Origin of the sequence: Paraburkholderia sp. Tr-20389 (assembly GCF_017104565.1) — a bacterium.
Classification (GTDB): Bacteria; Pseudomonadota; Gammaproteobacteria; order Burkholderiales; family Burkholderiaceae; genus Paraburkholderia.
The window spans coordinates 1-57,287 of sequence record NZ_JAAGPD010000057.1; the positions used below are offsets into that span (position 1 = coordinate 1).

General features: G+C 63.8%; 54 protein-coding genes (1 of these 54 running past the window's edge). 22 read left to right on the top strand and 32 right to left on the bottom strand.

The window, feature by feature from the left end; genetic code table 11:
• Positions 1–55: 55 nt before the first annotated feature.
• Genes cbbX through G3N95_RS35255 form a run of 3 tightly spaced genes read right to left on the bottom strand, consistent with a single transcriptional unit; the run spans position 56 to position 3,042 of the window.
• Positions 56–1,045 carry a CbbX protein gene (gene cbbX / locus G3N95_RS35245; RefSeq protein ID WP_205974706.1) on the bottom strand — a complete coding sequence of 330 codons (990 nt, stop codon included), beginning with the start codon at positions 1,043–1,045 and terminating at the stop codon, positions 56–58.
• A gap of 55 nt (positions 1,046–1,100) precedes the next feature.
• Complete coding sequence (locus G3N95_RS35250; RefSeq protein ID WP_205974707.1) at positions 1,101–1,502, bottom strand: ribulose bisphosphate carboxylase small subunit; 402 nt, start codon at positions 1,500–1,502, stop codon at positions 1,101–1,103.
• 46 nt (positions 1,503–1,548) lie between these two features.
• Entirely contained in the window at positions 1,549–3,042 is a 1,494-nt protein-coding gene (locus tag G3N95_RS35255) for a form I ribulose bisphosphate carboxylase large subunit (RefSeq protein WP_205974708.1), read from the bottom strand.
• A gap of 405 nt (positions 3,043–3,447) precedes the next feature.
• On the opposite strand from G3N95_RS35255, the gene pqqA reads away from it, so the two are divergent.
• The 3 genes from pqqA (at position 3,448) to G3N95_RS35270 (ending at position 5,704) form a co-directional block, all read left to right on the top strand.
• Positions 3,448–3,522, top strand: a complete 75-nt coding sequence (gene pqqA / locus G3N95_RS35260) for a pyrroloquinoline quinone precursor peptide PqqA (RefSeq protein ID WP_007576927.1) — start codon at positions 3,448–3,450, stop codon at positions 3,520–3,522.
• Positions 3,523–4,375: 853 nt separating this feature from the next.
• Positions 4,376–4,981 (top strand): DUF447 domain-containing protein, encoded by a 606-nt coding sequence (locus tag G3N95_RS35265; protein WP_205974766.1) that lies wholly within the window; start codon positions 4,376–4,378, stop codon positions 4,979–4,981.
• Positions 4,982–5,005: 24 nt separating this feature from the next.
• Entirely contained in the window at positions 5,006–5,704 is a 699-nt protein-coding gene (locus G3N95_RS35270) for a (5-formylfuran-3-yl)methyl phosphate synthase (RefSeq protein ID WP_205974709.1), read from the top strand.
• A gap of 33 nt (positions 5,705–5,737) precedes the next feature.
• Here G3N95_RS35270 and G3N95_RS35275 read toward each other — a convergent pair whose 3' ends face one another.
• The 3 genes from G3N95_RS35275 to G3N95_RS35285 form a co-directional block, all read right to left on the bottom strand.
• On the bottom strand, positions 5,738–6,328 hold the full coding sequence (locus G3N95_RS35275; RefSeq protein WP_205974710.1) for an aspartate kinase: 591 nt from the start codon (positions 6,326–6,328) through the stop codon (positions 5,738–5,740).
• A gap of 179 nt (positions 6,329–6,507) precedes the next feature.
• A complete protein-coding gene (locus G3N95_RS35280) occupies positions 6,508–7,590 on the bottom strand; it encodes a hydantoinase/oxoprolinase family protein (protein WP_241019137.1) in 1,083 nt (360 codons plus the stop codon).
• Positions 7,587–8,660, bottom strand: a complete 1,074-nt coding sequence (locus G3N95_RS35285) for an ATP-grasp domain-containing protein (protein WP_205974712.1) — start codon at positions 8,658–8,660, stop codon at positions 7,587–7,589. The genes G3N95_RS35280 and G3N95_RS35285 overlap by 4 nt, the downstream gene beginning before the upstream one ends.
• Positions 8,661–8,676: 16 nt before the next feature.
• On the opposite strand from G3N95_RS35285, the gene G3N95_RS35290 reads away from it, so the two are divergent.
• The 11 genes from G3N95_RS35290 (at position 8,677) to G3N95_RS35340 (ending at position 19,240) form a co-directional block, all read left to right on the top strand.
• Positions 8,677–9,456: a HisA/HisF-related TIM barrel protein gene (locus G3N95_RS35290; RefSeq protein WP_205974713.1), complete on the top strand. Its 780-nt coding sequence runs from the start codon at positions 8,677–8,679 to the stop codon at positions 9,454–9,456.
• A gap of 291 nt (positions 9,457–9,747) precedes the next feature.
• Positions 9,748–11,157, top strand: a complete 1,410-nt coding sequence (locus tag G3N95_RS35295; protein WP_205974714.1) for a formylmethanofuran dehydrogenase — start codon at positions 9,748–9,750, stop codon at positions 11,155–11,157.
• Entirely contained in the window at positions 11,154–12,854 is a 1,701-nt protein-coding gene (locus G3N95_RS35300; RefSeq protein ID WP_205974715.1) for a formylmethanofuran dehydrogenase subunit A, read from the top strand. Before G3N95_RS35295 ends, G3N95_RS35300 begins: the two co-directional genes overlap by 4 nt.
• Positions 12,855–12,865: 11 nt before the next feature.
• Positions 12,866–13,825 (top strand): formylmethanofuran--tetrahydromethanopterin N-formyltransferase, encoded by a 960-nt coding sequence (fhcD, locus tag G3N95_RS35305; protein ID WP_205974716.1) that lies wholly within the window; start codon positions 12,866–12,868, stop codon positions 13,823–13,825.
• Complete coding sequence (locus G3N95_RS35310) at positions 13,822–14,685, top strand: formylmethanofuran dehydrogenase subunit C (RefSeq protein WP_205974717.1); 864 nt, start codon at positions 13,822–13,824, stop codon at positions 14,683–14,685. The genes fhcD and G3N95_RS35310 overlap by 4 nt, the downstream gene beginning before the upstream one ends.
• Positions 14,686–14,725: 40 nt before the next feature.
• A complete protein-coding gene (locus tag G3N95_RS35315; protein WP_205974718.1) occupies positions 14,726–15,292 on the top strand; it encodes a cytochrome b in 567 nt (188 codons plus the stop codon).
• A 70-nt stretch (positions 15,293–15,362) separates the two neighbouring features.
• Positions 15,363–16,283: a pyrroloquinoline quinone biosynthesis protein PqqB gene (gene pqqB / locus G3N95_RS35320; protein WP_205974719.1), complete on the top strand. Its 921-nt coding sequence runs from the start codon at positions 15,363–15,365 to the stop codon at positions 16,281–16,283.
• Positions 16,284–16,313: 30 nt separating this feature from the next.
• Positions 16,314–17,021 carry a pyrroloquinoline-quinone synthase PqqC gene (gene pqqC, locus G3N95_RS35325; protein WP_205974720.1) on the top strand — a complete coding sequence of 236 codons (708 nt, stop codon included), beginning with the start codon at positions 16,314–16,316 and terminating at the stop codon, positions 17,019–17,021.
• Positions 17,018–17,308, top strand: a complete 291-nt coding sequence (gene pqqD / locus G3N95_RS35330; RefSeq protein WP_205974721.1) for a pyrroloquinoline quinone biosynthesis peptide chaperone PqqD — start codon at positions 17,018–17,020, stop codon at positions 17,306–17,308. The genes pqqC and pqqD overlap by 4 nt, the downstream gene beginning before the upstream one ends.
• Positions 17,309–17,312: 4 nt before the next feature.
• Positions 17,313–18,530, top strand: coding sequence for a pyrroloquinoline quinone biosynthesis protein PqqE (pqqE, locus tag G3N95_RS35335; RefSeq protein WP_205974722.1), 1,218 nt, complete (start codon positions 17,313–17,315; stop codon positions 18,528–18,530).
• Positions 18,527–19,240 carry a response regulator transcription factor gene (locus tag G3N95_RS35340; RefSeq protein WP_205974723.1) on the top strand — a complete coding sequence of 238 codons (714 nt, stop codon included), beginning with the start codon at positions 18,527–18,529 and terminating at the stop codon, positions 19,238–19,240. Before pqqE ends, G3N95_RS35340 begins: the two co-directional genes overlap by 4 nt.
• On the opposite strand, the gene G3N95_RS35345 is transcribed toward G3N95_RS35340, so the two are convergent.
• Positions 19,183–20,289: an ATP-binding protein gene (locus G3N95_RS35345; protein WP_205974724.1), complete on the bottom strand. Its 1,107-nt coding sequence runs from the start codon at positions 20,287–20,289 to the stop codon at positions 19,183–19,185. The genes G3N95_RS35340 and G3N95_RS35345 overlap by 58 nt on opposite strands.
• A gap of 229 nt (positions 20,290–20,518) precedes the next feature.
• Between G3N95_RS35345 and G3N95_RS35350 the strand changes: the two genes are divergently transcribed.
• Positions 20,519–22,840 carry a TonB-dependent receptor gene (locus G3N95_RS35350; RefSeq protein ID WP_205974725.1) on the top strand — a complete coding sequence of 774 codons (2,322 nt, stop codon included), beginning with the start codon at positions 20,519–20,521 and terminating at the stop codon, positions 22,838–22,840.
• Positions 22,841–22,894: 54 nt separating this feature from the next.
• On the opposite strand, the gene G3N95_RS35355 is transcribed toward G3N95_RS35350, so the two are convergent.
• The 8 genes from G3N95_RS35355 to G3N95_RS35390 form a co-directional block, all read right to left on the bottom strand.
• Complete coding sequence (locus G3N95_RS35355) at positions 22,895–24,046, bottom strand: cytochrome D1 domain-containing protein (protein WP_205974726.1); 1,152 nt, start codon at positions 24,044–24,046, stop codon at positions 22,895–22,897.
• A gap of 167 nt (positions 24,047–24,213) precedes the next feature.
• Complete coding sequence (locus G3N95_RS35360; RefSeq protein WP_241019138.1) at positions 24,214–24,780, bottom strand: DUF3280 domain-containing protein; 567 nt, start codon at positions 24,778–24,780, stop codon at positions 24,214–24,216.
• Between the two features lie 135 nt (positions 24,781–24,915).
• Positions 24,916–25,101, bottom strand: a complete 186-nt coding sequence (locus G3N95_RS35365; RefSeq protein ID WP_205974727.1) for a hypothetical protein — start codon at positions 25,099–25,101, stop codon at positions 24,916–24,918.
• A 131-nt stretch (positions 25,102–25,232) separates the two neighbouring features.
• A complete protein-coding gene (locus G3N95_RS35370; RefSeq protein WP_205974728.1) occupies positions 25,233–26,687 on the bottom strand; it encodes a heavy metal sensor histidine kinase in 1,455 nt (484 codons plus the stop codon).
• Entirely contained in the window at positions 26,684–27,370 is a 687-nt protein-coding gene (locus G3N95_RS35375; protein ID WP_012405706.1) for a heavy metal response regulator transcription factor, read from the bottom strand. Before G3N95_RS35375 ends, G3N95_RS35370 begins: the two co-directional genes overlap by 4 nt.
• A 77-nt stretch (positions 27,371–27,447) precedes the next feature.
• Positions 27,448–28,938 carry an efflux transporter outer membrane subunit gene (locus G3N95_RS35380; RefSeq protein WP_205974729.1) on the bottom strand — a complete coding sequence of 497 codons (1,491 nt, stop codon included), beginning with the start codon at positions 28,936–28,938 and terminating at the stop codon, positions 27,448–27,450.
• The gene (locus G3N95_RS35385; RefSeq protein ID WP_205974730.1) at positions 28,935–30,173 is read right to left on the bottom strand and encodes an efflux RND transporter periplasmic adaptor subunit; all 1,239 of its coding nucleotides are present in this window, start codon (positions 30,171–30,173) and stop codon (positions 28,935–28,937) included. The genes G3N95_RS35380 and G3N95_RS35385 overlap by 4 nt, the downstream gene beginning before the upstream one ends.
• 1 nt (position 30,174) lies before the next feature.
• Positions 30,175–33,405: an efflux RND transporter permease subunit gene (locus G3N95_RS35390; protein ID WP_205974731.1), complete on the bottom strand. Its 3,231-nt coding sequence runs from the start codon at positions 33,403–33,405 to the stop codon at positions 30,175–30,177.
• Between the two features lie 291 nt (positions 33,406–33,696).
• Here G3N95_RS35390 and G3N95_RS35395 point away from each other — a divergent pair, with 291 nt between their 5' ends.
• Entirely contained in the window at positions 33,697–34,305 is a 609-nt protein-coding gene (locus tag G3N95_RS35395; protein WP_205974732.1) for a CDP-alcohol phosphatidyltransferase family protein, read from the top strand.
• Between the two features lie 12 nt (positions 34,306–34,317).
• Here G3N95_RS35395 and G3N95_RS35400 read toward each other — a convergent pair whose 3' ends face one another.
• The 16 genes from G3N95_RS35400 to G3N95_RS35475 all read right to left on the bottom strand — a co-directional run bounded on the left by G3N95_RS35400 (position 34,318) and on the right by G3N95_RS35475 (position 49,217).
• Entirely contained in the window at positions 34,318–34,602 is a 285-nt protein-coding gene (locus tag G3N95_RS35400; protein WP_205974733.1) for a hypothetical protein, read from the bottom strand.
• A gap of 159 nt (positions 34,603–34,761) precedes the next feature.
• Positions 34,762–35,793: a histone deacetylase family protein gene (locus G3N95_RS35405; protein WP_205974734.1), complete on the bottom strand. Its 1,032-nt coding sequence runs from the start codon at positions 35,791–35,793 to the stop codon at positions 34,762–34,764.
• Between the two features lie 139 nt (positions 35,794–35,932).
• Positions 35,933–36,628 (bottom strand): GntR family transcriptional regulator, encoded by a 696-nt coding sequence (locus G3N95_RS35410; RefSeq protein WP_205974735.1) that lies wholly within the window; start codon positions 36,626–36,628, stop codon positions 35,933–35,935.
• Between the two features lie 8 nt (positions 36,629–36,636).
• A complete protein-coding gene (locus G3N95_RS35415; protein WP_205974736.1) occupies positions 36,637–37,734 on the bottom strand; it encodes an ABC transporter ATP-binding protein in 1,098 nt (365 codons plus the stop codon).
• A 14-nt stretch (positions 37,735–37,748) separates the two neighbouring features.
• On the bottom strand, positions 37,749–38,543 hold the full coding sequence (locus tag G3N95_RS35420) for an ABC transporter permease (protein ID WP_205974737.1): 795 nt from the start codon (positions 38,541–38,543) through the stop codon (positions 37,749–37,751).
• Between the two features lie 89 nt (positions 38,544–38,632).
• Positions 38,633–39,517: an ABC transporter permease gene (locus G3N95_RS35425; protein WP_205974738.1), complete on the bottom strand. Its 885-nt coding sequence runs from the start codon at positions 39,515–39,517 to the stop codon at positions 38,633–38,635.
• Between the two features lie 51 nt (positions 39,518–39,568).
• The gene (locus G3N95_RS35430; RefSeq protein ID WP_205974739.1) at positions 39,569–40,600 is read right to left on the bottom strand and encodes an ABC transporter substrate-binding protein; all 1,032 of its coding nucleotides are present in this window, start codon (positions 40,598–40,600) and stop codon (positions 39,569–39,571) included.
• A gap of 75 nt (positions 40,601–40,675) precedes the next feature.
• Complete coding sequence (locus tag G3N95_RS35435; RefSeq protein ID WP_205974740.1) at positions 40,676–40,990, bottom strand: NIPSNAP family protein; 315 nt, start codon at positions 40,988–40,990, stop codon at positions 40,676–40,678.
• Positions 40,991–41,018: 28 nt separating this feature from the next.
• Entirely contained in the window at positions 41,019–42,491 is a 1,473-nt protein-coding gene (locus tag G3N95_RS35440; protein WP_205974741.1) for an aldehyde dehydrogenase, read from the bottom strand.
• A gap of 36 nt (positions 42,492–42,527) precedes the next feature.
• Positions 42,528–43,571 carry an LLM class flavin-dependent oxidoreductase gene (locus tag G3N95_RS35445; RefSeq protein ID WP_205974742.1) on the bottom strand — a complete coding sequence of 348 codons (1,044 nt, stop codon included), beginning with the start codon at positions 43,569–43,571 and terminating at the stop codon, positions 42,528–42,530.
• 16 nt (positions 43,572–43,587) lie between these two features.
• Complete coding sequence (locus G3N95_RS35450; protein WP_205974743.1) at positions 43,588–44,556, bottom strand: flavin reductase family protein; 969 nt, start codon at positions 44,554–44,556, stop codon at positions 43,588–43,590.
• On the bottom strand, positions 44,549–45,442 hold the full coding sequence (locus G3N95_RS35455; protein WP_205974744.1) for an alpha/beta fold hydrolase: 894 nt from the start codon (positions 45,440–45,442) through the stop codon (positions 44,549–44,551). The genes G3N95_RS35450 and G3N95_RS35455 overlap by 8 nt, the downstream gene beginning before the upstream one ends.
• Positions 45,432–46,019, bottom strand: coding sequence for an amino acid synthesis family protein (locus tag G3N95_RS35460; RefSeq protein WP_205974745.1), 588 nt, complete (start codon positions 46,017–46,019; stop codon positions 45,432–45,434). Before G3N95_RS35460 ends, G3N95_RS35455 begins: the two co-directional genes overlap by 11 nt.
• 234 nt (positions 46,020–46,253) lie before the next feature.
• Positions 46,254–46,940 (bottom strand): GntR family transcriptional regulator, encoded by a 687-nt coding sequence (locus G3N95_RS35465; RefSeq protein WP_205974746.1) that lies wholly within the window; start codon positions 46,938–46,940, stop codon positions 46,254–46,256.
• A gap of 119 nt (positions 46,941–47,059) precedes the next feature.
• Positions 47,060–48,223, bottom strand: a complete 1,164-nt coding sequence (locus G3N95_RS35470; protein ID WP_205974747.1) for a GGDEF domain-containing protein — start codon at positions 48,221–48,223, stop codon at positions 47,060–47,062.
• Between the two features lie 175 nt (positions 48,224–48,398).
• Positions 48,399–49,217 (bottom strand): flagellin domain-containing protein, encoded by an 819-nt coding sequence (locus G3N95_RS35475; protein WP_205974748.1) that lies wholly within the window; start codon positions 49,215–49,217, stop codon positions 48,399–48,401.
• Between the two features lie 657 nt (positions 49,218–49,874).
• Between G3N95_RS35475 and G3N95_RS35480 the strand changes: the two genes are divergently transcribed.
• Complete coding sequence (locus G3N95_RS35480) at positions 49,875–50,636, top strand: FadR/GntR family transcriptional regulator (RefSeq protein WP_205974749.1); 762 nt, start codon at positions 49,875–49,877, stop codon at positions 50,634–50,636.
• Positions 50,637–50,692: 56 nt separating this feature from the next.
• On the opposite strand, the gene G3N95_RS35485 is transcribed toward G3N95_RS35480, so the two are convergent.
• Positions 50,693–52,276 (bottom strand): aldehyde dehydrogenase (NADP(+)), encoded by a 1,584-nt coding sequence (locus G3N95_RS35485; RefSeq protein ID WP_205974750.1) that lies wholly within the window; start codon positions 52,274–52,276, stop codon positions 50,693–50,695.
• A gap of 230 nt (positions 52,277–52,506) precedes the next feature.
• Between G3N95_RS35485 and garL the strand changes: the two genes are divergently transcribed.
• The 5 genes from garL to kdgD all read left to right on the top strand — a co-directional run.
• The gene (gene garL / locus G3N95_RS35490; RefSeq protein WP_205974751.1) at positions 52,507–53,292 is read left to right on the top strand and encodes a 2-dehydro-3-deoxyglucarate aldolase; all 786 of its coding nucleotides are present in this window, start codon (positions 52,507–52,509) and stop codon (positions 53,290–53,292) included.
• A gap of 42 nt (positions 53,293–53,334) precedes the next feature.
• Complete coding sequence (locus G3N95_RS35495; protein WP_205974752.1) at positions 53,335–54,228, top strand: 2-hydroxy-3-oxopropionate reductase; 894 nt, start codon at positions 53,335–53,337, stop codon at positions 54,226–54,228.
• Between the two features lie 37 nt (positions 54,229–54,265).
• Complete coding sequence (locus G3N95_RS35500; protein WP_205974753.1) at positions 54,266–55,345, top strand: beta-propeller fold lactonase family protein; 1,080 nt, start codon at positions 54,266–54,268, stop codon at positions 55,343–55,345.
• Between the two features lie 92 nt (positions 55,346–55,437).
• Entirely contained in the window at positions 55,438–56,787 is a 1,350-nt protein-coding gene (gene gudD, locus G3N95_RS35505; RefSeq protein WP_205974754.1) for a glucarate dehydratase, read from the top strand.
• Between the two features lie 85 nt (positions 56,788–56,872).
• On the top strand, positions 56,873–57,287 hold the beginning of the coding sequence (kdgD, locus tag G3N95_RS35510; RefSeq protein ID WP_205974755.1) for a 5-dehydro-4-deoxyglucarate dehydratase. 503 nt of this gene lie beyond the right edge of the window; only the first 415 of its 918 coding nucleotides appear in the window; it begins with the start codon at positions 56,873–56,875; its stop codon lies beyond the right edge, outside the window.

Below are 57,287 nucleotides of genomic sequence, written 5' to 3' on the forward strand. Positions count from 1 at the left end.
CGTCGCCCGCGAGGAACCTCGTCAGCGTGATGTTTGCGTGACGCATGATGCTCTCCTACGAAGTGGGGAATTCTGTCGCGGCGCCCGCTTGCGTGGCGGCGCCGCCTGATTCGGAGAACACGCTGCTTGCGCGGATGTCGGCGGCGCTCAGCAGCGTCAGCGCGGCGGGATCGGCGCTCGCGCCGCCGCCCAGCGCATCCGCGAACAGGCGATTGGCCTGGCGCAGGCGCGCGCGGTCGAGCGCGTTGCGCACCGAGCGCGCGTTCGCGAAGTTCGGCTGACGCAGCCGCCGCGCGAGGTAGTCCTCGAAAGCGCGGCGCGCGTCGGCGTCGAACCGGTAGTGCATCGTTTCGAGCATGCGTTCGGCGATGAACAGCAACTCATCGGCGGCATAGTCGGGAAATGACAGATGGTGCGCAATCCGCGAGCGGAAGCCCGGATTGCTGCGGAAGAACGTGTCCATTTTCGACGCGTAGCCGGCGAGAATCACGACCAGATCGTCGCGCTGGTTCTCCATCGTCTGCAGCAGGATTTCGATCGATTCCTGACCGTAATCGCGCTCGTTTTCCGGGCGATACAGGTAATACGCTTCGTCGATGAACAGCACGCCGCCCATCGCACGCTTGAGCACTTCGCGCGTTTTCGGCGCGGTGTGGCCGATGTACTGCCCGACGAGATCGTCGCGCGTCACCGAAACAAGATGATTGCGGCGGATATAACCGAGCCGGAACAGCACGTCCGCCATGCGCATGGCGACCGTCGTCTTGCCCGTGCCGGGGTTGCCGCTGAAGCACATGTGCAGCGTCGGCGCACCGCTCTCGATACCGAGCGCTTCACGCGCGCGTCCGACGAGCAACTGAGCGGCGATTTCACGGATGCGCGTCTTCACGGGCACGAGACCGACGAGATCATGGTCGAGTTCGTCGAGCACGCCAGCAATGCCGGACTCGCGAAACAGCGCGAGCAGATCGACCTGCTGCGGCGCGTCGGGCGCGGGCTGTCGCGCGTGCGTGTGCTGCAACGGCTCCGTGATCACGGCATTCATGACGATGTCTCCCTGTTCGTGTTCTGTTGTGCCCGGCTATGCTGGTTCTCGACGGCTAGCGCGGCGCGGCGTGCACCGTCGTCAGCGAATAGCGCTGCACGCGCGAGCGGTCGTCCTGACGGCCCAGCACGAGCTTCGGTTCCACCTCGGGCCGGTTCACGATGAACGAGAGCCGCATCGTTTCGAAGCCGCGCACCGAATCGAATGCGTTCACCTTCACGTAGTGCTGCGGATACGCTTCCCGGCAGCGCGTCACTTCCATCATCACGCCCGCTGCGTCGCGCAGATCGAACATCGGCAGTCCCCACATTTCCCAGTACGTGTTGCGCGGATGCGGGTCGTCGGTGAATTCGACCGAGCATGCCCAGCCCTGGTCGAGCGCGTACTGGATCTGCAGGCGGATTTCGTCGTCGGTCAACTCGGGCAGAAAGGAAAACGTTCCCTGGGTGATGCGCATGGCTGGCTCCAGAATCTTCGTGAATGACGGTCGAATGGTCGATTGTTCAGGCCACGCTCGGCGTGACGGCGAAATCGGGCGAATCGGTCGGCGTGTAGTTGAAGGTGACGTCGCCCCATGTATCGAGTGCCTGCTTGAGGGGCGTGCAATGACGCGCCGCCGCTTCGAGCAGATCGGGGCCTTCGTTCGCGATGTCGCGGCCTTCGTTGCGCGCCTTGACCATCGTTTCGAGCGCGACGCGGTTCGCCGTCGCGCCCGCCTGAATCCCCGACGGATGTCCGATCGTGCCGCCGCCGAACTGCAGGATCGCGTCGTCGCCGAACAGGTCGAGTAGCTGATGCATCTGTCCCGCGTGAATGCCGCCCGACGCGACGGGCATCACCTTGCGCAAGCCTGCCCAATGCTGGTCGAAGAAGATGCCGCGCGTGAGATCGACGGGGTTGTGCGATTCGCGCAGCACGTTGTAATAGCCCTGCACCGAGAGTGGATCGCCGTCGAGCTTGCCGACGGCCGTGCCCGCATGCGCATGATCGACGCCTGCCATCCGCAGCCACTTCGCGATCACGCGAAACGAGATGCCGTGATTGCGCTGCCGCGTGTACGTGCCGTGACCCGCGCGATGCAGGTGCAGGATCATGTCGTTCTTGCGTGCCCAGCGTCCCATCGACGTGATCGCCGTCCAGCCGATGACCAGATCGATCATCACGATGCACGAGCCGAGCTCCTTCGCGAATTCGGCGCGCTCGTACATGTCCTCCATCGTGCCTGCGGTCACGTTCAGGTAATGGCCCTTCACTTCACCCGTTTCGGCCTGCGCGCGATGCACGGCTTCCATCGCGAACAGATAGCGGTCGCGCCAGTGCATGAAGGGCTGCGAATTGATGTTTTCGTCGTCCTTCAGGAAATCGAGGCCGCCTCTGAGGCCTTCGTACACGACGCGTCCATAGTTCTTTCCCGACAGCCCGAGCTTCGGCTTCACGGTCGCGCCGAGCAGCGGACGGCCATATTTGTCGAGCCGTTCGCGTTCGACGATGATGCCGGTCGGCGGCCCCTGAAACGTCTTCAGATACGCGACGGGAATGCGCATGTCTTCGAGCCGCAGCGCCTTGAGCGGTTTGAAGCCGAACACATTGCCGATGATGGACGCCGTGAGGTTCGCCACCGAGCCTTCCTCGAAGAGATCGAGTTCATACGCGATGAACGCGAAGTACTGCGGCTCGCTTTCGGCGGAATTCGGTACGGGGTCGACGCGAAATGCTTTCGCGCGATACATGTCGCAAGCGGTGAGGCGATCGGTCCAGACCACCGTCCAGGTTGCCGTCGACGATTCGCCTGCGACGGCGGCCGCTGCCTCTTCCGGTTCGACGCCTGGCTGCGGCGTGATGCGGAACAGAGCGATGACGTCGGTGTCTTTCGGCGTGTAGTCCGGCTGCCAGTAGCCCATCTCGCGATACTTCATGACACCTGCTGCGTAGCGCGAGCGCTTTTCCGGCTTGGCGCTATCGGCCGGCTTCACGGCTTCCTTGCTGAAATCGTTCATCACGCTGCCTCGACATGGATCGCGGCGCCGTCAAGCGCGCACGCTGTTGGGTGGAAGGCGGCGTGGATGGAAAGCGCCGGCCATGGAGCTCAATGTAGGCGGCGCATTGGGTGAAGTGAATTCACGATTTTTTTCAGCAGGCTTAAACGATCCGTTAAGACGCGTGCACATGATGCAAATTGCGTCCACAATGACCGATCGGCTCGTGGGACAGTTTGCTGCGGTTCCGCGACAGTAAGACGCGTAAGGTGGAACGGGACGCAGAAGGGACGCGTCTTTCGCGTATTGCTGGTGACTGGTACGACAGTTGCATCGGCAACATGGGCCGAGCGCGATGGGATCTGGTTTTTGCTTTTTTCTCGTCGCAAAGGGACCGCTATTTCTCACTCTCGAAGGAGGACGAATATGCAGTGGACTACCCCTGGTTACACCGATATGCGTTTCGGGTTTGAAATCACGATGTATATCGCCACGAGGTGATAGTCGCCGCTCCGCGGCGAGGGTTTTCAGTTTTTTCCCTTCCGCGGAGCGGCTTTTCTGGTGTTTTGCGGCGCCGCAATATTCGGTGCGGTGTGGTTTTTTTCGCTGCTGGCATCCGCGATTTCATGTCGGTATTCATGCGTTGCCCCTGTGCGGGGCGGCACCTACTTTTCTTTGCAGCGGCAAAGAAAAGTAGGCAAAAGAAAGCCGCTAACACCGCTAACCCTACTCCTTGCCTGCGGGCCCCCAACCGTTCTTACGCTCCACGCGGCATCGAACTAGTCTTGCTCGTTGCCAACGCTCCTGGATTTGCATCACCCGCTTCACACTCCCACGTCATGGACTGCGTTAACAGCACTCCACCGCCGCCCAGGTGGCAAACTGTGTGTAGGCGATCGCGACGTCAATGCACCACTTCGGACTGGAAAGCGATGCGCTTCGGACTGAAAAGCGGGATCGGTGTCGTAGGAGCGCCGACGCATGCGATGCGATCGCCTACACACAGTTTGCCACCTGGGCGGCGGTGACGATTCGCTGCCGTTGGCTGCGCTACGGGTGACTGAGGCGGGTGATGTGCCTATTCAATGCGCTGGCAACGGGCGGATAATAGTGCGTTGCCGTGCGGAGTGCGGGACCCGTTGGGGGCCCGCAGGCAGGGAGAAGGATTGGCGGTGTTAGCGGCTTTCTTTTGCCTACTTTTCTTTGCCGCTGCAAAGAAAAGTAGGTGCCGCCCCGCACAGGGGCAACGCCAGCAAACCAGAAGCAAAACGCGGATGCCAGCGTAAAAAATGCCAACACAAAAAAGGGCACACCGCAGCAGTGCCCCCAACCCCGTGTAACGGAAACCCCAACGATGATTCACGAAACAATCATCACCACATCAAGCCCCGGCGGTACGCCACATATAGCCCCGATGGGCGTGCGCTTCGAACAGGGCCTGGCGATCCTGGCCCCCTTCAAGCCGTCCAGAACGCTGGACAACATCCTGGCAACGCGAGCCGCGATCATCAACTTCACGACCGACGTGCGCATATTCGCCGGCTGCGTAACGGGAGCCCAACGCGACTGGCCAACTTGCGCGGCAACCAAAGTAAGCAGCGTGCGGCTCGCACAAACCCTCGCGCACAGCGAGCTACATCTCGACCACATCACCGACGATCCGCAACGCCCCGTTCTGCACATGCGCTGCGTGCACACGGAAACACACGCGCCGTTCGGCGGCTTCAACCGCGCGCAGGCCGCCGTCGTCGAAGGCGCGATCCTCGTGAGCCGGCTCTTCATGCTGCCCGCCGAGAAAATCGATCACGAAATGGCCTATCTGCAAATCGCCATCGATAAAACAGCAGGCCCCTACGAACGCGTCGCGTGGGACTGGATCACGCAAGCCGTCGACCATTTTCGCGCGACAGGCGAAGCGGCCGACAAGGCGCCCGGCACCGACGCCACGCACACGTCCTGAGCCCTTGCCTCCACGGAGCATTCGATGACCGCATTGCTCGCAAGCGTCCGTTCCGCCGAAGAAGCGCTCGACGCCGCCGGCGCCGGCGCCGACCTGATCGATCTGAAGGAACCGCGCAAAGGTGCGCTGGGCGGCGTGTCGCTCGACAACATCTGGCGCATCGCGCGCACGCTGCGCTCGCGGCATCCCGTCAAACCCATCAGCGCGACGATCGGCGATCTGCCGCCCGACGCCATCGACACCATCGCGGCACGCGCAACGGAAGTCGGCGAGACAGGCGTGGATTTCGTGAAAGTCGGCGTCGTGCCGGGCCCGCATGCGCGCGCGTGCCTCACGCGCATCGCCGGCTTGCAGGCCGCCGTGCTGCCCGTTCTGCTGTGCGACGACGGCGTCGACGCGGCGCTCGTCCAGCATGCCGTGTCGCTCAGATTCGTCGGCATCGTGTTCGACACGGCAGGCAAGACGGGACGCACGCTGTTCGACTGCATCGACGGCCAGACGCTCGCGCGCTACATCGCGACGATCCGCGCGTCGGGTGCGATGGCGTGCATCGCGGGCTCGCTCGGCTGGACGCAACTCGACGGCATCCGTGCGCTCGCCCCCGACGTCGCCGGCTTTCGCACCGCGCTATGCGAACACGGCCGCACCTCGCGGCTCGATCCGCGCCGCGTTACGCAATGGGCGGACGCGCTCCATCACGCGGCGCCGGGCGCGGCCGCATGAAGACCTAAAGCCCTTTATGCAGTCCAGCCGCGCTCACACGGCCGATGCATTCAACAAACGCTCCCGCACCAGCGCGACATCCGTCTTGCTGAACAGCTCCACTTCGTAATTGGCCTCCTTCACGTAGTGGACGAAACTCTCGTCCACGATCCCGCTCGACGCGAGCGTCACGAGCGGCACGTTCGCGCCGACAGGGCACGACTTCACGACCATCAACCGCTCGGCATTCAGCGACGTCGACAGCCACGCGGCCAGACTGTCGGACGTCGTGTCCCAGTTGGTCATCGAGTCGGGCGTGACGCGCATCAGGCACACGGGCATCCACACGGCGACCTTGCCCTTGCGCAACGCGCGCCGGATCAGGTCTTCGTTGGTCGCGAGCACGAGGTCGGGCAGCACGGCCTGCATCATTAGCGCGTACTGCGTCATCGCGAGCAGACACATGTTGTGGGCCGCGAGATCGTCGAATTGCCATTCCCGTTGATACGCCCGCACGCTGTCCGCAAAATCGCCGCCGCCCGGCACGATCACCACGCGCCCGCCGCCGACTTCCCACAGCTGCGTGAGCCAGTCCCGCAGCGACGGGTCGTGACTCAGGCTGCCCCCGATCTTCACCACCCACATGTCGATTACCTCGCTTTCGTTCGACGACGCGGCCGTGCCGCGCCAGCCATTGCCCCGGCTTCTGCGGCTTCGTCACGCATCGTGTGCGACGCCTGACGCCATCGCGAGTCTGCACGGTCGATAGCGCGCGCGTCGATGGTCCTGCGTCGCGTGCATTCGCGGCCTCGCTGCACGCCCGCTCAAGCCGCCCGCTGTTGTTGTTGCCCCCGCCCCATCATCAACCATGCGACGGCCACGCTGGGCGCGCACGTCGCGATCCATTCGGCGGCATCGCGCGGCGCGTCCGCCGCCGTCTGCACGAACGTGCCGAAGTCGACGTAGTCGCGCGCGTGCGCCTCAGCCAGCGCCGCCGCCAGAAACCGTCCGCAGCCCGCGCCCACGACGGGCGCGCCCGCCAGCGACGGATGCGCTGCCCATACCTGCTCGACGCTCGCAGCGATCGCGCGCAATTGCGCGTTGCGCCATGCGTGAGCGAACGCACGCCATTCGTCTTCCGTCGCGTCAGCGGCATCGCGGCCGATCGTCCTCGCGAGCCTCGCGCAGCTTGCCGCGACCGTCTTCGGGCCGTTGTCGGCGCTCGGGTGCTGGTCGTGCGGCGCCCACAGCTCGCCCGTCACGCGATAAATATCGGCGCTCGTCGCGAACCATTCGTTCATCACGCTCGCCGTTTCGTCGCGAAACACGATCCGATGCGCGATGCCGCACAACGGCGTGCGTACGACGCCGTGATACGCGAGTTCGCCCGTCACGAGCCGCGACGCATCGCTGTCGCCACGCGCCGCGACGCGCGCGTCGACGATGGGCACGATATCCGTCGTTGTGCTGCCGATATCGATCAGCACGCAATCGCGCATGCGCGCGGCGACTAGCTGCGCCGTCGCGAGCCAGTTCGCCGACGCCACCGCGCGCCATTGCGCGACGCTCTGCGCGGCATCGAGCCAGCCGGACGCGCCCGCGAAAAACGCGGTATCCGCGCCGAGCCGTCCGGCGAGCACATCGACGAGCGCCTGCACGCCGTGCTCGCGATCCGCGAACAGATCGACCATTTCGCCCGTCATCGTGATCGCGTGACGCGAACGCACATCGCAGGCATCGGGCCAGCGCGTGCACGCGGCGTCGATTGCGCGATGCAGATGGTCGAGTCCCTGCCACAACGGACACGCCCATTGCGCGATATCGTCGACGACGCCCGCTGCATCCACCCGCGACACCTTCACATGCGCGCCGCCGACGTCCCAGCCGAACACCGCGGGCGCGCTCATGATGCCGTTCCGCATGCAGACAATCTCGCGTGCGCGGAGCCGCCGTCGGAAGCAGCTTCATGCGCTCGCGGCGAAACCTGCAGACCGTGCGCCGCGAGCACATCCACAGCCAGATTGCGGCCGAGCCTCGCGGACAGGCCTGCATAGGCGACCGTCGCACGCGGATTCACTTCGATCACGACGGGACCGCGCTCAGGATTCCACACGACATCGATGCCGACAAAACCGCGCAAGCCCGGCAACGACGCCGCGACCTGCCGCGCCAGCGCATCGAGGGTACGGCCTTGCGCGCTATCGCGAGCGATGCGGTCGATATCCACGCCCTCGAAGCCGACGACCCGGCCCGCATGGCCCGTCGCGGGGGCGGCCACCTCGATCCTCTGCCGGTTGATGCTGACGAGCGTCGCGCCCGCGTCATTGCAGATCAGCGACAGGCTCAGCGGCTCGCCTTCCACCCACGCCTGCAGCACGGTTTCGCGCTGCGCCGAGCAACGCGCAGCGTATTCGGCGCGGGCGGCGCCGGCATCGTCGAAGACGAAGGTATCGAGACCGCCCGCGCCGTCGTCCGGCTTGACGACCCAGCGCCCCTGCGTATGCGTGCCGTTGCCCGGCTCGATCTGCGCGGGTTCGAGCGCGGGTGTCACGTCGATGCCGCGCGCGGCGAGCCGCGCCGCCGTCGCGCGCTTGCTCGATGCGAGCGCGATCGCCTCTTTCGTGCAGCCGATCCAGCGCGCCGGGCCCACGGCATCGGCGAGATCGAGCATCAGGCCGTCGCACTCGGGCGCGACGATCCACGCAAAATCGTGTTCGCGCGAAGCCCGCGACACGAATTCCAGCATCGACTCCCCCGGCTTCGCGCGGCCATGCGGCACGTCTTGCGCGACCTGCTCGAAGCGCGAACTCGCGAAACTCACCTGCACGCCGTCGAGCTGCCGCAGATCGCCGACGATCGCGTCGCGCATCACACGCCCTTCCACCACGAGTGCGCTCAGATCGGCGAGACTGCTGCTGCCGGCCAGTTGCGCGTCGATGCCACCGCCGGTGAGATACTCATAAACCCAGAGCTTCATCAAGGAACGTCTCCGCATGCAGGTGATCCCGGTTCTCGATCTGCTCGACGGTCACGCGGTGCGCGCCATACGCGGCGACCGCGCGAACTATCGGCCCATCCAGTCTTCGTTGTGCGCGACGAGCGAACCGCTCGACGTCGCCCGCGCGCTCATTGCCGCAACGGCAGCCTCCGCGCTGTACGTCGCCGACCTGGGCGCGATCATGTCGTGCGACGCCGACCCGTCGACGCTTGCCGCGCTGGCTGCGTCGTCAGATCGCGCGCGACCGTTCGAAATCTGGCTCGACGCAGGCTTCGCCGATTTCCCGTCGATGCTCGCGCATCTCGAACGCATCGCCTCCGCCGACAACGCCGCGCCGAAGCAAGCCGCGTCGAACGCGCGCATCGTGCCCGTGTTCGGCTCCGAGTCGCTTCATTCGCTCGACGCGTTGCGCGAAGCCGAAGCAGCCGGCTACACGCCCATCCTGTCGCTCGACCATCGCCACGGTCAGCTGATCGCCGCACCCGACCTCGCCGATGCGCTGCGCTCGCCCGCATCGTGGCCGTCGCGGGTGATCGTGATGACGCTCGATCAGGTCGGCGCCGATGCCGGCCCCGATCTCGACACGTTCGGCCACGTCCACGCCCAGGCGGGCCAGCGCATGACGATCGGCGCAGGCGGCATCCGTCATCGCGGCGATCTCGATGCCGCGGCACGCAGCGGCGCACATGCGTGGCTCGTCGCATCGGCGCTTCACGACGGCAGACTCGGACCCGCACAAGCAAAGCACGCGACACGCTCCGACACTACGGCGTGATCCGCGAAACAATATCCATGCCACGCGGTCCGCGTTGCAGCAACGGCGCGGCTCCCATGCTCACTGGGCAGCGCACTGTCCTCAAGTGACACACTGTTGCAGCGCGGAGCACATACTGTGCTGCGCGCTGCCTGTCGCACGGTTCGCCGTGATCAGGCGTTCGATGTGTCCACGTTCGGCACAACGTGGCATCGGTCGGAGTCTTCTCCTCGAAATACATGAAGCGGCGACCACGCCAGCTTCCCGCAAGCAGCGGGCAATATCGGCACGGACCTTGCTGGACGGGTTCTCATGCATGAGCCCACGCCCCCCATAACGAATGCCAACGCGACTTCGGCCGCCAGCGGACCGTTGCCATCCGTTTCGGCGACCCACGACTGGACGTGCCCCTTCTGCCCGCTGTTGTGCGACGACATCGACGCCCATCTTTCGGACGATCAGTCGCTCGCCGCACCGGCGACCCAATGCGCGCGCCTCGCCGCTGCGCTCGCGCGTTACGACGGCAGCGACAACGTCTGCGCGCCTTCCATCGACGGCTCCCCCGTCTCGCTCGAAGACGCACTCGAAGAAGCCTCCGCCATACTCATGCAGGCACGGCGGCCCTTGTTCGGCGGATGCGGAACGGACATCGCGGGTGCCCGCGCACTCTACGAGCTTGCCGCCGGCTGCGGCGCGACGCTCGATTCGATGCACGGCGACGCGCTGAGCGCCGCGACGCTCGCGCTGCAAGATCGCGGCGCGTTCTTCACGACCTTGTCCGAAGTACGCTCGCGCGCCGATCTGCTCGTCGTGTTCGGCTGCGAGCCGGCCGCGCGCCATCCACGCTTCTACGAGCGCATCGCGAGCGGCACCTCGACGCAGCGCGAGATCCGCTTCGTCTGTTGCGCACTGGATCCCGCTGCCGACACCTGCGCGGAATCGATGCTCGCCGATGCTTCGCCGCACGACGTGCTCGCGTTCTGGTCGGCGATCGCGGAGGGCCGCAAGCCGGAATCGCTCGAAAACGGTTCGGGTATCGCGACGGCGCTCGCGTCGCTGATGGAACGTATCGTCGCGGCGCGCTACACCGCGTTCGTGATCGAGCCCGCTGCACTTCCGCAACCGCACGCGGCGCTGCTGATCGAAGCACTGCACCGGATCGTCAAGGCCATCAACCGCACGAATCGCGCGGGCGTGTTGACGCTCGGCGGCGCGGACGGCGCGTTGAGCGTCAATCAGACGGTGACGTGGCTGTCGGGGTTTCCGCTGCGCACGCGCGTGTCGACGCCCGACCGGCCGCCCGGCACGCCGCCGCTCGACCACGATCCGTATCGCTATCGCACTGAGCGCCTGCTCGCCGCGCGCGAAGCCGATGCGCTGCTGTGGATCGCGAGCTTCGATCCGCATCCGCTGCCCGCCGCACTCGCCGCCGATACGCCCGCGATCGTGCTCGGCACGCCGGCGCTTGCATCGGCGCTTGCATCGGCGATTACGTCGCCCAATACGCAGCCACGCAACGCGAAGACCGTGTTCATTCCCGTTGCGACGCCGGGCATCGACAGCGACGGCCATCTGTTTCGCGTCGATGCATCGGTGGTCGTGCCGCTGCATGCGGCGCGGCACGTTGCGCTGCCGAGCGTTGCATCGATCGCCGCGCAACTCGTCGATCATCTTGCCGCCGGCCGCGCCGCGCGCGCCGCGTTGACGCGGAGGCCGGCATGAGCATCGCGCGGCTTCACGGCGGACGCATCTACGATCCCGCTAACGGCGTCGACGGCATCCAGCGCGACCTGTATATCCGCGACGGCCGCATCGTCGACGCACCCGCCGACGGCGCCGTCGATCACGACTACGACGCGCAAGGCATGGTCGTGATGGCGGGCGGCATCGATCTGCACTCGCACATCGGCGGCGGCAAGACCAACCTGTCGCGTCTGCTGCTGCCCGAAGACCATCGCGACGACCGGCCACGCGACGCTGCATACGAAGCCGTGCAGGACGAACGAGGCCGCTATCTGCGCATGCCGTCGTGCGGCGTCTGCACGCCGGGCACGCTCGCCACCGGCTACCGTTACGCGGAAATGGGCTACACGGCGGCATTCGAACCGGCGATGATCGCGTCGAACGCGCGCCACGCGCATCTGGAAATGGGCGACACGCCGATCATCGACCACGGCGCCTACGTGATGCTCGGCAACGACGAACTGCTGTTGCAGATGCTCGCCGCAAAGGACGACTTCGAACGCGTGCGCGATTATGTGGGCTGGACGATGCACGCAAGCCGCGCGCTCGGCGTGAAGGTGGTGAACCCCGGCGGCATCTCGGCGTTCAAGTTCAACCAGCGTTCGCTCGATGTCGACGAAGCGCACGCGCACTACGGCATCACGCCGCGCGATGTGTTGCGCACGCTGACGCGCGCATTGACGGAACTGCGCGTGCCGCATCCGTTGCACGTGCATGCGAGCAATCTCGGCGTACCGGGCAATATCGAATCGACGATCGCAACGATGGATGCCGCCGACGGCCTGCCCATCCATCTCACGCACATCCAGTTTCATAGCTACGGCACGGAAGGTCCGCGCAAGTTTTCGTCGGGTGCGCGTGCGATCGCCGATGCCGTGAATGCTCGCGCCAATGTTTCGATCGACGTGGGACAGATCATCTTCGGTCAGACGGTGACGGCTTCCGGCGACACGATGATGCAGTTCAAAAACGCGCCGCTGGCGAGGCCGCACAAGTGGATCGTCGGCGATATCGAATGCGATGCGGGCTGCGGCGTCGTGCCGTTCCGCTATCGCGAGCAGAGCTACGTGAATGCGCTGCAATGGATCATCGGGCTCGAAATCTTCCTGCTGGTGAACGACCCGTGGCGCGTATCGATGACCACCGATCATCCGAACGGCGGCCCCTTCACGAGCTATCCGCATCTGATCCGCCTCTTGATGGACAAACCGTTTCGCGACGAACAGCTCGACCGCCTGCATCCGGAAGCGAAGGTCGCGAGCGCGCTGCCCGACCTCACGCGCGAGTTCTCGCTATACGACATTGCGGTCATCACGCGCGCGGGCCCGGCGCGGCTGCTCGGCCTGAACGATCGCGGGCATCTGGCGGCAGGCGCGGCCGCCGACATCGCCGTGTATCGCGACGACGCCGACCGCGAGCGGATGTTCACGTCGCCCGCCTACGTGTTCAAGGACGGCCAACTGGTCGCACGCGACGGCAACCTCGTGTCGACGCCGACGGGCGGCATCCACTTCGTCTCGCCCGACTACGACAAGGACATCGAAAAGACGCTGCGCCAGTACAGCGAAACGAGTCTGGCCAGCAACTTCGCGCACGCTGCGATCAGCGACGACGAAATCTGCGCGTGCTGCCGCGGCGGACGGCTGTTGCCCGTCGCGTGCCTCGCGAGGACCTGAGGCAGACGCGCATGCAGATCCACGACACCCTGATCGACGACACGTTCGCGGAAGCCTTCCCGATGAAGGCGACGCGCCTCGTCATCACCGCGCACACGCCGCGCTGGGCGCGTGCCGCGGCGGATTCGCTGACGGGCTTCGCGACCTCGGTGATCGATTGCGGCTGCGAGGCAGGCATCGAGCACGAGATCGCCGCCGACGCGACACCCGACGGCCGCCCCGGCATTTCGGTGCTGATGTTCGCGGTGTCGTCGAAGGAACTGGCGAAGCAGATCGTGCGGCGCGTCGGGCAATGCGTGCTGACGTGCCCGACCACGGCCGTCTACAACGGCATCGATCCCGCGACGACGCGCTCGCCGCTGTCCGATGTGGCGCCGCTTGGCGGCTCGCTGCGCTTTTTCGGCGATGGCTGGCAGATTTCGAAAGTACTGGGCGGCGTGCGCTACTGGCGCGTGCCCGTGATGGACGGCGAGTTCGTCTGCGAAGAATCGGTGCAGACGGTGAAGGCCGTCGGCGGCGGCAACCTGCTGCTGCTCGCGCGCGATCTGGACAGCGCGCTCGCAGGCGCCGAAGCCGCCGTCGCCGCGATGCACCGGCTCGCCAATGTGATCACGCCGTTTCCGGGCGGCGTGGTGCGCTCGGGATCGAAAATCGGCTCGAAATACAAGGGCGCCGTCGCGTCGACCAACGACGCGTTTTGCCCGACGCTCACGGGCCTGTCGCATCGCAGCGAACTCGATGCGCAAACCGGCTGCGTGCTGGAAATCGTGATCGACGGTCTGACGGACGCCGACGTCGGCGCGGCGATGACGGCGGGCATCGAGGCGGCATGCGTGCCCGGCAGCGGTGTGGTGCGCATTTCCGCCGGGAACTATGGCGGCAAGCTCGGGCCCTACCATTTCAAGCTGCGCGAACTCGCCGCGAACCTTGTGCAGCGCAAAACGGGCGCAGCGGAAGGCGGGACGGCATGAGCACGATCACATTGCGCGTCAAGCACGCACCCGGCTTTCGTGTCGACGGTTCATCGTTGTTGCCGTCCGCGTTGCACGCACTGTCGGAAGGAGAGATGGCGCGTGTGATGCTATCCGCCGGTAACGACGCGTACGCGCTCGGCGATCTGTTCGACCTCGCCCTCGCTGCGGATGACAACGACGCGCACGTCGTGATCGAAGGTGACGCGCATTGGCTGGACCGGCTCGGCGCGCAACTGGATGCGGGCCATTTGCGCATCGAAGGTTCCGCAGGCGATTACGCGGGCTGGCGCATGACGGGCGGCAAGCTGGAAATAACGGGCGATGCGGGCCAGTTTACGGGTTGCGAGATGCGCGGCGGAGCGCTCTTCATCGCGGGCAACAGCGGCGACTTCATCGCGAGCGCGCTGCCCGGCGACATGGAAGGCATGACGGGCGGGACGTTGATCGTCGCGGGCAACGCGGGCGAGCGGCTCGGCGACCGGATGCGGCGCGGCACCGTGCTGATCGGCGGCAATGCGGGCGATTACGCGGCGTCGCGGCTCGTAGCCGGGACGATCGGCATTGCGGGTCGCCTGGGCGCGCACTATGGTTATGGCATGCGGCGCGGCACGCTGTTGCTGCTGCAACGGCCGGAGCGCGTTCCACCCACGTTCACGACGGGCGGCCGCGGCTTCGAGGTGTTCTGGTCGCTGTTCGCGCGGGCGCTCGCGGCCGAATGCGGCGCCGCCGCTTCCGTGTCCACCGCGATCGCGCAGCGCCTCGCGCCCTTCGCCGCGCTCGATGCGCATAAGGTGCCGCAGCGTTACGCGGGAGATCTTGCCGTCGATGGACGCGGCGAGTTGTTGCTCGTCGAATGATGCGAACGATGCAACCGCCGCGAATGACCGAGGGAACGACATGAACGCGACACGCTCGACCGATATCGCGCAGCGCGGAAAAGCGACACCGGAGCGCTTCCCGATGGCGCTGATCGTGCTGCACTGGCTGATTGCGGTATGCATCATCGCGCTGCTCGCCATCGGCCTGTATATGGTCGGACTGCCGCGCGGCCTGCCGTTCAAGGCCGCGCTGATCAACTTTCACAAGTCGCTTGGCTTGACGGTTTTCCTGCTTGTGCTGATCCGCATCGGAGTTCTTATGGTATCCGGCAGGCCGCCGTTGCCGCCGATGCGAGCGTGGCAACGCGCCGCCGCGAGCGCTACGCAGGTTCTTTTATACGCTGCAATGATCGCCATGCCGGTGACGGGCTATCTGGGCTCGTCGTTCAACACATACGGCACGCGCTTCTGGGGCATGCTGCTGCCGAAGTGGGGCTGGGACGACAAGGAGCTGCGTCATTTCTGGTTCACCATTCATGAGGTCGTCGCATGGATCTTCATTGCGATGATCGCGTTGCACGTTGCGGGCGCGCTCAAGCATCAGTTGATCGACCGCGACGGACTGTTGCGCAGGATGCTGCCGTAATGCGCAGCGTTCATCAATCGAAGCCTGTTTCACAGGCACTTTTGCAGGTTCTTTCGGGAGCAAAGGGACGATGAAGGTCAAGGTGCTCGGTTCATCGGCGGGTGGCGGGTTTCCGCAATGGAACTGCAACTGCCGCAACTGCGACGGCGTGCGCAAAGGCACGATCGCGGCGCAGCGGCGCACACAGTCTTCCATTGCCGTGAGCGTCGACGGCATTGCGTGGCTGCTCGTGAATGCCTCGCCCGACATCCTCGCGCAGATCGCCGCGAACCCGGAAATGCAGCCCGCGCGTCACGCGCGCGACACGGGCATCGCCGCCGTGCTGCTGATGGATGCGCAGATCGATCACGTGACGGGCCTGCTGATGCTGCGCGAAAACAGCGCGCCGCTGCCGCTCCATGCAACGGACGCCGTCTGGCAGGATCTGTCGACCGGTTTCCCGATCGTCTCGGTCCTGTCGCACTACTGCGGCGTGGAGCGTCACACCATCGACCTCGATGCGGGTCCGTCGGAGATCGCCGCGTTGCCGGGCGTGCGCGTCGAGGCGCTGCCGCTGTCGAGCAAGGCGCCGCCCTACTCGCCGCATCGCGCGGCCCCGCAGCGCGGCGACAACATCGGTCTGCTGATCTCCGCGCCTGCTTCGGGCAAGCGTGTGTTCTATGCACCCGGCCTCGGCGTGCTCGAGCCGCATATCCGCGACGCGATGCGCAGCGCCGACCTGCTGCTCGTCGACGGCACGGTATGGACGAGTGACGAGATGATCGCACTCGGCCTGTCGAAGAAAACAGCCGCCGACATGGGCCATCTCGCGCAAACAGGTCCGGGCGGCATGATCGACGTGCTGGATTCGCTCGATAGGCCGAATCAGCGAAAGGTGCTAATACATATCAACAACACGAACCCGATCCTGATCGACGACGGTCCCGAGCGCCGCACGCTGGCGCAGCACGGCATCGAAGTCGCGCATGACGGCATGCTGTTCGAACTGTAAGCCCACTGTGTATTTGCGGAGAATCGATCGATGAGTGTCAAAGGCGACAGCGGAGCGGCATGGACCCGCGAGGAATTCGAAGCGCAATTGCGCGCGAAGGGACAGGCATACCACATCCACCATCCGTTCAACGTGAAGATGAACAGCGGCGGATGCTCGCGCGAGCAGATTCGCGGTTGGGTCGCGAACCGCTTCTACTATCAGATCAACATCCCGCTGAAGGATGCCGCGGTGCTGTCGAACTGTCCTGACCGCGACACGCGTCGCCGTTGGGTGCTGCGCATACTCGATCACGACGGTTACGGCGAAGACGAAGGCGGCATCGAAACATGGGCGCGGCTCGGCGATGCAGTCGGTCTGTCGCGCGATGAACTGTGGTCGCTCGAACATGTGGTGCCGGGCGTGCGCTTCGCCGTCGATGCATACGTGAACTTTGCGCGGCGCGCGCCATGGCAGGAAGCCGTATGCTCGTCGCTGACGGAGATCTTCGCGCCGCAGATCCATAAAGACCGGCTCTCCACGTGGCCCGAGCACTATCCCTGGATCAAGCCCGAAGGGCTCGCGTATTTCCGTTCGCGCATTTCCCTTGCGCAACGCGACGTCGAACACGGGCTCGCCGTGACGCTCGATCATTTCCGCACGCGCGAACAGCAGGAGCGCGCGCTCGATATTCTGCAATTCAAGCTCGACATTCTGTGGACGATGCTCGACGCCATCGAGAAGGCCTTCCCAGCATGAACACGCCGACCAACGACACCGCGCAAGGCAACGACAAACGCGGCCCGAAACTGAGCCCCCTGTTCCGCCTGCAATGGGAACCGGCACAGGATGCGCATGTGCTGCTGTATCCCGAAGGCATGGTGAAGCTGAACCAGAGCGCCGCGCAAATCCTGTTGCGTTGCGACGGCACGCGCGATCTGCCGACGCTGATCGCCGAACTCGAGCAGACCTTCAACGCGAAGGGGCTCGCACCGGAAGTCGAAGCATTCGTCGACCACGCGCGCTCGCGTGGCTGGCTGGAGTGACAGCATGACCGATCTCTCGACACCGTCGCAGGAGCACGCGCAGCAGGCATCGCGCAGCAGCGTGGGGCCGCCGTTGTGGCTGCTCGCCGAACTCACGTACCGTTGCCCGCTGCATTGCGCGTTCTGCTACAACCCGGTCAACTACACCGACCATCGCGACGAACTGAGCACCGCGCAATGGATCGATGTGTTGCAGCAGGCGCGCAAGCTAGGCGCCGCGCAACTTGGCTTTTCGGGCGGCGAGCCGTTGATGCGAGACGATCTCGAAGAGCTTGTCGCCGAGGCGCACCGGCTCGGCTTCTATACGAACCTGATCACGTCGGGTGTCGGTTTGACGGAGGCACGGCTCGACACGCTCAAGGCCAACGGGCTCGATCACATTCAACTGTCGTTTCAGGACTCGACGCAGGAACTCAACGACTTCCTCAGCAGTACGCGCACGTTCGACCTGAAGAACCGCGTCGCCCGTTCGATCAAGGCGCATGGTTTTCCGATGGTGCTGAACTGCGTGCTGCATCGCTACAACCTGCCGCACGTCGACAAGATCATCGACATGGCGCTGGCGATGGGCGCCGAGTATCTGGAACTCGCGAACACGCAATACTACGGCTGGGCGCACACGAACCGCGCGCAACTGATGCCGACGGCCGAACAGCTGCGCGAAGCGGAGGCGGTGGTCGAGCGTTATCGCAAGGAGATCGGCAACCGCTGCAAGATCTTCTTCGTCGTGCCCGACTACTTCGAAACGCGGCCCAAGCGGTGCATGAACGGCTGGGGCTCGGTGTTTCTCGGCATCGCGCCCGACGGCGCCGCACTGCCCTGTCATTCGGCGCGCTCGCTGCCCGGTCTCACGTTTCCGAACGTGAAGGACACGCCGCTCGAACACATCTGGTTCGACAGCGACGCGTTCAACCGTTTTCGCGGCTTCGAGTGGATGAAGGAGCCGTGCCGCAGTTGCGAAGAAAAGACCAAAGACCTCGGCGGCTGCCGCTGCCAGGCATATCTGCTGACGCAGGACGCAGCCAATGCCGACCCTGTCTGCGACAAGTCTGCGCATCATGAGCAGGTCGTGCGTGTCGTGCGCGAGGCTGCGAACCGTTCGGCCACGCTTGCGCCCGACGAGCAGCCCGTCACGTTCCGCAACGACGCGAACTCGCGACGCCTCACGGCGAGTGCGCGCGAGCCTGCTGCGACGCCCCACAACGAGGGAACGCAATCATGACGACGCCCGCTATTTCCGTGCTCCTCGTCGACGATCATGCCGTCGTGCGCGAAGGCTACCGGAGGCTGCTCGAACTCAGTCCCGATGTACGCGTGGCGGGCGAGGCGGCCGACGCGACGCAGGCTTACCAGCGCTTCTGCGCATTGCAGCCGGATGTCGTCGTGATGGATCTCGCGCTGCCCGGCGCGAGCGGCATCGAAGCAATGCGGCGCATGCTTGCCCGCGAACCCGAAGCGCGTGTGCTGATTTTCAGCGTGCATGAAGAAACGCTCTTCGTGCGGCGCGCATTCGATGCCGGCGCCTCCGGCTATGTGACGAAGGCGAGCGCGCCCGATGTGCTCGTCGAAGCAGTGCGCGCTGTTGCACGTCGCGTACGCTATCTGAGCGCGGATGTTTCGCACGCGCTCGCATTGCGGACGATGTTCAGCGAAGGTCCGCCCGGACGTCAGCTGTCAGCGCGCGAATTCGAAGTGCTGCGTCTGCTCGTGCAGGGCTTTACGCTGCCCGTGATCGCCGAACGGCTCGGCCTGAGCCAGAAGACGATTGCGAATCATCAGTCGGCGATCCGGCAGAAGTTCGGCGCGAACAATGGCGTGCAACTCGTGCAGATTGCACAGCGGCTGGGACTTCAATTCTCGGAACTGGCCACGCCTCACGAGCTTTTCGGTTCGGGGCCGATGGACGCACTCGGCTCGGGCAGTCCGGGCTGAGCCGGCACGCGCGCGCATAGCAACAAGCCGCGCCCCGGCTCGCTTGCCACATGAAACTCGCCGCCCAGCGCTTCGACGCGCTCGCGCATGCCGATCAGCCCTAAACCCGCGCGCGGCTTCGACAGGTCGAGACCCGGACCGTCGTCGGCGACGGTCACGACGATCTCGCCGCTGCGTTCGCTGCCGGCGGGCGCTCTCACCAGATAGATTTCGACGCTCGCCTCGCGCGCGAACTTCGATATGTTCGTCAGCGCTTCCTGCACGAGACGATAGAGCGTGATGTTGAGTGCGTCGGAAAAACCGTCGAAGTCGCCGTCGATGGTGAGCTTGAACGACGCTTCAGGCAGCCTTTCGCGCCACCCGTCCACGCAATGTTCGAGCGCGCTCGGCAGGCCCAGTTCGTCGAGGCCGATGGGCCGCAGTTTGCGGATCATCCCGCCGATCTGCCGATACACGAAGCCCGCGCTTTGCATCACGGCCAGCGACGCGCGGTGAATCTCGCCGCTGTCATTCGACAGATCGCGAATACGCGCGGCGTCGAGTGCGATCGCATTCAGGTATTGCCCCAGTTCATCGTGCAGTTCGCGTGCGAGATGACGGCGCTCGGCTTCCTGTGCTTCGATGACCTGGCTCGCGAGCCGCCGGTTCTCGGCGAGAAGCCGGGCGGCTTCCTGTTCCGCCGCGCGGCGGCGCAACAACTCCTTGTGCGATTCCCGATAGCGCCGCCATGCGAACCACGCAAGGCCCGCCGCGAGCACGAACAGTGTGACGGGCAGTTCGTCGAGTTGATAACGTTCCGCGCGACGGCTCCAGCGATACGCCAGCTCGCTCACGTCGAACACCGAGCACAGCACGCCGACGATCACCGTCAGCACGACGACGCACAGGAAGTCGCGCCATGCAACCGAGCGCGACTCTTTTGCATGCGTCGCGATCTGCGGCGTGCGCGGTGATTCTGCCGCGTCAGCCGCATCCGTGCGACTGTCTGCTGCCTGCCGCTGCTCCGGCTCGCGGTGCGCCGGTCCGGCTGAAGAAAGAGCTTCGGGCATGAGCGTATCGATGATAGCGGTGACTCATTCTACTCACGCAGCAGGCGCTTTTTGCACGGTATTTCCCCGGTTTGGGAAGGGCTCCCGAAAGAATCGGGAAAGCTTCCCGGGCATCACGCGCCTTTCCTATGCGACTCTGCAAGCAACGGTCAGGCAACACGAGGCTTTCATGCGCAGCTCGTGCGTGCCGCCGATACAAGGCTAAAACAACCTGCTGGAGACGACAACGATGAAACCCTCGCGGCGCCGAACGCGGCGCGTCCGTCTGCGTGCTCGCAAGGGCGCATTTCAACTGGTGTTCAGCAGTGCATTGGCCAGCCTGTGTACTGCCGCGTGGTCGCAGGACGCGGCGACACCTTCCGCCGAAGTGCAGCAGACCGCGCAGAACAGCACCGAGCCCGCCGAGATGCCGTCGATCGTCGTGATCGGTACGACGCCGCTGGTCGGCATCGGCACCGCGATCGAACTGGTGCCCGCGAACGTGCAGACGATACGCGGCCGCGAAATCGACCAGCAGCATCCGAATACGCTCACCGACTACTTCGCGAGCAATCTGCAAAGCGTCGATATCAACGACGCGCAAGGCAACCCTTCGCAGATCGACATCAATTACCGCGGCTTTACCGCCTCGCCGCTGCTCGGCACGCCGCAAGGACTGTCGGTGTTCATGGACGGCGTGCGCATCAACGAGCCGTTCGGCGACGTCGTCAACTGGGACCTGATACCGCCCGCTGCCATCGATACGATCCAGCTGATTCCCGGCTCGAATCCGACCTTCGGCCTCAACACGCTGGGCGGCGCGATCGCCATCGCGACCAAGAACGGCAGCAATTCGCCCGGCGGCGAAGCGGAGATCAGCGGCGGCTCGTTCGGACGCAAGACCGCACAGATCCAGCAAGGCGGCGCGATCGGCAACAACCTCGACTACTACTTCACCGGCAATCTGAGCAATGACGACGGCTGGGCCGATCACAACGGCAGCCGTCTGCGCCAGGCATTCGGCAAACTGCGCTATCACGATGCCGATAACACGCTGTCGTTTTCCGCGGGCGCGGCAGACAACACACTCGACGGCTCGCAGACGATCCCGCGTTCGTTTCTCGACAACCGCAAGCAGGCGTACACGTTTCCCGATCAGAACAACAACACGGTCGGCTATCTGACGATTGCCGGCGAGCATTACTTCACGCCCAATGTGCAGCTGAGCGGCACGCTCTACTATCGCCACTATCGCAACGAGAACGTCAGCAGCAACGTCAACGACGATATCCTGGAAGACGACGACGCCGCGCCCGCCACCAACGTGCAATCGACGGTCTTTACGGAGAGTTATGGCGGCAGTCTGCAACTGTCGCTGTTGCAGAATCTGTTCGGCAAGCGCAATGAATTGACGCTGGGCGTCGCCGCCGATCTCGCGAACACGCACTTCACGCAGTCGTCGCAGGACGCGACGTTCACCGACACGCGTGCGACCGTCGGTACGGGTCCGTACGAGCAGACCACGGACGCGAAGACGCGCAACGAAACCTACGGCATCTATTTCACGGATACCTTCTCGTTCAACGAAGAGTGGGCGATGACGCTGGCGGGCCGCTACAACTGGTCGCGCGCGACGATCGGCGACGAGAGCGGCGTGCAGCCGCTGCTCGACGGACGCCATGTGTTTTCGCGCTTCAATCCTGCCGTCGGCATCAACTGGAATCCGACCGAAACCTTCACCGCTTACGCGACCTACAACGAAGGGATGCGCTCGCCGACATCGATCGAACTCGCGTGCGCAGACCCCGCCGCGCCCTGCTCGCTGCCGAACGACTTCATCGCGGACCCTGCCCTTCAACCCGTCATTTCGAAGACCTTCGAAGTCGGCGCGCGTGGACGGCTCGGCAGCAGCACGACATGGAGCGCGGCGGTGTATCGCACGACGCTCGACGACGACATCCAGTTCGTCAGCAGCAATGGCGCGGCCAGCACGCTCGGGTATTTTCAGAACGTCGGCAAGACGCGCCGCCAGGGCTTCGAACTGGCGGGCCGCACGAAGTACGGCAAGGTGGGCGTGAGCGCGAGCTATAGCTATGTCGACGCGACCTATCAGTCGACCTGGACTGAGAGCAGCGCGAGCAATTCGAGCGCGGACGCGAACGGCAACATTACCGTGCATTCCGGCGACCGCATTCCCGGCATTCCGCAGAACACGGTGAAGCTGCGCATCGACTACACGCCGATCGCGGCATGGAACATCGGGACGAACCTCACGTATCGCGGCAGCATTTTCGCGCGCGGCGACGAGAACAATCAGGACGTCAACGGCACGGTGGCCGGCTACTTTCTGATCGATCTCGATACGACGTACAACGTGACGAAGCAGCTTCAGGTGTTCGCGACCGTCAAGAATCTGCTGAACAAGCACTATGCGAACTTCGCGATTCTCGGCCAAAACTTCTTCAACGGACCGAACCACACGTTCGATCCGACGGGCGTCACCAACGAGCAGTTTCTTGGCATCGGTGCGCCGCGCGGCGTGTGGGTCGGCTTGAGGTATGCGTGGAAGTGAGATGCACGGCGACGGCCGTTTATGCATCCGGCCGTCGCAGTCGATGCATGACGCCTAGCGCGATTCGATCGACCCCTGACTCGGCGGCGACGTCACGATGCCCCACGCCAGCGGCAAATCGCCAATCTGGCTGACCGTCTGATAGTTGTTCTTCGCGTCCAGCACGAAGACGGCATTCGAGCGGCCGCACGCCATCAGCACCTTCGAGCCATCGGGCGTGAAGCTGAAATGCCAGCAGCGCTGACCGACGGGCGCATCGGCCACATGCTCGTAGGTCTTCGCATCGAACACCTGCAAGGTCTTGTCGCGCGCGGCGGCGACCAGCAGATGCTTGCCCGACGGATCGAATGCGACGCCGTACGGTCCCATCTTCGTGTCGACCGTCTTTACCGGCTTGAGCGTGCCTGCATCGAGCACGACGAATTTGTTGGTGTTCTCCAGCGTCACCACGTATTGCTTGCCGTCCGGCGACGCCTTGATGCCGCGCGGCCGCGAACCCTTGTCCAGCTTCAGGGTACGCACCGGCTTACCCGTGCCCGTGTGATACACGGAAACGGTATCGTCGCCTTCGTTCGTCACGAGCAGTTCGCGACCGTCCGGCGAAAACTCGACGCCTTCCGTTTCATGCCCGCTTTTCACGGAGCGCACCACTTTCATCGTCTTCAGATCGACGATGGCGACTTCGGCCGGCGGGCTGTTCGCATCGTCATCGTCGTCGTGCCCACCCTTGCCGCCCTTGCCGCCCGCGGCTTCCGTTTCAGGTTTGCCCTCGGGCTTGCCTTCGGCTTTGCCCGCATCCTGATTCGCAGCCTGCGGCGGCGGGCCGCTTTCGCCAGGCTCGTACGTGACATACGCGAAGCCGTGACGCACGCGCACGAACTCAGGGTTTTTGCCAATCTTCACGCGCGCGACCACTTTGTCCGTCGACGTGTCGATCACCGAGAGGTCGCCGGACTTGTTCGCGACCAGCAGCCTGTGGCCGTCCGCCGTCAGGCTCAGGCCGCGCGGACCGTCCTTGCCCAGGTCGATCGTCTTCGTGAGCGTCATCTGGTCGAGGTCGATCACGCCGACGCCGTTCGTCTCGCTCGTCACGTACGCGACGGCGGCCGCCGACGCCGCGCCTGCACCCGCTCCGAGAAGAACGGCGAGCGCGACGGAGGCCGCCACGCGTGTGAGTCTGCGAGTATGTCCGATAGTGCAATGCATCGATGTCTCCTGCGGAGTGTTGTTCGATGGGCCCGCGTCGAATTGCGCGGACCATGTTCGTTGTGCCGCAAGGGCGAATTCACCCAGGCTCAAGTTAGCGCATCGCGCGCCCGGATGACAGCGTGCAAGCCCGGGAGTTTTTCCCGAAATCGACGAACGCGCGCCGCTCAATGCGCGGTGTCCGGTTCGGACGCGAGCAGCCCGACGAGCGCATCGACACCGCGCTGCCACGACCGGTCGGTGTTGCCCCGAATATCGACGGAACGCTGGAACACAACCTGCCCGCTCGCCGTGTCTTCGATGCGCAAATTGATGTTGAGGATCAGGTTGCTGATCTTCTGCACCCAGCACACGCCGACGCGCTGCGTGCCGAGCCGGCGAGCGACCTGCAGTTCGCAGCCATTGCAGGCGCTCAGGTCCTGGGTTGATTTGAACTGGTCGATGAGGGTGGCCGCCGGACGATTGTCCGCGACCTTGTACAGGCCGCGCTGATCGACGAGCGTGCGGAGCTGCGCACTCGCCATCGTGGCGCGCGCCTGCTGCGACTGGGTGACGGAGGGATCGTTATAGGCCGCGTTGTCGTCGAGTACGACGCAGTCCAGCAACGCGATGGCGGGCGGCGCAGCCGCGACTGTCACCGAAACGGTACACAGTGCGGCGCCGGCAGCGAGCAGACTGAACAGCGTGCGCGCTCGCCGCAGTGTGGGGCTGTAGCGGGTTCGGCAGACGGTCAACGCAGCAGGCCCTCCACGATCGATTGGCGCGTAGGGCGAGCGCAATCGATGCGCCAGCCTTCGCGACCATCGTGAAGCAGATTACGGGCCCGAACGTTGCCGTGTAAGCAGCGTGCGTGCTACGTGCAGCGAAGCTTACGCTTCGATAGCGGGGTCGGCGATCTGCGCAGCGGCTTCGGCGGCGAGCGCCTTGCCGACTTCGTCGGCGAAACGCTGCAGCGAAGAAAGCGGCCCGCAGACGCTGTGATACATCTGACTGCCGATCTGCGCGTCGAGCAACACCTGCATGCCGGACTTCTTCGCCATTTCGATCAGATCCACCTGAACCTCCTTGCCGGGTACGCGCCTATCGCGTCAACATCAGCGTATCCCGTCAAAATGACCGCCATTCCAATGAATAGAGGCCAAGGTTCGGATCAATTTACCTCTTTCGGCGGCCACGCCGCCCAAGGCTATTTCAGCGGCGCCGGAACGACGGGCCGCGACGCCAACGGCGGCTCCTTCGAGGCCAGATCGGCTTTCGCCGCGCGCGAGGTGTCCGCGCTTCTGATCGAAAACCCGAATGTATTCACGCCGCCGAGACTGCGCGCGAATACCACGCCGCCGTGCATCTCGGCGACCGCCTTGACGATCGCAAGCCCGAGCCCGTGATTCTCGCGGCTGTTCGTACGCGACAGTTCCGCGCGATAAAAGCGGTCGAACACGTGGTCGAGCACCTCGCCCACGATAGGCGCACCGGGATTCGCGACGGCGACCCAGACGCGCCCCCCCTCGCGCGAAATCGTCACCTTGATCGCAGCGCCCGGCGTGCAGTGGTGAATCGCGTTGATCAGCAGATTCGCGCACGCCCGGCCGAACAGCGAGCGGTTGACGCGAGCAGCGGCGTCGCCATGCAATTCCGCCTGCACGTGCGCCTCTTCCATCGGCATTTCGAGGAACTCGACGGTGCGCGCCACTTCCGTCGCGAGCGACACTTCGACCAGTTCCGTCGCGCGTTCGCCCTGGTCCGCGCGCGCGAGAAACAGCATGTCGTTGATGATGCCGCGCATGCGCTCGAACTCTTCGAGATTCGATTGCAGCGTGCGGCGCAGATCGTCGACCGAGCGATTGCGCGTCAACGCGACCTGCGTCTGCCCGATCAGGATCGTGACGGGCGTGCGCAATTCGTGCGCGACATCGGCATTGAACGACTCGAGACGAACATAGGCCTGATCGAGCCGCTCGAGCGCGCCGTTGAACGAATGCGCAAGGTCGTTCAGTTCGAACGGCAGCTCGGTTGTGCGCAGCCGCTGCGAGCGATTGTCGGCGCTCACCTCGGATGCATCGACCGTCAACCGGCGCAACGGCGCAAGACCGATGCGCGTGACCCAGTAGCTCAGCAGCGACGCGCCGAACGCACCGAGCGCCGACAACGCGGCCAACGCGAGACCGAATTCGCGCAACGCCTGCTCGGTCGGCGCGTAACTGGTCGCGACCTGCAACTGCACCTGCGGCCGCTCGCCGTTCGGCGGAATGGTGAGCGTGCGCGTGAGCAGATCGTGGCCGGTGCCGTTGTCCGTGACGCGCGCATAGTCGCCGCGCCATTGCTCGGCGATCGTGCCCGTCACGGGGTGTCCGTAATTGAAGAGCGGGGTCGTGCTCGAAATCGAATAGAGACTGGTGCCGTCGCGCGGCGTCATGTCACCGAGCTTTTCCTGCGCGATGCGCCACTTGTCGCGATTGATCGCGTGATGCACGATGATCCGCGCCACTTCCGTGCGGCTATCCAGTGAATCGCGCAAACGCTGTTCGAGTTGCGAGCGCAGCACGAGGAACAGCCCCGTGTCCACCAGCGTAAAGACGGACAGTGCGACGAGCGCGAACAGCAACGCGAGGCGCCGCGCAATGGAACGGGTCGAGCGAATCATGTTGCCTCCGCTTCCTCTCTGACTTCGAGCACGTAGCCCATGCCGCGCATCGTGTGCAGCAGCTTGGTCGGAAACGGCCCGTCGAGCTTCGCGCGCAGCCGCTTGATCGCCGTCTCGACGACGTTCGTATGGCTGTCGAAGTTCACATCCCACACCAGTTCCGTGATCATCGCCTTCGACAGGATATCGCCCTGCCGGCGCGCGAGCACACTCAGCAACTGGAACTCTTTCGCGGTCAGATCGAGCCGCACGCCGCCGCGCGTCGCACGTCTTCCGATCAGATCGACATACAGATCGCCGACGCAGATCAGCGTCGATTCCTGCACGCGCGTGCGCCTTGCGAGCGCATGCAGACGCTCCACCAGTTCGAGGAACGAGAACGGCTTGGTCAGGTAGTCGTCGGCGCCTTCGCGCAAGCCCCGTACGCGGTCGTTCACGTGATCGCGCGCGGTGAGCATGATGACGGGCGTCGACTTGCGCATGCGCAGCGCCTTGAGCACGCTGAGGCCGTCGCGCTTGGGCAGCATCACATCGAGCACGATGATGTCGTAGTCGAACTCGGACGCGAGATGCAGACCCTCTTCGCCGTCGAGCGCGACGTCGACCACCCAGCCCTGCTCCGTCAGGCCACGGCGCAGATAGTCGACGACCTTGAATTCATCCTCCACGATGAGCAGCTTCATGCGCGCTCCTTTGTATTGTCTTCCTCATTATAAGTAGGCTTTTCAAACGTGTTCAGCCCGTCCTTTACAGTCGGTTTTCAGTTCGGTGCTTCCTTTGCGGCTTCCTTGACCGTGTTGCTCCCGGCGCCCGCTTCCTGCACATCCCATCCGCCGCCCAATGCCTTCACGAGCGCGACCGAAGTCGTCATCTGCTGACCGTGAATCTGCACGTCCTGGCGCTCGCTCGTCAGCAGCGATTGCTGCGCGGTGATCACGTCGAGATACGCGACCAGTCCGCCCGAATAGCGATCGTTGGCGAGCGACAGCAGCCGCTGCGCATCGGCGACGGCATCGTGCGACTGCGAAGCGGCGCGGTCGAGGACGGAAAGCCCCGTGATCCCGTCCTGCACCTGCTGGAACGCCGTCAGCACAGCCTGCCGGTAGTTGGCCTGCGCGGCCTGATAACCCTGGTTGGCGAAATCGACATTGGCGGCGCGGCGGCCGCCGTCGAACACGACCTGACCGAGCGCGGCGCCGAGCGACCACATCAGGCTCGGCGCACTGAGCAGATTCGCGAACTCCGTGCTCTGCCAGCCGATGCCCGGCGTCAACGTCAGGCTCGGAAAGAACGCTGCCTTGGCGACGCCGATCTGCGCATTCGCCGACGCCATCACGCGTTCCGCCGACGCGATGTCCGGCCGCCGCTGCAACAGATCGCTCGGCAAACCGAGGGGTATCGCGGGCACGGGATACCCGACCACTTGCGATTCGATCGAAAACTGCGGCGCGGGCACGGCGACGAGCGCCGCGATTGCATGTTCGAACTGTTCCCGCTGCGTGACGAGAAGCTGCGCCTGCACGCGCGTCTGATCGAGCAGCGACTTCTGCTGCAACACGTCGAGCCCTGAAACAGAGCCGAGATCGTGTTCCGTCGTCACATAGTCGAGCGCTTTCTGTTGCAGTTGCACCGAGCGGTTCAGCACGTCGATCTCGGCATCGAGTTCGCGCATCGAGAAGTAGTCGGTGGCGAGGTCCGTGGTCAGCACGAGCCGCGCATTCGCGAGATCGTCGCGCGACTGTTCCGCCGATGCCTGCGCGCCTTCCACATCGCGCCGGATGCGGCCGAACAGATCGACGTCGTAGTTGATCGTCGGGCCGATCTGAAGATTGTTCTGCACCGTCGACTGGTTCGGCACCGCGTAGTTCGTCACGGGCCGGTTCTTCGAGACCCGTTCGCGCGCCGCCGATGCCGACAGATCGACTTCGGGAATCAGTTGCGCGCGTGTGTTGGCGAGCGTCGCGCGCGCCTGCGCGTAGTGCGCGCTGGCGGCGACGAGTGTCTGGTTTTGCGCGAGCGCCTGCGTTTCGAGGCGATCGAGCGTGGCGTCGCCGAACGCCTTCCACCAGTCGGGCGCGAGCGGCGCATGCGAGGGCTGCGCGAGACGCCAGTACGAATCCGTATGCCACGCAGGCGGCGCGTCCGTCAGCGGCGTCTTGTAATCGGGGCCGACCGTGCACCCGCACAGCGCCGCCGCCAGAGCGAGCGTGCCGTATGTGCGGAGTCGTGCGGCATGGATGAGCGTGTTCACGACGCCGCCTTGCCCTTGGCCTGCGATTGCGAATGCGGCTGCGTCACTTCGACATGGTCGCCGTCTTCGATCGAATCGCTCGGGTTGATGATCACGCGGTCGTTCGGCTCGATGCCGCTTTCGATTTCGAGCGTCTGCCCGAGATCCTGCGCAATCGCCACCTTGCGCAGATGCACGACGCCGTCGTTATCGACGACTGCAAGCCTCGGCCCTTCCGCACGGAACAGCAGCGCGTTGCCGGGCACCGACAGTTGCGCGCGTGCGCCCGACGGCAATGCGACCTGCACGTAGGCGCCGGGCCTCAGCTTGCCGTCCGGATTGTGCAGCGTCACTTCCACTTGCAACGACCGCGTGGGCACATCGATCGCACCCGAAATGTTCGCAATGCGCCCGTGAAACTGCTGGCCCGGCAACTCCGCCTGCGTGACGACCACGTCTTCACCGACCTTGATGTTCTGCGCATAGGCTTGCGGCAATTGCACATACACGCGCAACGGGTCCGACTGCGCGAGTGCGAAGAGTGCCCGGCTCGTGCCGCTGCCCGCATCGATCAGATCGCCCACGTCCACATTGCGCTGCGTTACCACGCCTGCGAACGGCGCGACGATGCGCTTGAAGCTTTCCAGTTGGCGCAAGCGCTTCACGTTGGCCTCGGCGGCGGCGAGATTGGCGACGTCCTGCGAGTAGGTGCTTTGCCGTTCGTCGAGTTCCTGTTGCGAGACGGCGTCGCGCTGACGCAGTTGCTGCCAGCGTTCATACGAACTCTTCGCGAGCCCGAGGCTCGACTGGATCTGGTCGCGTTGCGCAACCGCCTGCGCGAGTTCCTGATCGATCTCCGGTGTATCCAGTTCGGCGAGCAATTGGCCTTCTTTTACGCGTGCGCCGATGTCGGCATACCAGCGCAGCAGATAACCCGTCGCGCGCGCGTAGATCGGCGATTCGACATAGCCGCGCAACGTCCCCGGCAACACCGTCACGCCGCTCGCACCATCCGCTTGCGTGGGCGTCACGACGTCGACGTATTGCCGCGCGTTTTGCTGCGTCATCTGCGCGACTGAACGGTCCTGCACGATGTTCGCGATCACGGTGCGCAACGCGCCTATCGCGAGCAGAAGCAGCACGATCACGATCGCGATCTTCGCGCGGCGCCACTCGCGATGGCGCGGCGGCAACGCGTGCCCATCCTGGGTTTCACGCGCGGGAATCGCTAGCGAAGAGTGAGTCTTTTCAGTCATCTCAATCGTCCGTGTTCGGGCTGTGTCCGTGTGCGTCGTCACGGTCGTTGCGTGGATGGGTGGCGCCGTGCGGTTCGTCGTGCTCGCGTCGTGCCTTGCGATGCGCGAGCCGGCTATGGATGCCTGCGAACAGCAACGGCACGAAGAAGAGCGTCGATACCGTCGCGAACAACAGGCCGCCGATCACCGCGCGGCCGAGCGGCGCATTCTGTTCGGCGCCTTCGCCCAGGCCGAGCGCCATCGGCACCATGCCGATGATCATGGCGAACGCGGTCATCAACACGGGCCGGATGCGGCTTGCGCCGGCTTCGAGCGCGGCCGTGAGCGGCGGCGCGCCCGCCGTCAGACGTTGACGCGCGAACGAGACCATCAGAATGCTGTTCGCCGTGGCGACGCCCATCGTCATGATCGCGCCCGTCAGCGCAGGCACGCTCAGATGCGTGCCCGTCAGGAACAGCATCCACACGATGCCCGCCAATGCAGCCGGCAACGCGCTCACGATGATGAGCGGATCGATCCCCGACTGGAAGTTCACGACGATCAGCAGATACACGAGCACGATCGCCATGGCGACGCCGATGCCGAGTCCGAAGTACGACGTGCGCATCGTCTGTACCTGGCCGCGAATCGCGATCTGGCTGCCACGCGGCAAACTCGCACGCGCCTGATCGACGAGCTTTTCGATCTGCCGGTCGACGCTGCCGAGATCGCGTCCCTCGACGCTGACGAACACATCGATCACGGGGCGGATGTTGTAGTGCGTGACCATCGCGAACTGGTTCTGCGACGACACTTGCACGAGATTGCCGAGCAGTTGTGTCGGTCCCGTCGACGATGCCGACACCGGCGTGCGCAACAACTGATCCACCGACGAAATCTGATATTGCGGCGTCTGCACCGCGAGGTTGTACTCGACGCCATTGCGCGGGTTGAACCAGAAACCCGGTGAGGTCTGCGAACTGCCCGACAGCGAAATCAGCACGTTTTGCGCGACGTTGTTCGCATTCAGATTGAGCTGCTGCAAACGCGTGCGGTCCATCTGCAGATTGATCACGGGCTCGTCGAGTTTCTGCTGGATATGCGAGTCGACGGCGCCGGGAATCGTGCGGACCTCTTTGAGCAGTTTTCTCGCGATCTCCAGATTCCCCTCCTGATTCGAGCCGACGATCTGCACATCGACGGCAGCGGGCAAACCGAAGTTGAGAATCTGCGTGACGATGTCGGCCGGTTGAAAAAAGAACTCGGTGCCCGGGAAGCGCTGCGGCAACAGCGCGCGCAAGCGGTCGATATAGTCGAGGCTCGGCTTGTGGTCTTCGTTCAGTGCGAGCTGGATTTCGCCGTCGAGCGTGCCGATCGTCCCTGCGTTACTGTACGAGAGATTGATGCCGCTATAGGGCAAGCCGAGATTGTCGAGCACCGTGCCCAGTTCGTCGCGTGGAATCACTTCGCGCACCACGCGCTCGACCTGATCGGCGAGCCGTGCCGTTTCTTCGATGCGCGTGCCCGTCGGCGCCCGCATGTGCAGGCGTATCTGGCCCGCGTCGACGCGCGGAAAGAAGTCTTCGCCCAACACGACGGTCAGCGCCAGAGAGACCACGCAAAAGCCGAGGAACAGCGTGCCGAACAGCCGGCGCCGCACCAGCAGACTGCTGAGCACCATGATGTACGCGGCGCGCATCGTCTCGAAGCTGCGGTCGAAACGACGATGCAGACGCACGAACAGGTTGGGCCGCGCGTTCGGATCGTGCTTGTGCGCGTGGCCCATCAGCAGCATCGCGAGCGTCGGCACGAGGGTTCTCGACAGCACGTACGAAGCCAGCATCGCGAACACCACGGCTTCCGCGAGCGGCACGAACAGATAACGCGCCACGCCCGTCAGGAAGAACATCGGTACGAACACGATACAGATGCAGAGGGTCGACACGAGCGCGGGAATCGCGATCTCGCCCGCGCCATCCAGAATCGCATCATGCAGATTCGTGCCCATGTGCAGATGCCGTTCGATGTTCTCGATCGTGACGGTAGCGTCGTCGACCAGAATTCCGACCGCCAGCGCGAGGCCGCCCAGCGTCATGATGTTGATCGTCTGTCCGAGCGCATGCAGCGCGATCAGCGAAGTCAGAATGGAGAGCGGAATCGAGATCGCGATGATGCAGGTGCTGCGCCAGTTGCCAAGAAACAGCAGGATCATCGCGGCCGTCAGTGCGGCGGCGATCACGGCCTCGCGGACCACGCCGCGAATCGCGGCCTTCACGAACACCGACTGATCGAACAGCGGCGTGACCTTGAGATCGGGCGGCAGCGCGGCCTGTGCATTCGGCAAAAGGTCGCGCAGCGTATTGACGATCGACAGCGTCGATGCACTGCCGGTTTTCAGAATTGAAATCAGCACGCCGCGCCGGCCGTTCTCGCGCACGATGTTCGTCTGTGGAGAGAAGCCGTCGCGCACATGCGCCACTTCGCGCAGATAGGTCGTTGCGCCGTTCACCGTGCGCACGGGGATGTCGTTCAGGCCCGCGACCGTCGTCGGCGAGCCGTTCATGTTGACCGTGTATTCCTTGGGGCCGATTTTTGCAGTGCCCGTCGGCAGGATCAGGTTTTGCGCGTTGACGGCATTGACGACGTCAAGCGGTGTGAGCCCCTTTGCGAGCAGCGCGCGTGTGTCGAGATCGACGGAAATCAGACGGCTCTTGCCGCCATACGGATACGGCACGGCTGCGCCCGGAATCGTCACGAGCTGCGGGCGCAGGAAGTTGAGCGCCGTATCGTTCAGGTCCTGCTCGGAAAGCCGCGGGCTCGACAAACCCAGTTGAATGACAGGAATGCTCGACGCCGAATAGCTGATGACGAGCGGCGGCGTCGCTCCGGGTGGCATCTGCTTGAGCTGCGCCTGCTCGACGGCGACGGTCTGCGCGATGGCCGTCTGGATGTTCGCATTCGGCTGCAGGAACAGCTTGATGATCGCGATGCCGGCGAGCGATTGCGACTCGATGTGCTCGATGTCGTTGACCGTCGTCGTCAGGCTGCGCTCGTTGACGGACGTCATGCGGTTCGCCATGTCCTGCGCGGACAGACCCGTGTAGTTCCAGATGATGCTGACGACGGGAATGTTGATTTCCGGCAGCACGTCGACGGGCGTGGTGAACAGCACGAATGGCGTCGCCAGCACGATCAGTATGGCCATCACGATGAACGTGTATGGCCGCTTCAATGCGAGATTGACGATCCACATAAAGGCGTTGGTATCCGGAAGAAGCGCGCGAGCGTGACATGAGGCGGCGGCGGCAGTCTCTTGCTGTGCGTCCGCGGCGACCTGGTGTAAATGCTAGTTCGGTAGCCCCAACAAGCCGATGACGCGAAAATGGCAGTTTTGCCATATTCGATGTGCCGGGATCTTCGCCATGCGCAGCGCGGCTGCCGTCGATCCCATGCCACAAGGACTTTGCGAGGCACGCGTCTTGCAGGTCCGGTAATCGACCGTAAGATTTATAGTGGTGAGTCACCGCTGAACAAAAAGGCCAACATGAAGCGCTTTTCGATGATCCGCGAGTTTCATCTCGCCGACTGGTTCACGCTCGGCAATGCCGTGTGCGGCACGGGCGCGCTGTTTTCGATGATGAGTTACATCGGCAGCGAGGAAGTGATGCACGTGTATTTCGCCAGTGCACTCGTGTTTGCCGCGCTCGTGTTCGACGTGCTGGATGGACGCATCGCGCGCTGGCGACAGAAGGCTTCGCTGCTGGGCAAGGAACTGGATTCGCTGGCGGATGTGATCTCGTTCGGCGTTGCACCGGCCATCATCGGCTATGGATGTGGAATGCGCGGGCTTTATGACCGCGTTCTGCTTGCGTACTTCGTCGCGTGCGGCGTGTCGCGGCTTGCGCGCTATAACGTGACGACGGAGACGATGTCGGGCGGAACGGGGAAAGTCACGCACTTCGAAGGCACGCCCATCCCGACATCGTTCGCTCTCGTGCTGCTGCTCGCCATCGCCGCGTGGCAAGGGGCTCTCGGTCCGCAATTATGGTTCGGCGAATGGCGTATCGCAGGTCATGTACTGCATCCATTGACGCTGGTGTATGGAATCTCCGGATCGCTGATGATCAGCCGCATCCGCATTCCGAAACCGTGATAGTCAAATGGATCAATTGCCCTTGTAGAGCGTGTGATTCAGTTGATCGAGTTGCCCGTCGCGTTCGGACTGGATCAATTGCTGACGTACGTCCTGCCGCGACACCGGGTCGTTGCGCGCACCTTGGGCCGCGCTGCCCCAGTTGACGCCGCCCTGGCCCGTATCCGTTGCCGGATTCGTCGATTGCGCCTGGCTCTGATCCATCGGCTGGCTGTCGTTGGGCGTGTCCTGAGCATAAGCGCCCGACATGGCTGCCACGCCTGCCGTTACCACGAGACTGAGAAGAAGTTGCTTCATTTCGAGGCTCCTTGATCGCGAGAGACTGTGCAGCGAATGCGAACCTTGCAGGTGGCTCGCGACACCTGCAACGTCACTTTCACTCTACGCCTCGTCGCTGGCGCAACGCTGGCATTAGTATGACGAAGCTGCCAGTTTCGCCAGATCGCCCGAAATTCGTTAGGTCCGCCCTTCGAAACCCAGCAGCACGTTGACCGCATTGACGCCGATCTCGTCGACCATATAGCCGCCTTCCATCACGAAGAGCGTCGGCACGTTCAGGTCCGCCAGCAGTTCGCCGATACGCAGATAGTCGGGCGTACGCAAGCGGAAATGACTGATGGGGTCGCCTTCGAATGTATCGACGCCTAGCGACACCACCAACGCGTCAGGCGCATGGCTCGCGATTGACGAGCACGCTTGCCGCAGCGCCCGTTCGTAGTTCTCCATCTCGGTACCCTTCGGCAGCGGCATGTTCAGATTGAAGCCCTCGCCTTCGCCGATACCGCGCTCATCGGTAAAGCCGGAGAAGTAGGGATACGACACGCCGGGATCGCCGTGGATCGACACGAACAGCACGTCCTTGCGGTCGTAGAAAATATCCTGCGTGCCGTTGCCGTGATGGAAATCGACATCGAGCACGGCGACGCGCTTCGCACCCTGTTCGATGCAGCGTTGCGCCGCGATGGCCGCATTGTTCAAATAGCAGTAGCCGCCCATGTATTCACGGCCGGCATGATGTCCCGGCGGGCGGCACAACGCGAAGGCCGCCTTCTCGCCACGCGCGAGCAGATCGATTCCCGTGAGCGCCGAATTCGCGCTCGCACTGACTGCGCTCCATGTTCCCGCATTGATGGGAGAACCGGCATCCATCGAAAAGAAGCCGAGCTTGCCGTCGACAAATTGCGGCATCGCCGTGGACGGCAAGCCGCGTATGGGCCACACGAGCGGCAGCGCCTGGCAGGTGCGGCCCGTTGCGGCCCACGCGTCCCATGCCGAGGCGAGAAATTCGACGTAGCGTTCGCTATGCGCGCCGACGTATGACGCCTTGTCGTAGGCGTGCGGCGTAACGACATCGCCGAGGCCCGCGGCGTTGACCTGTTTCAGCACGGTCTCTGCGCGGGCGGGCTTTTCGAAGGAATCGGTGATGGCGCCGTCCTTGAGTTCGACGCCGTGATGCAAGCGGTGATCGCTGCTATAGATGGTCTGCATGGTCGTGTACGCCGTTGAAGGTACGCACAGTCTACCGGTGCAAAACCGCGTTGCGTCAGAACAGATACAGCCCGGCGATGAAGATCAGGCCCGGAGAACAGCAGTGCCGTCACGCAATAGCCCATGATGTCGCGCACGCCTAGGCAGACGTCTCCCCAACCGTCTGCCGCAACAAGGCCGCGGCGATATCCGCGACACGCGCCACGTGCGCCGTGGCCGCTTCCCGCGCGCGCTGCCCGTCGCGGGCACGCAGCGCGTCGAGTATGCAGTTCATTTCCTGCACCGCCTGCCGGCCGCGATCGTCGGAAGCGATGGTCATTGCGCGCAGACGGTTGATGCGCGCATTCAGCGTCTGCACGATCTCCCACGCAACCTTCTTGCCGCCGCCATGAAACATCTGTTCGTAGAAGGCGGTCGTCAGTTCGCGCACCGTCTGATGCGCATGCATGTCGAACGCCTGCTGGATGCGCGCAATGCAATCGGCGAGATTTGCGAACACGGCTTCATCGGCATGCAACGCACAGGCCATCGCCGCATCGCCCTCCAGCAGCGCGCGGATTTCATAGATCTCGGCAGCCGTATCCGAATCGAGCAAAGCGACAATCGGCCCCTGGTTCGGAATCGAATCGACGAGGCCTTCCGTTTCCAGATGCCGCAACACTTCACGCACCACGGTGCGGCTCACGCCCAGTTCCTCGCACAGCGAACGCTCGACGAGCCGCTCGCCCGGATGAAAATGCGCTTCGAGTATGGCAGTGCGCATCTTCTCCAGCGCGAGTTCGCGCAACGTCGTCGTGCGACGTTCAACTTTGAGTGAAGGCAGCGCGTGACTCATGGCAATGCTCAAGCCTGGGCAAAGAGGCGCACGTCGCGCGCATCCCAATCGACGAGCGCCTGCGTGCCGATCGACAGCCCACTGTCATGGCGTTGCCCCGCCGGCATGCGAATCGAGATCTCCTGCTGCCACGGCGTTGCGACCGCGTAATGCATTGCATCGCCGAGGTACGTGATGTCGCGTACCGTCACGGGCAAACCGCTCGCACCGTTCCCCTTCGTCGAATCGTGCAACGCATGAATCCGCATCTGCTCGGGCCGGATCATCAGCGTACCGTCGTCGCCTGCCGTGAGCGTCGGATTGAAGCTGCCCGACGCCACCTCGTGACCATTCGGAAACACGCCGTTCATACGGCCGTCGCTATGCGCGGTCACGCGCACCGGCAGGAAATTCGAATTGCCGATAAAGCTCGCGACGAAGCGCGACGCAGGGTTCGAATACAGCTCTTCGCCCGTGCCGACCTGCTCGATGCGCCCTTTGTTGAACACGGCGATGCGATCCGACAGACGCAGCGCCTCTTCCTGATCGTGCGTCACATAGAGAATCGTGACGCCCGTCTCCTGATGGATACGCCGCAATTCGAGCTGGATTTCCTCGCGCAGCTTCTTGTCGAGCGCGGACAACGGCTCGTCCATCAGCAGCACAGGCGGATCGTAGGCCAGCGCGCGCGCAATCGCCACGCGCTGCTGCTGCCCGCCCGACAGTTGCGCGGGCATCCGGTCGCGGCACTCGGACAGATGCACGAGCTTCAGCATCTTCTCGACTTTCGCCTTCACTTCCGCGTCGGGGCGGCGGCGCACGCGCAACGGAAACGCGACGTTCTCGCCCACCGTCAGATGCGGAAACAGCGTGTAGCGCTGAAACACCATGCCGATGTTGCGCTTGTTCGGCGCGACGGACAGCAGCGGCTTGCCGTCGAGCAGCACGCGCCCTTCGCTCGGCTCCTGAAAGCCCGCGACGATATAGAGCGTCGTGCTCTTGCCCGAACCCGACGGCCCGAGAAACGTCATGAACTCGCCCTTGCGCACGTCGAGCGTAACGTTATCGATGGCGACGACGTCGTCGTAAGTCTTGCGCAGGCGCTGGATTTGCAGGAATGCAGTCATGTCGTTCACCTCGGTTATCGCGCGCGGCGCAGCACGGCGCCCGCCAACATCAGAACAGTCGTCAAGCCGACGAGCAGCGACGAGGCTGCTGCGACGACGGGTGTCAGGTCTTGCCGCAGCGTCGCCCAGATACGCACGGGCAGCGTCTGCAGCGTGGGACTCGCCATGAAGATCGACACCACGACTTCGTCCCACGATGCGAGGAACGCGAAGATCGCAGCAGCGAAGAGACCGAGCCGGATCGCGGGCAAGGTGACGCGCAGCTTCACTTCGAGGGGCGACGCGCCGCAGATCAGCGCGGCATCTTCGAGTGCCGTGTCGAAGCTCGCGAGCGAGTTGCTGATCGAGATGATCGAGAACGGCAGCGCGATGATCAGATGACCGATCACGAAGCCGGTCATCGTGCCGTTCATGCCGATGCGCAGGAAGAACGCATACAACGCGACGGCCAGCACGACAACGGGCAACACCATCGGCGTGAGAAAGAACGCCTTGACCACGTTGCGTCCGCGGAATCTGCCGCGCACCAGTGCGAGCGATGCGAGAAAACCGATCAGCACCGACAGCACCATCACGATGACCGCGAGCTTGACGCTCGTCAGCAGCGAGTCGATCCAGCCGGCGTCGGTGAACAACTGGCGATACCACTCCAGCGTCCAGCCCGGCGGCGGAAAGATCAGCCACTGCGAGTCGCCGAACGACAGCGCGACGATGAACACGATCGGGAGCAACAGGAACAGCGCAACGGCAGCGCCAATCGCCAGCAAGGCCCAGCGCAATGCGCCCAGACGATCGAAATCGAGCAACATGATGTCAGTCCTCCCGCCGGGCCGCCCCAAGGGAGGCTGACGCCCCCTCGGGGGGCAGCGAACGTTGTGAGCGTGGGGGTTGTTTCATTTCAGCGCCCTCCCATGGTTGCGCGCTCACTGCCGGTGAAGCGCAGTTGCAACGCGTACAGCGCGAGCGTCACGGCCAGCAGCACGAACGCGGCTGCGCCAGCGAGCCCCCAGTTCAGCAATTGCTGCACGAGCTGCGCGATCAGTTCCGCGAGCATCATGTATTGCGCGCCGCCGAGCAGAGCCGGGGTCACGAAATAACCGAGCGCCATCACGAACACCATCAGCGCACCGGACGCGATGCCCGGCATCGCGAGCGGCACCAGAATGCGCCAGAACGCCTGCCAGCGGCTCGCCCCGCAGATCGCGGCGGCCCGCAGCGTCGACGGGTCGATGCTGCGAAGCGTCGCGTGCAGCGGCATCACGAGAAACGGCAGCATGATGTACGTCATGCCGATCGTCACGCCGATCAGGTTGTTCACGAGCGTCAGCGGCTCGCTGATGATGCCGAGCGCCATCAGCATGCGGTTGATGGGACCCGTCTGTTGCAGCAGCACCATCCACGCGAAGGTCCGCGCCAGCAGGTTGGTCCACATCGACAGCAGCAGGATCGCGAACAGCAGCGAACTCAGCTTGCGCGGCGCGATGGCGAGCAGCCACGCGGTCGGAAAGCCGATTGCGAGCGTCACCAGCGTCACGACCGTGGCCACCAGAAACGTGTTGCCGAACACGCGAAGGTAAGTCGTCGAGCCGACCAGTTGCGCATAGTTGTGCAGTCCCGGCGACGGCTCCAGCACGCTGCGCAACAGCAACGACAGCACAGGCAGCAGGAAGAAGATCACGAGCAGCAGCAGCGCGGGCACCAGCAGACGAATGCTGCGCCAGTCGCGCCGCCGGCGCGCGTCCGTCGCGGGCGGGTGCGCAACGGTACTCAGGACATTAGGCATGGTGTATCCCCATCCACTCCGATGACTGTGCGACGCACATGGACTGCGCGCTTACTTGGACTGCCACGCGTACCAGCGCTTGGCAATGGCGTCGCGATTGTCGGCCCAGTACTTCATGTCGAGATTGATCTGCGAGGTCTTGTACTGATCGGGCAGCGTCTTCGCAACCGCCGGCGACATCAGCGAAGCCGACTTCACGTTGATAGGCGCATAGCCCGTGTCGGTTGCGAACTTCGCCTGCGCCTGCGGGCTCGTTGCGGCAGCGAGGTACTTCATCGCTTCTGCCTTGTGCTTCGCGCCTTTCGGAATCACGAGCATGTCGGCTGCCGTCAGGTTCTGGTTCCATGAAATGCCGACGGGCACGCCCGTCTGTTCGAGCGCATGTAGACGTCCGTTCCAGAACATGCCGATGGGCGCTTCACCCGACGCCAGCAGCTGCTGCGATTGCGCGCCGCCGCTCCACCAGACGATATCGCCCTTGATCGTGTCGAGCTTCTTGAACGCGCGATCGAGGTCGAGCGGATAGAGCTTGTCCGGCGCCACGCCGTCGGCGAGCAGCGCAATTTCCAGCACGCCCGGCGCGGACCATTTGTAGAAGGTGCGCTTGCCGGGGAATTTCTTCGTGTCGAACAGATCGGCCCACGTTTGCGGCTGCGCGCCCGTGTACTTCGACTTGTTGTAGCCGAGCACGAACGAGTAATAAAAGCTGCCGACGGCATCGGGCGTCGAAAAGCGCGGATCGAGTTCATCCTTCTTCACGACCGAATAGTCGATCGGCTCGATCAGCCCTGCCTTTTGCGCCGCATACGCGAAATCGCCTTCGACGTCGACGACATCCCAGTTCACATTGCCGCTGTCGACCATCGCTTTGAGCTTGCCGTAGTCGGTCGGACCGTCCATCAGCACGTTGATGCCCGTCGCCTGCGTGAACGGCTGCGCCCAGTTCTTCTGCTGCGACGATTGCGTGGTGCCGCCCCAGCTCGTGAAGACGATCGGGTCCGCGGCAAGCGCCGGCGTTGCCGCAAGCGTCGCCGCGCAAAGCGCGATCAGCGGCGCGAAATACGTGGTGCTTCTGCTGCTCATGTCAGTCTCCAGGGAGGTGTTGCGTATCGATGCGATGTGATGTGATGCGTACGGCGGCCCGTCGAACGCACTGTTTCAGGCAAGCGGCGAAAACCGCGCCGGCTTCATGATCTTGTTTTCCATCTCTTCCATCAGCGCCTGAATCTTCGGCGCAAAGGCCTGCCATGCCGGGTCTTCGGCGAGCGCCGCGCGTCGGCGTTCGCGTTCGTCGAGGCTCGGATAGGCCCAAATGTGCACGATCTGATTCAACGGACCGACCTCCGAAACGAAGTAGCCGATCAGTTGACCCAGATACCGCTTCTGCAACGCAATGCCCTCTTCCTCGACGAGCTTCAGATAGGCAGGCACGGCACCCGTCTTGATGCGGTACGTGCGGATTTCGTAGAACATGCGGACTCCCGGTGCGAGGGTTGGCGGATCAGCGCATCACGAACGGATCGGCAATCGGCTCGTCCGACGTGCGGATCCACACCGATTTCGTGCGCGTGTAATCGAGCACGGCGTCGAGCCCGCCTTCGCGTCCAAGGCCGCTCATGCCATAGCCGCCGAACGGCACGATGGGCGACACCGCACGATACGTGTTGACCCATACGATGCCCGCGCGCAGCGCGCGCGTGAGCCGATGCGCGCGCGTCAGGTCGCGTGTGAACACGCCCGATGCCAGGCCATACCGTGTGTCGTTGGCGAGCGCGATCGCGTCGGCCTCCGTGTCGAACGTAACGACGCTAAGCACGGGCCCGAACAGTTCTTCCATCACGCTCGGCACCTGCGCGTTCGGACAGTCGACGATGGTCGGCAGGAAGTAGTGGCCTTTGCCAACGCCTTCGGGCTGCTTGCCACCCGTGACGATGCGGCCGCCCGCTTCAATGCTCGCGCTTAAAACCTGCCTGATGTGTTCGAGTTGCCGGCGCGTCGCGAGCGGGCCCATCTCGGTCGCCATGTCCTGCGGATTGCCGATGCGAATGTTCTGCGCCTTCGCGACGAGGCGTTCGATCAGCGCCTCGCGGATGCCACGTTGCACGACCAGGCGCGAGCCCGCGACACAGCTTTGCCCCGTCGCCGCGAAAATGCCTGCAATCACCGCATTGGATGCGCTGTCGAGATCGGCGTCGTCGAATACGAGCACGGGTGACTTGCCGCCCAGTTCCAGCGACATCGCAGCCAGGTTCTCAGCCGAATTGCGCACCACATGCCGCGCCGTTTCGGGGCCGCCGGTAAAGGCGATCTTCGATACGAGCGGGTGGCTCGTCAGCGTGCGGCCGCAATCGTTGCCGAAGCCGGTCACGATGTTGACCACGCCCTTCGGAAAGCCTGCTTCGTGCACGAGACGTGCGAATTCGAGCAAGGGCGCAGGGCCTTCTTCGGATGCCTTCAACACGATCGTGCAGCCCGCCGCCAGTGCGGGGCCGACCTTCACGGCAGACAGGAACAGCTGCGAATTCCATGGCACGATGCCCGCGACCACGCCGACCGGCTCGCGCCGCAGCGTCACTTCCATGTCGGGCTTGTCGACGGGCAGCCACGCGCCCTGAATCTTGTCGGCGACACCCGCGTAATAGCGGTAGTACTCGGCGACATAGCCGATCTGGCTGCGCGTCTCGCGAATGATCTTGCCCGTGTCCTGCGTTTCGAGTTCCGCCAGACGCGGCGCATGTTGCGCGACGAGATCGGCGAGCCGGTACAGCAGCTTGCCGCGCGCGCTCGCCGTCAGGTTCGCCCACGCCGGATCGCTCAATGCGCGATGCGCGGCGCGCACCGCGCGATCGACATCCTCCGCGCTCGCAGCGGGCATCTGTGCCCACACGTCGCCCGTCGACGGATCGATGCTGTCGAAATGCTCGCGCGCATCTTCGAAGGCGCCGTCGATGTATTGCTGGAACCGCTGAACCATGTTTGCCGCTCCGTTATGAGTTCCGCAAAGTTGGATTTAGCGTGTTGCGAAAGCCGGCATCACGTCGGAAATGAATAGTTCAAGCGACTTGCGCTTGCGCTCGAAGCTCATATGACTGTCGAGCCAGAAGCTGTACTGGTCATAGCCGAGTTCCTCGTAACCCTTGAGGCGCGCGATCACCTGCTTCGGCTCGCCGATCACGAGGTTGCGGCGAATCGCATCGGACGAGTATTGCGGGAACATCGCCACGTCGGCGTCCGTCAGCGGTTCGATGAAGCCTTGCTCGATGGGGCGTTCGTTCTTGAACCACTTGCTGAAGTAGCGATAGAAGCGCGCGAGATCTTCGACGGCCTCATCCACTTCCGCCGCATTCGCACCGACGAACGTGTGCATCAGCATCATCACCTGCGGACGCGGCACTTCGGGATGCGAGGCGCATGCGGCGTTGAAGCGCTCCATCAGGCTCACCACTTCCGCATCGCCGGAAGCGAGCGACGTCACTTGCACGTTGCAGCCGTTCGCCACCGCAAATGCATGCGAGTTCGGATCGCGCGCGGCGAGCCACATCGGCGGATGGGGCCTTTGGATGGGACGCGGCACGGGCGTCGTTTTCGGCCACGACCAGAACTCGCCCTGATGCGCGTAATCGCCTTCGAAAAGCTTGCGCAAGGCCGGCACCAGTTCGCGCATGCGCGCGCCCGCCGTCATCGCATCGAGGCCCGGCAACAGACGCTCGTATTCGAAGTTGTAGGCGCCGCGCGCGATGCCGAGATCGAGCCGCCCATTGCTTGCGACGTCGACCATCCCTGCTTCGCCCGCGAGTGCGATGGGATGCCAGAACGGCGCGATCACCGTGCCTGTACCCAGACGAATGCGCTCCGTCTTCGCGGCGAGATACGCGAGATTGACGAACGGATTCGGCGCGATAGTGAATTCCATCGCATGGTGCTCGCCGATCCACGCCGTCTCGAAGCCGCCGCGTTCGGCAAGCTGCACGAGATCGGTCATCTGGTCGAACAGTTCGCGATGCGACGTCTTGTCGTCGTATCGCTCCATGTGCAGGAACAGTGAAAACTTCATGATGTGTGTTCTCCCTTCAGTGAGCGAGCGCAAGCGTCTGCACGGTGCCCGCTTCCGTGTCGCCGACATAGATGCCGAAGGCGTCTTCGCTGCGTTCGCGCACATAGCGTTCGAGCATCGAGCGCACGGCGTCGTCGCGCAATTCATTCCACGGAATCTGCGCCAGCGGCACGATGCGGATCGAACTGTCCATCCACGCGGCGCCGCTGTGGATCACACGGCCGCGATAATAGATTTGTACACTCGGCGTTTGTCCGCTGCCCGCTTCGAATACGGCAAACAGAAAGTCGAGATGAACCTCGAGGCCGAGCTTGGCGAGCACGCCGCGCAGACTCGCGCTATCGCTTGCCGGTTCGAGTTTGTTGCCCGTGGGCAGTTGCAGTCCTTTGGGCGTGTCGAGCAGCACGATGCCGTCGCGATGTTCGAGAATCGCGCCCACATGCGCACTCGGACCGGCTGCCGCCAGCGCTTCCTGCGAGAGACTGAAGTTCACATACGCACCCCGGCAATAACCGAGCGGCGACGAGCTGGTATGAAGAAAATCGACGACACGTCCGATCAATATGATGTGATCGCCTGCGTCGACGACTTCATGCGTCGTGCAGTCGAAGCTCGCCGCGGCGTTCTCGATCACGGGCGCACCTGTCATGCGTTTTTGCCAGGCGACCTGCGTGAACTTGTCGGCCGCCTTCGACGCGAACACACCCGACACGGCCTTCTGATCTTCCGCGAGCACGCTCACGGCGAAGTGACGTGTCTGCGAGAACACCTCGTAGCTCGATGCCGTCTTCGCGATGCACACGAGAATCAGCGGCGGATCGAGCGACACCGACGTGAACGAGTTCGCCGTGAAGCCGCGCGGCGAGCCGTCCGGCTGGATCGTCGTGACGACCGTCACGCCCGTCACGAACGCGCCGAGCGCGCGGCGAAAGCTGGCGATGTCGAAAGCCTGTTCCGCGGTCTGTCCGGTGATCGGCTCAGTCATGGCGTTCTCCAGAGATCGATCCATTCGTCGTATCGAATGCGTGGGCTGCGTTCGCCGCCGATGCTTGCGCGAGGAAGGCGAGCAGCCGTTGGTTGACGCGTGCCGGATCGGTGACATTCATCATGTGGCGCGCGTTCGAGAGCACCTCGGCGCGGCCTAGCGGCGCGGCTTCCGCCATTGCGCGCGACATCGACGGGCTCGAATTCGGATCGCACTCGCCTGTCAGAAAGAGCGCGGGCACCGCAAGAGCCGCCAGGCGGCCGACGTGTGCATCGTCCGAACTGGCGAACAGCCGGTAGGTGCGCGCATAGCCGATGGGATCGACGGACAGCAGCAGATCGCGCACGGCCTGCGCCGCCTGCGTCAGATGACCGGGAACGGGATCGCCGAACCAGCGTGACAGCGTGGCGTCAACGCCCGCGACGGCGGGTGCGTCGCCGAGCGTGGCGGCGCGCGTCATCACGGCTTCGCGCTGCGCGGGCGTGCGGTCATAGACGGCGTTCAGTGCGGCGACGCTCAGCGTGCGTTGCGGATGCGCGAGCGCGAATTCAAGTGCGACGAGCGCGCCCATCGAATGTCCGACCACATGCGCCCGCTCGATCTGCATCGAATCGAGCAATGCTTCGAGCTGCGAGGCGTATTCGTCGAGTGTCGGCGCAGGCGTCGGCAACGCGCTCGCTCCGTGGCCGAGCATGTCATACGCGACCACCTGATACGCCGCCGTCAGCGCATCGATTTGCGGCGCCCATACGCTCTGGTTCATTCCGACGCCGTGAATCAGCACCACCGTTTCGTGCGCGCGGTCTGACTGCGGTGACTGCGGCGCGTACACGCTGTAGCTCGTGCCCGCCGCCTCGCCACGCCCGGAGACAAGCTCACGCTTCATTTGACTCGAGCTCCTTCAGATCCTGATACCGGTCGCCGATCCGATGATGCGGACGGCCGCCGATCGATGCGCCGAGCGCGATCACGAGTTCATCGGGCGCGGGTGCATCGACGATCGAAAACTGCAAGGTCAGATAGTGCGAGCGCATGCCTTCGTCGTGCTTGTGCATCAGCGGAATGGAGATCGGGCAGTTCGGGCCGCCGCGCAGATTCGTGAAGCTCAGGTAGCTCTTCGCGCCGACGGCCTTGCGATAGTGATTACCGAAACGCAGCGTGTGGATCAGCGCGGACGCGTGTTCGATCTCGCCGGACGTGCCGACGATGGCCGCCTTGCCGTAGCCTTCGATCGCATCGCCCGAACCGGCGACGCGCAGCATTTCCGCCGTAAGCATTTCGCCGAGTTGCGGCGCGAGCGCGTGAATTTCCGGCTTCAGATCTTCGACGAAGCCGCGCCCCGCCCACGGATTGCGCAGCACAGCCGCCGCGCCGAACAGCTTGAGCGGACGGGCTGCCGCCTTGCCCCCTTCGATAAAGGTCTCTTCGACGTAAGTGACCAGCTTGCGCACTTCCAGCTTCATATCGTTTCTCCTGACGGGGCCGTGAATGTCGTTCGATGAGATTATGGTATGCCATCTTATGGCCCACAACAAGGGCGGAAATACTATGGAATACCATGATACGAATGCTGAATTTTTAGGCACGTTTTCGGCTACGGCGACGTGCTTTTGCGATGCACCAAAGCGCTGCGGAGGCGCAAAGACAAAAGGCCGCCGGGATTGCCGGCGGCCTTCTGTTTTTGTAGAGGATGTGCTTCAGGCTTGGCCGGTCGAGTCGTCCTGCTGGGCGAGTGCGGCAAGCGCGAGTTCGGCCGTCCGTTTGATATGGGCGATCGAGGCGGCCGACGCCGCTTCGCCATCGCGTCGTTCGATGGCGTCGAGCAGTTTGTTCATCTCGCGGTTCGACTCGCCGCCGCGGCCGGGCACGGCGATAGTCAACGCGCGCAGCCGGTTGATGCGCGCGTTCAACGTCTTCACGACGGTTAGCGACACATGCTTCCCGGCGCCTTCGAACAGTGCCTCGTAGAAGCGCTCGGTATGTTCGAGCACGCGCGGCAGGTCGTTTTGCGCGAACGCGTCTTCGATGGTCTTGCGGATATCGCGTAGCTGCTGCACGAGTTCGGGCGTCGACTGTTCGGCGCAGGCGCGCGCCGCGTTGGCTTCGAGCAGCCCGCGCAGTTCGTAGATCTCACCAACCTGCGCCGGATCGAGCCGCGCGACGATCGGCCCTTGCCGTGCGACGATTTCGACGAGCCCTTCCGTCTCCAGATGCCGCAGCACTTCGCGCACGACGGTGCGGCTCACGCCCAGTTCATCGCACAGCGTGCGTTCGACGAGCCGCGCGCCGGGACGGAAATAGCCTTGCACGATCGCGCCGCGTAGCTTGTCCAGCGTGAGTTCGCGCAAGGTCTTCGCGTTGCGGTCGATTCTGAGGTCTGACATGGGCAGCAAGATGGAAATGGGCGGTGGCCTGCGCTTGCGCCTGCTTTCGGCTGGCGGTGGACGTGGGCTGGAATGCCATATTATCGTTTATCTTGCTGGGAAGGCGTGTCGGTCCGCGCTTAAAGCAGAATCACGTGATCACTCACCTGAACGCAATTGCGTCCACTGCGTTTCGCTCGGTAGAGCGCTTCGTCGGCATCGCGCGCCAAATGCTCGATCGTCGCATCGCTGGCCGCCATGCACGAGACACCGATGCTGCACGTGTACGCCGGCAGCGTCGCGTCTTCTTTCTGCGCGACACGTTGCCGGATCCGTTCAGCATGCTCCCTCGCCTCGTCGGGACGCACACGCGGCAATAGCACCGCAAACTCTTCGCCGCCCCAGCGCGCGACATGACCTGGCGCAGGCAACATCTCGGCGACACGCTTCGCGAAGTCGATCAGCACGCGATCGCCTGCCGCATGCCCATACGTGTCGTTCACCTGTTTGAAATGATCGAGGTCGATCAGCAAGAGCGTCAGCAAACCGCCCGTACGCATCGATTTTTCGCGCTCCTGCTGATGCACGCCCAGAAACGCCCGGCGATTCAGCAGACCCGTCAGCGAGTCCATGAACGACTGCTGTTCGAGCTGATTGCGCAGCCGGTCCATCGCGACGAACAGCAAACCGACTGTCACCGTCAGCGACATCAAGGCGCCCGTCGTCAGATAGATCCGCTGAATGAGATCAGGCGCGAACAGCCCTGTGCTGGCCCAGGCCGGCACGAACATCGACAGGCCGCGCGCCGCCGTCACGAGCGTCTGCACCAGTTGCATCGAGCCCACGACTATCGCGGTGTTGATGCCCTTGCCGAAACGCAGCATCGTGATGCTGCTCAGTCCGTACGTCGCCGTCAGGATCGCGGACATGCACAGCGTGCGCCCTGCCACCGACGGATGAACCCACGTCATCCAGCTCATCGCGACCACGCCGATCACGAGAAGCAGCGCAATGAAACGCCGCACAGGACGTTGCCCGAAAAACATCTGGCTGCCGATCACCCACAGCCCCGTGCCGAGAATCAGGCCGACGTTGGCGACGACGATGGAAAGCCAATCGGCGATGCTGCCGCGCAACGCAAGCAGCATCGCCGAGATCGACACGATCAGCGCACCGGAGGCCCAGTGGCCGACACCGCGAATGTTCGCGGGAAAACCGCGCGCCAGCGAGAACATCACGAGCGCCATCAGTCCGGGCATGACTGACGACATCAGAATGACGGTGCGAAGATCGAAGGCTGGCATACGGTTCCGGAAGCGGGCTCGCGACATGAAAAGGCGCCCGTCTAGTCGACGGATTGTCGATCAGCCGTTTCATGTGTGCGTGCAGATCAGGCACGCAATATACCGCAGCATGTGTGCCGCTTGCAGCAAGCTACCTTCTCCGTAACGCTCCGCGCGTCTGCTACGCGAGCCTCGATCAATCGAGCAGCTTCAGCACGCTCTGCGGCATCGAGTTGGCTTGCGCCAGCACCGAGATACCCGCTTGCTGCAGCACTTGCGCCTTCGACAGATTCGCGGTTTCGGTCGCGAAGTCGGCGTCGGTGATCTGCGAACGCGCGGAACTCATGTTCGTCGCTTGCGTATTCGTGGTCGAGATCGCAGCCTGGAACGTGTTCTGCGTTGCACCCAGCGTTGCCTGGAAAGTGTTCACGCTCGTCAGCACGCTGTCGATCGTGCTCATTGCGGCCTGAGCACCCGATGCCGTCGACACGCTCAGCGAATTGATGCCCAGGCTCGTTGCGTCCCACTTCTGCGAGCCGAAGTCCGCGGTGATCTGCTGATTGTCGAACGCACCGATCTGGAAGTTGACGGTACCGATGCCGTTCAATACGGATTGACCGTTGAAGGTCGTCTGTTGCGCCACGCGCGTGATCTCCGTCAGACGGGTCGATACTTCCGACTGGAGGTTCGCGAGCGCGGCGGAATCGAGCGAACCGTCACCCGCTTCCACTGCCAGCTGGCGAATACGCTGCAGGTTGTCGACGACCGATTTCAGCGCGCCGTTCGTCGTCTGCACCATCGAAATGCCGTTGTTCGCGTTCGAAGCACCCTGCGTGAGCGCATTGATCGACGCCGTTTGCGTCGTCGAAATGGCGAGACCTGCTGCGTCGTCAGCGGCCGTGTTCACGCGCTTGCCCGACGACAGACGGCTGATCGCCTGTGACAGTGCGCTTTGCGAACCCGACAGGTTGTTCTGCGCCGCCAGCGACATGATGTTGGTGTTGATGTTCAGCATTCGCTTCCTCGTTCTTCAATAGCTGCTCATAAGGATCTTCTGCATCGCCGGCGTATAACGCATTCATTCGCGACGCTGCCTCTTTTCTAACGGTTCAATGCGAGCAAAGTTAAGAGTTCAAATCCTTTCCGCGTTGCCAATTACACTTACCTCACCTTTCTTGCCGGATCTTTCCCGACTGGTACAGAAACGAAAAAGCCCGCACGCGCGAGTTGCGTGTGGGTTTTTTCATCGGATTCAATCGATTAGCTTTCCTATGTTTATAGAAAGCAAAAAAGGCTATGTGAAAAAATCACATAGCCGAAGTCCAGAATCATTATTCATCTGCGTGGAAGGAGCGAATATGCAGCGATTTCCGGACAGGCGGAAATCTAAGTGACGCGATTTTTGAAGTCAACGCGCGAAGCCCGACAGAGCGTTTCCCAATCTTTCTTTCCCGCCCTGTCTGGCGAATTGAACGTTGCAAACACTCCGTGTTCCGCGCTCCGCCATACCGATGCGATGTCCGACAAGCAACCCGGCTACGTGCCACGGCTTCCGCTCAAACGCCCAAGCACGGACGCCTGACTCGCCATCCCAACCCGCCCGCAAATGCCCATCAACCGTTGTAGGACAACGTATAATAGAGATATATCTGAATTCCCCGAGGAGCGTTTCATGGCCGCGACTGCAGCACCAGGTTCGACCCCAAGGCGGGCACGCGGGAGCCTTGCTGACCAGGTCGTCGGCTACGTCAACGAGCAGGTTGGCTCGCACGCACTGAAGCCGGGCGATCAGTTGCCGACGGAAACCAGCTTGATGTCCTTGCTCGGCGTCAGCCGTACCGTCGTGCGCGAAGCCATCTCGCGACTTCAGGCGAACGGCGTGATCGAAACGCGTCACGGCATCGGCAGTTTCGTTCTGGAGCCGCGTCGCGAACCGCTCGGTCTCGACATGGTGCCCGCCACCACCCTGAGCGACGTGCTCTCCGTGATGGAATTGCGCATCAGCCTCGAAACCGAATGCGCGGGACTCGCGGCGCAGCGCGCAAGCGAACGCGACATCGCAAAGATCCGCGTCGCGCTCGACGCTATCGAAGCCACGAGCCGCTCAGGCGGCGACAGCACCGCCGCCGACTTGCGTTTCCACATTTCGATTGCGAGCGCGACGGGCAACCGCTATTTCGTCGACATTCTCACGCAGTTGGGCACGGCGCTGATTCCGCGGCATCGCGTGGATTCGCCGGGACTCGCGCAGAGCGATCTCAACGCCTATATGGCGCGCGTGAATCTGGAGCACGAGAACATTCTCGATGCGATCGCGCGTAAAGATCCTGACGGCGCGCGCGCCGCCATGCGCATGCATCTGTCGAGCAGCCGCGAACGCCTGCGGCGCGCAAGCAGTCAGGCGGAAGAAGCGGCCGCCATGCGCACCCTCTGAGCCTTCCAATGAACCAGTAAAAAGCGGCCCCGCAAAGGGCCGCTTTTTTTCATCGGTCACGCGTTGACGATCTGTCCATCGCGACGACGCCACAGTCCAAGCGGATTGTCGTCCGCGAGCGCGTCGGGCAGCAGCTCAGCCGGGAAATCCTGGTAACACACGGGACGCAGGAAGCGGTCGATCGAGGTCGAGCCAACCGACGTCACGCGGCTATCCGCCGTTGCCGGGAAAGGCCCGCCGTGCACCATCGCGTGACAGACTTCGACGCCCGTCGGGAAACCATTGACGAGCAGGCGTCCCGCCTTGCGCTCCAGAATCGGCACGAGCCGCTTTGCGAGCGGCACGTCGTCGCGATCCATCGAGAGTGTGGCCGTGAGTTGTCCCGCGAAATGCTCCGCCACGGCGAGCAATTCCTGCTCGTCCTTGCATCGCACGATGGTCGATACCGGGCCGAACACTTCGTCTTCCAGTTCTGACTTCTTCAGGAACACGGTTGCGTCGGTGACGAACAGCGCCGCGCAGGCTTGCGTCGGCCCCGTTGCGTCGAGGCCATGGGCGACGGGCTCGACGCCTTCGATGGCCGCGAGTCTTGCCTCGCCTTCCTGATACGCGGCGTGAATGCCCGACGTGAGCATCGTCTGCGCGGGTTTCTGGTTGAGCGCCTGCGCGGCGGCTTGCGCGAAAGCCTGCAACTCCGGGCCGTCGATGCCGATCACCAGACCCGGATTCGTGCAGAACTGACCCGCGCCGAGCGCGAGCGAATCGACGAATCCACGCGCGATCGTTTCAGCGCGCGCCGCGAGCGCCACCGGCAAGACGAACACGGGATTGATGCTGCTCATTTCCGCGTAGACGGGAATCGGCTCCGGACGGTTCGCCGCGACCTTCATCAGCGACGTGCCGCCCGCACGCGAACCCGTGAAGCCGACGGCCTTGATCGCGGGATGCGCGACGAGAGCCTCGCCTACCGTGCCGCCCGCACCGACGATCATCGAGAACACGCCCTCAGGCAGGTTCATCTCGGCTGCCACGCGCTGAATGACGCGGCCGACCATCTCCGACGTGCCGAGGTGCGCACGGTGCGCCTTGACGACGACGGGACAGCCCGCGGCGAACGCGGCCGCCGTATCGCCGCCCGCCACCGAGAACGCCAGAGGAAAGTTGCTCGCGCCGAATACGGCAACAGGGCCGACCGCGATCTTCTGCATCCGCAGATCCGAGCGCGGCAACGGCTTGCGCTCGGGCAAAGGGGAATCGAGCGTGGCCGTGAGCCATTGGCCGGCGCGCACTTCATTGGCGAACAGCTTCAACTGGCCCGTAGTCCGTCCGCGCTCGCCTTCCAGCCGCGCCTTCGGCAAGCCGGACTCTGCATGCGCGCGCTCGATCAGCGCGTCACCGAGCGCCGTGATGCCGTCTGCGATCCGATCGAGAAACTCGGCACGCACTGCCAGCGGCAGATGACGATAGAGGTCGAAGGCCTGACCGGCCAGTTCGCAGGCACGCGACACATCGTCGATCGTGCCGCTGCCGAACACGGGCGTTTCGATCTCCTTGCCCGTCGAAGGATTGAATGCGCGCAGCGCCCTGTCCGTACCGCGAACCGCCTGCCGCCCGATCAGCATGTCACCCGTCAATTGCACGATGTCTCTTCTCCCTATGGCTGGTTAACATCGGTCATCGTACAACACAAGGCGGTGTGATTGCAACGCGCGACTGCACCAGCAAGCCTTATGGCATAAGGATTCAGGGTTTACCAGCCTTTCTCCGGGGCGAGGTACGACATATCTTGTGTTCAGACATCCTATGACATATCATCTTTCGCAGGACGCACTTTGCCGGGTGGCTTTAGCCCGCCCTTCAGGAGACAGAAATGGCTTTGTCGTCACCGTATCAACCGTTGCCGAATGGCTTTCGTGCTGCCGTCAAAAACCGCGAGCGGCTGATCGGCTGCTGGGCTTCGCTCGCCAGTCCGATCACGACCGAACTGCTCGGCACCGTCGGGTTCGACTGGATCCTGCTCGACGCCGAGCATGCGCCCAATGACGAACTGACGCTGATTCCGCAGTTGATGGCGCTGAAGGACAGCCGCTCGGCGCCCATCGTGCGTCCGCCGGCGAACGACAGCGTGATCATCAAGCGCATGCTGGACGCGGGGTTCTTCAACCTTCTGATCCCGTTCGTCGACAGCGCCGACGACGCGCGCCGCGCCGTTGCCGCGACGCGCTATCCGCCGCAAGGCATCCGCGGCGTATCGGTGGGTCATCGCGGCAATCGTTTTGGATCGGTGACGGACTATCTGCAGGTGGTCAACGACAACATCTGCGTCGTCGTGCAGATCGAAAGCCGCGCGGCCGTGAGCGCGATCGACGAGATTCTGGCTGTCGAGGGCGTCGATGGCGTCTTCGTCGGACCTTCGGACCTCGCGGCCGCCTATGGTCACCTCGGCAACGCCGGTCATGCGGACGTTCAGCAGGCCATTGCGCACGTGTTCGAACGAGCACAGGCGGCGGGCAAGCCGTGCGGCATCCTCGCGCACGTGCAGCAGGACGCCGACCGCTATCTCGGCATGGGCGCCACGCTGGTGTCCGTCTGCGCCGACATGGGTCTGCTGCGCAGCGGAGCACTTGGCGTGCGCCAGCACTTCATGCCGGCCTGACGCGACGGACGGCATCTCACATCACATTATCGGGAGTAGCGAATGACAACAGCAGGCTTCATCGGACTCGGCATCATGGGCAAGCCCATGGCCGCCAATCTTCGCAAGAACGGCGTCGAACTCACGGCCTTCACGCGCAGCGGCGTGCCGGACGAACTGACGCAAGCCGGCGTGACCACGAGCACCAGTCCCGCCGACGTCGCGGCAAAAGCGGATGTGATTTTCATCATGGTGCCGGACACGCCCGACGTCGAACGCGTGCTGTTCGGCGAGAACGGCGTCGCGAGCAAGCTGCGTCAAGGACAGATCGTCGTCGACATGAGCTCGATCTCGCCCATCGCCACGCGTGACTTCGCGGCCCGTGTGCGCGAGAAAGGCGCGGACTATCTCGACGCGCCCGTCTCGGGCGGCGAAGTCGGCGCGAAAGCCGCTTCGCTGACGATCATGGTCGGCGGCGCGCAAGCGACGTTCGACAAGGTCAAGCCGATGTTCGACATGATGGGCAAGAACGTGTCGCTGATCGGCGAAGTCGGCGCGGGCCAGATCTGCAAGGTCGCGAATCAGGTGATCGTCGCGGCGACGATCGAAGCAGTCGGCGAAGCGCTGCTGCTCGCATCGAAAGCCGGCGTCGACGCGGAGAAAGTGCGCAAGGCGCTGATGGGCGGCTTCGCTTCGTCGCGCATCCTCGAAGTGCACGGCGAACGCATGACGAAGCGCACGTTCGATCCCGGCTTCCGCATCGAACTGCATCAGAAGGACCTGAATCTCGCCCTGTCGACGGCGCAGTCGCTCGGCGTTTCGCTGCCGAACACCGCCACCTGCCAGGCGCTCTTCAACGCGTGTGCAGCGCATGGCGGCAAGGCGTGGGATCACTCGGGCATGGTTCGCGCGCTCGAATATCTCGCCGACCACGAGATTGGACAGCAGCAGAAATGATGTTGAAGTTGAAGCGCATTTCGAACGTACACGCATCATGAGCCAGTCCGGCGCAGCATCGTTCTTCGCGCTCGTCTCGAACGCGGTGGATGGCGATATCGCCGTCTTTCGCGTCGACGGCGCGACGGGCGGCATTGAACGCCTCGCGCGCTATCCGGCCGGCGATACCGTGATGCCGATGGCGCTCTCGTCGGATGGCCGCGTGCTGCATGCCGCCACACGCGGCGCGAAGCGCAGCATCGTCACGTACGCGGTCGATCCGGGCACGGGCGGCCTCGCTCACGTGCAGACCGCGTCGATCGAAGCGAGCCTCGCTTATGTATCGCTGACACCGTCGAATGACTGGCTGCTCGGCGCATCGTATGGCGAGAATTCCGTGAGCCTCTATCGCGTGAAGTCGCTCGCGAACGGCGAAGGCGAGCCGCGACAGGTAATCGACGGCTTCGTGCATGCGCACGCGGTCATCGCATCGCGGGATGGGCGCTTCGCATATGCGACGTCGCTCGGTTCCGATACCGTGTTCTGTTTTGCGATCGTCCGCGACACGAGCGATGCAAGGCTCGAACTCGTGCAGAAGATGCACGTGGAAGCGGGCTTCGGTCCGCGTCACTTACGTTTGTCGCCCGACGAAAAAACGCTGTACGTATCGAGCGAATTTCGCGCCACGGTCGCCGTGTTTTCCCGCGACGTTGAAACCGGCACGCTGACAGCGCGCAGCGTAGCGCCGCGTGCCCCTGCACTCGCGCATCTGAACGACGGCTGTCTGCGCACGGCGCATCTCGATCCGGTGACGGCTGCGTCGCTGGTGTGGGGCGCCGACTTGCAGATCACGCCGGATGGACGCTTCATCTACGTCGCCGAACGCACGTCGAGCCGCCTGATCGCTTACCGCGTGACCAGCGAAGGCTCGCTCGAATACGCAGGCTACACCGACACGGAAGCGCAACCGCGCGGCTTCAGGATCGACCCTTCGGGCCGCTTTCTGATCGCGTGCGGCGAAAAGTCGACGCACGTAGCCGTTTATGCGATCGATGCCGGCTCGGGCGCGCTCTCGGCCGTTTCGCGCTGCGAGGGCGGCCTCGGCGCGAACTGGGTCGACATCGTCCCACAAACGTAGCCGCTCACATCGCGCGGCACACCGAACTCTTTTTGTCGATTTTCACAGGCCCACGCAGGCCATTTTTGGGAACTCACCCAGGACCGATTCTCATGTCTACGATTGCATCTTCGACCCAAGGCGCACCGACCGTCACCGAATTGCGCGTCGTTCCCGTCGCCGGCCGCGACAGCATGCTGATGAACCTCAGCGGCGCGCACGGCCCGTTCTTTACGCGCAACATCGTGATACTGCGTGACAGTTCCGGTCACACCGGCGTCGGCGAAGTGCCGGGCGGCGAGAACATCCGCAAGACCATCGACGATGCGCGTCCGTTCGTCGTCGGTCAGTCGATCGGCAATCTGCAGGCCGTGCTGAATCAGGTGCGCAAGCAATTCGCCGATCGCGATTCAGGCGGCCGCGGCTTGCAGACCTTCGACCTGCGCACGACGATCCACGCCGTGACCGCCCTCGAAGCCGCACTGCTCGATCTGCTCGGCCAACATCTGGGCGTGCCCGTTGCGGCGCTGCTCGGCGAAGGCCAGCAACGCGACGAAGTCGAAATGCTGGGCTATCTGTTCTATATCGGCGACCGCAAGAAAACCGATCTGCCGTATGCGAGCGGCGCCGAAGGCCGCGACGACTGGGAACGCGTGCGCACCGAAGAAGCGATGACGCCCGAAACCGTCGTGCGTCTGGCGGAAGCCGCGCAAGCGCGCTACGGCTTCAACGACTTCAAGCTGAAGGGCGGCGTGCTGGCGGGCGACGCGGAAATCGAAGCCGTGACGGCACTCGCCGAACGCTTTCCGGAAGCGCGCGTGACGCTCGATCCGAACGGCGCGTGGTCGCTCGCCGAAGCGATCCGCCTGTGCCGCGACCAGCACCATGTGCTCGCCTATGCGGAAGATCCGTGCGGCGCGGAGAACGGTTACTCGGGCCGCGAAGTGATGGCCGAATTCCGCCGCGCGACGGGCCTGCCGACGGCCACCAACATGATCGCCACCGACTGGCGCCAGATGGGCCACGCCATCCAGTTGCAATCCGTCGACATTCCGCTCGCCGATCCGCACTTCTGGACGATGCAGGGCTCCGTGCGCGTCGCACAGATGTGCAACGACTGGGGGCTCACGTGGGGCTCGCACTCGAACAATCACTTCGACGTTTCGCTCGCGATGTTCACGCATGTCGCGGCGGCTGCGCCCGGCAAGATCACGGCGATCGACACGCACTGGATCTGGCAGGACGGCCAGTATCTGACGCGCGATCCGCTGCAGATCGTCGGCGGCAAGGTGAAGGTGCCGGCCAAGCCGGGTCTGGGTGTCGAACTCGACATGGACGCACTCGAGAAAGCGCACGCGCTGTATCAGCAGCACGGCCTTGGCGCGCGCGACGATGGCGTCGCGATGCAGTACCTGATCCCGAACTGGAAGTTCGACAACAAGCGCCCTTGCCTCGTGCGCTAAACCATCGAGCGCTAACCACTACACCCGAACAACGCGGCCTGCGTGGCCGCTGAACATTGACTGACATTCAACAGCGAACTGAATCATGACCACGCCACAAGAACTCAAAGCGATCGTATCCGAAGGCCTTCTGTCGTTCCCCGTCACCGACTTCGACAGCAACGGCAACTTCCGCGCCGACACGTATGCAGCACGTCTCGAATGGCTCGCGCCGTATGGCGCGACCGCGCTGTTCGCGGCGGGCGGCACGGGTGAATTCTTCTCGCTGACCAGGTCCGACTACACGAACGTGATCCGCACGGCGACGGAAACCTGCAAGGGCAAGGTGCCGATTCTCGCGGGCGCGGGCGGCCCGACGCGCGTCGCGATCGAATATGCGCAGGAAGCCGAGCGCAACGGCGCGCATGGCGTTCTGCTGATGCCGCATTATTTGACGGAAGCATCGCAGGAAGGTATCGCTGCGCACGCCGAGGAAGTTTGCAAGGCGGTTCCGAACATGG

Bases quoted from the DNA above. Each gene is read 5' to 3' on its own strand.
- cbbX (WP_205974706.1), bottom strand. From the start codon at position 1,045: ATGAATGCCGTGATCACGGAGCCGTTGCAGCACACGCACGCGCGACAG.
- G3N95_RS35250 (WP_205974707.1), bottom strand. From the start codon at position 1,502: ATGCGCATCACCCAGGGAACGTTTTCCTTTCTGCCCGAGTTGACCGAC.
- G3N95_RS35255 (WP_205974708.1), bottom strand. From the start codon at position 3,042: ATGAACGATTTCAGCAAGGAAGCCGTGAAGCCGGCCGATAGCGCCAAG.
- G3N95_RS35265 (WP_205974766.1), top strand. From the start codon at position 4,376: ATGATTCACGAAACAATCATCACCACATCAAGCCCCGGCGGTACGCCA.
- G3N95_RS35270 (WP_205974709.1), top strand. From the start codon at position 5,006: ATGACCGCATTGCTCGCAAGCGTCCGTTCCGCCGAAGAAGCGCTCGAC.
- G3N95_RS35275 (WP_205974710.1), bottom strand. From the start codon at position 6,328: ATGTGGGTGGTGAAGATCGGGGGCAGCCTGAGTCACGACCCGTCGCTG.
- G3N95_RS35280 (WP_241019137.1), bottom strand. From the start codon at position 7,590: ATGAGCGCGCCCGCGGTGTTCGGCTGGGACGTCGGCGGCGCGCATGTG.
- G3N95_RS35285 (WP_205974712.1), bottom strand. From the start codon at position 8,660: ATGAAGCTCTGGGTTTATGAGTATCTCACCGGCGGTGGCATCGACGCG.
- G3N95_RS35290 (WP_205974713.1), top strand. From the start codon at position 8,677: ATGCAGGTGATCCCGGTTCTCGATCTGCTCGACGGTCACGCGGTGCGC.
- G3N95_RS35295 (WP_205974714.1), top strand. From the start codon at position 9,748: ATGCATGAGCCCACGCCCCCCATAACGAATGCCAACGCGACTTCGGCC.
- G3N95_RS35300 (WP_205974715.1), top strand. From the start codon at position 11,154: ATGAGCATCGCGCGGCTTCACGGCGGACGCATCTACGATCCCGCTAAC.
- fhcD (WP_205974716.1), top strand. From the start codon at position 12,866: ATGCAGATCCACGACACCCTGATCGACGACACGTTCGCGGAAGCCTTC.
- G3N95_RS35310 (WP_205974717.1), top strand. From the start codon at position 13,822: ATGAGCACGATCACATTGCGCGTCAAGCACGCACCCGGCTTTCGTGTC.
- G3N95_RS35315 (WP_205974718.1), top strand. From the start codon at position 14,726: ATGAACGCGACACGCTCGACCGATATCGCGCAGCGCGGAAAAGCGACA.
- pqqB (WP_205974719.1), top strand. From the start codon at position 15,363: ATGAAGGTCAAGGTGCTCGGTTCATCGGCGGGTGGCGGGTTTCCGCAA.
- pqqC (WP_205974720.1), top strand. From the start codon at position 16,314: ATGAGTGTCAAAGGCGACAGCGGAGCGGCATGGACCCGCGAGGAATTC.
- pqqD (WP_205974721.1), top strand. From the start codon at position 17,018: ATGAACACGCCGACCAACGACACCGCGCAAGGCAACGACAAACGCGGC.
- pqqE (WP_205974722.1), top strand. From the start codon at position 17,313: ATGACCGATCTCTCGACACCGTCGCAGGAGCACGCGCAGCAGGCATCG.
- G3N95_RS35340 (WP_205974723.1), top strand. From the start codon at position 18,527: ATGACGACGCCCGCTATTTCCGTGCTCCTCGTCGACGATCATGCCGTC.
- G3N95_RS35345 (WP_205974724.1), bottom strand. From the start codon at position 20,289: ATGCCCGAAGCTCTTTCTTCAGCCGGACCGGCGCACCGCGAGCCGGAG.
- G3N95_RS35350 (WP_205974725.1), top strand. From the start codon at position 20,519: ATGAAACCCTCGCGGCGCCGAACGCGGCGCGTCCGTCTGCGTGCTCGC.
- G3N95_RS35355 (WP_205974726.1), bottom strand. From the start codon at position 24,046: ATGCATTGCACTATCGGACATACTCGCAGACTCACACGCGTGGCGGCC.
- G3N95_RS35370 (WP_205974728.1), bottom strand. From the start codon at position 26,687: ATGATTCGCTCGACCCGTTCCATTGCGCGGCGCCTCGCGTTGCTGTTC.
- G3N95_RS35375 (WP_012405706.1), bottom strand. From the start codon at position 27,370: ATGAAGCTGCTCATCGTGGAGGATGAATTCAAGGTCGTCGACTATCTG.
- G3N95_RS35385 (WP_205974730.1), bottom strand. From the start codon at position 30,173: ATGACTGAAAAGACTCACTCTTCGCTAGCGATTCCCGCGCGTGAAACC.
- G3N95_RS35390 (WP_205974731.1), bottom strand. From the start codon at position 33,405: ATGTGGATCGTCAATCTCGCATTGAAGCGGCCATACACGTTCATCGTG.
- G3N95_RS35395 (WP_205974732.1), top strand. From the start codon at position 33,697: ATGAAGCGCTTTTCGATGATCCGCGAGTTTCATCTCGCCGACTGGTTC.
- G3N95_RS35400 (WP_205974733.1), bottom strand. From the start codon at position 34,602: ATGAAGCAACTTCTTCTCAGTCTCGTGGTAACGGCAGGCGTGGCAGCC.
- G3N95_RS35405 (WP_205974734.1), bottom strand. From the start codon at position 35,793: ATGCAGACCATCTATAGCAGCGATCACCGCTTGCATCACGGCGTCGAA.
- G3N95_RS35410 (WP_205974735.1), bottom strand. From the start codon at position 36,628: ATGAGTCACGCGCTGCCTTCACTCAAAGTTGAACGTCGCACGACGACG.
- G3N95_RS35415 (WP_205974736.1), bottom strand. From the start codon at position 37,734: ATGACTGCATTCCTGCAAATCCAGCGCCTGCGCAAGACTTACGACGAC.
- G3N95_RS35420 (WP_205974737.1), bottom strand. From the start codon at position 38,543: ATGTTGCTCGATTTCGATCGTCTGGGCGCATTGCGCTGGGCCTTGCTG.
- G3N95_RS35425 (WP_205974738.1), bottom strand. From the start codon at position 39,517: ATGCCTAATGTCCTGAGTACCGTTGCGCACCCGCCCGCGACGGACGCG.
- G3N95_RS35430 (WP_205974739.1), bottom strand. From the start codon at position 40,600: ATGAGCAGCAGAAGCACCACGTATTTCGCGCCGCTGATCGCGCTTTGC.
- G3N95_RS35435 (WP_205974740.1), bottom strand. From the start codon at position 40,990: ATGTTCTACGAAATCCGCACGTACCGCATCAAGACGGGTGCCGTGCCT.
- G3N95_RS35440 (WP_205974741.1), bottom strand. From the start codon at position 42,491: ATGGTTCAGCGGTTCCAGCAATACATCGACGGCGCCTTCGAAGATGCG.
- G3N95_RS35445 (WP_205974742.1), bottom strand. From the start codon at position 43,571: ATGAAGTTTTCACTGTTCCTGCACATGGAGCGATACGACGACAAGACG.
- G3N95_RS35450 (WP_205974743.1), bottom strand. From the start codon at position 44,556: ATGACTGAGCCGATCACCGGACAGACCGCGGAACAGGCTTTCGACATC.
- G3N95_RS35455 (WP_205974744.1), bottom strand. From the start codon at position 45,442: ATGAAGCGTGAGCTTGTCTCCGGGCGTGGCGAGGCGGCGGGCACGAGC.
- G3N95_RS35460 (WP_205974745.1), bottom strand. From the start codon at position 46,019: ATGAAGCTGGAAGTGCGCAAGCTGGTCACTTACGTCGAAGAGACCTTT.
- G3N95_RS35465 (WP_205974746.1), bottom strand. From the start codon at position 46,940: ATGTCAGACCTCAGAATCGACCGCAACGCGAAGACCTTGCGCGAACTC.
- G3N95_RS35470 (WP_205974747.1), bottom strand. From the start codon at position 48,223: ATGCCAGCCTTCGATCTTCGCACCGTCATTCTGATGTCGTCAGTCATG.
- G3N95_RS35475 (WP_205974748.1), bottom strand. From the start codon at position 49,217: ATGCTGAACATCAACACCAACATCATGTCGCTGGCGGCGCAGAACAAC.
- G3N95_RS35480 (WP_205974749.1), top strand. From the start codon at position 49,875: ATGGCCGCGACTGCAGCACCAGGTTCGACCCCAAGGCGGGCACGCGGG.
- garL (WP_205974751.1), top strand. From the start codon at position 52,507: ATGGCTTTGTCGTCACCGTATCAACCGTTGCCGAATGGCTTTCGTGCT.
- G3N95_RS35495 (WP_205974752.1), top strand. From the start codon at position 53,335: ATGACAACAGCAGGCTTCATCGGACTCGGCATCATGGGCAAGCCCATG.
- G3N95_RS35500 (WP_205974753.1), top strand. From the start codon at position 54,266: ATGAGCCAGTCCGGCGCAGCATCGTTCTTCGCGCTCGTCTCGAACGCG.
- gudD (WP_205974754.1), top strand. From the start codon at position 55,438: ATGTCTACGATTGCATCTTCGACCCAAGGCGCACCGACCGTCACCGAA.